The organism is Endozoicomonas elysicola, assembly GCF_000710775.1.
In the GTDB taxonomy this organism is placed as follows: domain Bacteria; phylum Pseudomonadota; class Gammaproteobacteria; order Pseudomonadales; family Endozoicomonadaceae; genus Endozoicomonas; species Endozoicomonas elysicola.
In genome coordinates, this window is the sequence record NZ_JOJP01000001.1 from 1,106,441 (window position 1) to 1,164,111 (window position 57,671).

Annotated in this window: 47 protein-coding genes and 1 other RNA gene (2 of these 48 running past the window's edge); 21 read left to right on the plus strand and 27 right to left on the minus strand. The window is 47.7% G+C overall.

Annotation, left to right across the window (positions count from 1 at the left end; genetic code table 11):
• From GV64_RS04645 to GV64_RS04680, 8 genes are all read right to left on the minus strand, one after another.
• Nucleotides 1-278: the start of an ABC transporter ATP-binding protein gene (locus GV64_RS04645; protein ID WP_020584080.1), read on the minus strand. The gene continues 1,552 nt to the left of window position 1, outside the view; the window shows 278 of its 1,830 coding nt (coding positions 1-278); it begins with the start codon at nucleotides 276-278; its stop codon lies off the left edge, out of view.
• A gap of 11 nt (nucleotides 279-289) precedes the next feature.
• The gene (locus tag GV64_RS04650) at nucleotides 290-2,107 is read right to left on the minus strand and encodes an ABC transporter ATP-binding protein (protein WP_020584079.1); all 1,818 of its coding nucleotides are present in this window, start codon (nucleotides 2,105-2,107) and stop codon (nucleotides 290-292) included.
• A 383-nt stretch (nucleotides 2,108-2,490) separates the two neighbouring features.
• The gene (locus GV64_RS04655; protein WP_020584078.1) at nucleotides 2,491-2,817 is read right to left on the minus strand and encodes a DUF962 domain-containing protein; all 327 of its coding nucleotides are present in this window, start codon (nucleotides 2,815-2,817) and stop codon (nucleotides 2,491-2,493) included.
• Nucleotides 2,818-2,926: 109 nt separating this feature from the next.
• Nucleotides 2,927-3,649 (minus strand): SDR family oxidoreductase, encoded by a 723-nt coding sequence (locus GV64_RS04660; RefSeq protein ID WP_020584077.1) that lies wholly within the window; start codon nucleotides 3,647-3,649, stop codon nucleotides 2,927-2,929.
• 236 nt (nucleotides 3,650-3,885) lie between these two features.
• Nucleotides 3,886-4,551, minus strand: a complete 666-nt coding sequence (locus GV64_RS04665) for an NAD-dependent epimerase/dehydratase family protein (protein ID WP_020584076.1) — start codon at nucleotides 4,549-4,551, stop codon at nucleotides 3,886-3,888.
• 127 nt (nucleotides 4,552-4,678) lie between these two features.
• Nucleotides 4,679-6,058 (minus strand): lytic polysaccharide monooxygenase, encoded by a 1,380-nt coding sequence (locus GV64_RS04670; protein WP_020584075.1) that lies wholly within the window; start codon nucleotides 6,056-6,058, stop codon nucleotides 4,679-4,681.
• 182 nt (nucleotides 6,059-6,240) lie between these two features.
• Complete coding sequence (locus tag GV64_RS04675; RefSeq protein ID WP_020584074.1) at nucleotides 6,241-7,392, minus strand: DUF1501 domain-containing protein; 1,152 nt, start codon at nucleotides 7,390-7,392, stop codon at nucleotides 6,241-6,243.
• A 36-nt stretch (nucleotides 7,393-7,428) separates the two neighbouring features.
• Entirely contained in the window at nucleotides 7,429-8,808 is a 1,380-nt protein-coding gene (locus tag GV64_RS04680; protein ID WP_020584073.1) for a DUF1800 domain-containing protein, read from the minus strand.
• Nucleotides 8,809-8,978: 170 nt separating this feature from the next.
• Between GV64_RS04680 and chrA the strand changes: the two genes are divergently transcribed.
• Nucleotides 8,979-10,121 (plus strand): chromate efflux transporter, encoded by a 1,143-nt coding sequence (chrA, locus tag GV64_RS04685; RefSeq protein ID WP_020584072.1) that lies wholly within the window; start codon nucleotides 8,979-8,981, stop codon nucleotides 10,119-10,121.
• Here chrA and GV64_RS04690 read toward each other — a convergent pair.
• Nucleotides 10,116-11,072 (minus strand): hypothetical protein, encoded by a 957-nt coding sequence (locus GV64_RS04690; RefSeq protein ID WP_026258486.1) that lies wholly within the window; start codon nucleotides 11,070-11,072, stop codon nucleotides 10,116-10,118. The genes chrA and GV64_RS04690 overlap by 6 nt on opposite strands.
• Before the next feature lie 171 nt (nucleotides 11,073-11,243).
• Nucleotides 11,244-14,000, minus strand: coding sequence for a hypothetical protein (locus GV64_RS04695; protein ID WP_020584070.1), 2,757 nt, complete (start codon nucleotides 13,998-14,000; stop codon nucleotides 11,244-11,246).
• A gap of 194 nt (nucleotides 14,001-14,194) precedes the next feature.
• On the opposite strand from GV64_RS04695, the gene GV64_RS04700 reads away from it, so the two are divergent.
• Together GV64_RS04700 and GV64_RS04705 are read left to right on the plus strand one after the other, a co-directional pair.
• Nucleotides 14,195-15,136, plus strand: coding sequence for a LysR family transcriptional regulator (locus GV64_RS04700; protein WP_020584069.1), 942 nt, complete (start codon nucleotides 14,195-14,197; stop codon nucleotides 15,134-15,136).
• A gap of 69 nt (nucleotides 15,137-15,205) precedes the next feature.
• Nucleotides 15,206-16,438: a metal-dependent hydrolase family protein gene (locus tag GV64_RS04705; RefSeq protein WP_236632917.1), complete on the plus strand. Its 1,233-nt coding sequence runs from the start codon at nucleotides 15,206-15,208 to the stop codon at nucleotides 16,436-16,438.
• Between the two features lie 145 nt (nucleotides 16,439-16,583).
• Here the strand turns inward: GV64_RS04705 and GV64_RS04710 are convergent, their stop codons facing one another.
• Nucleotides 16,584-17,006 (minus strand): hypothetical protein, encoded by a 423-nt coding sequence (locus tag GV64_RS04710; RefSeq protein ID WP_020584067.1) that lies wholly within the window; start codon nucleotides 17,004-17,006, stop codon nucleotides 16,584-16,586.
• Nucleotides 17,007-17,222: 216 nt separating this feature from the next.
• Between GV64_RS04710 and GV64_RS04715 the strand changes: the two genes are divergently transcribed.
• The 4 genes from GV64_RS04715 to GV64_RS04730 all read left to right on the plus strand — a co-directional run bounded on the left by GV64_RS04715 (nucleotide 17,223) and on the right by GV64_RS04730 (nucleotide 22,149).
• A complete protein-coding gene (locus GV64_RS04715; RefSeq protein ID WP_020584066.1) occupies nucleotides 17,223-17,939 on the plus strand; it encodes a response regulator in 717 nt (238 codons plus the stop codon).
• A complete protein-coding gene (locus GV64_RS04720; protein WP_020584065.1) occupies nucleotides 17,936-19,510 on the plus strand; it encodes an ATP-binding protein in 1,575 nt (524 codons plus the stop codon). The genes GV64_RS04715 and GV64_RS04720 overlap by 4 nt, the downstream gene beginning before the upstream one ends.
• 138 nt (nucleotides 19,511-19,648) lie before the next feature.
• On the plus strand, nucleotides 19,649-20,242 hold the full coding sequence (locus tag GV64_RS04725) for a LemA family protein (protein ID WP_020584064.1): 594 nt from the start codon (nucleotides 19,649-19,651) through the stop codon (nucleotides 20,240-20,242).
• Nucleotides 20,243-20,256: 14 nt separating this feature from the next.
• The gene (locus GV64_RS04730; protein ID WP_020584063.1) at nucleotides 20,257-22,149 is read left to right on the plus strand and encodes a M48 family metallopeptidase; all 1,893 of its coding nucleotides are present in this window, start codon (nucleotides 20,257-20,259) and stop codon (nucleotides 22,147-22,149) included.
• A 3-nt stretch (nucleotides 22,150-22,152) separates the two neighbouring features.
• Here GV64_RS04730 and GV64_RS04735 read toward each other — a convergent pair whose 3' ends face one another.
• Complete coding sequence (locus tag GV64_RS04735) at nucleotides 22,153-23,430, minus strand: hypothetical protein (RefSeq protein ID WP_152553923.1); 1,278 nt, start codon at nucleotides 23,428-23,430, stop codon at nucleotides 22,153-22,155.
• 283 nt (nucleotides 23,431-23,713) lie between these two features.
• Nucleotides 23,714-25,117: an ATP-dependent RNA helicase DbpA gene (dbpA, locus tag GV64_RS04740; RefSeq protein WP_026258485.1), complete on the minus strand. Its 1,404-nt coding sequence runs from the start codon at nucleotides 25,115-25,117 to the stop codon at nucleotides 23,714-23,716.
• A 198-nt stretch (nucleotides 25,118-25,315) separates the two neighbouring features.
• Here dbpA and GV64_RS04745 point away from each other — a divergent pair, with 198 nt between their 5' ends.
• A complete protein-coding gene (locus GV64_RS04745) occupies nucleotides 25,316-26,803 on the plus strand; it encodes an SLC13 family permease (protein WP_020584060.1) in 1,488 nt (495 codons plus the stop codon).
• Between the two features lie 658 nt (nucleotides 26,804-27,461).
• Here GV64_RS04745 and GV64_RS04750 read toward each other — a convergent pair.
• The 4 genes from GV64_RS04750 to GV64_RS04765 form a co-directional block, all read right to left on the minus strand.
• Nucleotides 27,462-27,983: a GNAT family N-acetyltransferase gene (locus tag GV64_RS04750; protein ID WP_020584059.1), complete on the minus strand. Its 522-nt coding sequence runs from the start codon at nucleotides 27,981-27,983 to the stop codon at nucleotides 27,462-27,464.
• 54 nt (nucleotides 27,984-28,037) lie between these two features.
• Nucleotides 28,038-28,460, minus strand: coding sequence for a hypothetical protein (locus GV64_RS04755; protein WP_020584058.1), 423 nt, complete (start codon nucleotides 28,458-28,460; stop codon nucleotides 28,038-28,040).
• Nucleotides 28,461-28,607: 147 nt separating this feature from the next.
• Nucleotides 28,608-29,432: a methyltransferase gene (locus tag GV64_RS04760; RefSeq protein ID WP_020584057.1), complete on the minus strand. Its 825-nt coding sequence runs from the start codon at nucleotides 29,430-29,432 to the stop codon at nucleotides 28,608-28,610.
• 72 nt (nucleotides 29,433-29,504) lie between these two features.
• A complete protein-coding gene (locus GV64_RS04765; RefSeq protein WP_020584056.1) occupies nucleotides 29,505-32,273 on the minus strand; it encodes an ImpA family metalloprotease in 2,769 nt (922 codons plus the stop codon).
• Nucleotides 32,274-32,667: 394 nt separating this feature from the next.
• Here GV64_RS04765 and GV64_RS04770 point away from each other — a divergent pair, with 394 nt between their 5' ends.
• Together GV64_RS04770 and GV64_RS04775 are read left to right on the plus strand one after the other, a co-directional pair.
• Nucleotides 32,668-34,257, plus strand: coding sequence for an ABC-F family ATPase (locus GV64_RS04770; RefSeq protein WP_020584055.1), 1,590 nt, complete (start codon nucleotides 32,668-32,670; stop codon nucleotides 34,255-34,257).
• Nucleotides 34,258-34,622: 365 nt separating this feature from the next.
• A complete protein-coding gene (locus GV64_RS04775) occupies nucleotides 34,623-35,843 on the plus strand; it encodes a peptidoglycan DD-metalloendopeptidase family protein (RefSeq protein ID WP_157237089.1) in 1,221 nt (406 codons plus the stop codon).
• 140 nt (nucleotides 35,844-35,983) lie between these two features.
• On the opposite strand, the gene GV64_RS04780 is transcribed toward GV64_RS04775, so the two are convergent.
• Nucleotides 35,984-36,643, minus strand: a complete 660-nt coding sequence (locus GV64_RS04780) for a pseudouridine synthase (RefSeq protein WP_020584053.1) — start codon at nucleotides 36,641-36,643, stop codon at nucleotides 35,984-35,986.
• Nucleotides 36,644-36,748: 105 nt separating this feature from the next.
• On the opposite strand from GV64_RS04780, the gene GV64_RS04785 reads away from it, so the two are divergent.
• From GV64_RS04785 to GV64_RS04795, 3 genes are all read left to right on the plus strand, one after another.
• Nucleotides 36,749-37,033: a hypothetical protein gene (locus GV64_RS04785; protein WP_020584051.1), complete on the plus strand. Its 285-nt coding sequence runs from the start codon at nucleotides 36,749-36,751 to the stop codon at nucleotides 37,031-37,033.
• 55 nt (nucleotides 37,034-37,088) lie between these two features.
• The gene (locus GV64_RS25790; RefSeq protein ID WP_020584050.1) at nucleotides 37,089-38,042 is read left to right on the plus strand and encodes a DUF1186 domain-containing protein; all 954 of its coding nucleotides are present in this window, start codon (nucleotides 37,089-37,091) and stop codon (nucleotides 38,040-38,042) included.
• Between the two features lie 325 nt (nucleotides 38,043-38,367).
• Nucleotides 38,368-39,261, plus strand: coding sequence for a LysR family transcriptional regulator (locus tag GV64_RS04795; protein ID WP_020584049.1), 894 nt, complete (start codon nucleotides 38,368-38,370; stop codon nucleotides 39,259-39,261).
• Between the two features lie 58 nt (nucleotides 39,262-39,319).
• Here the strand turns inward: GV64_RS04795 and GV64_RS04800 are convergent, their stop codons facing one another.
• Genes GV64_RS04800 through GV64_RS04810 form a run of 3 tightly spaced genes read right to left on the minus strand, consistent with a single transcriptional unit; the run spans nucleotide 39,320 to nucleotide 43,407 of the window.
• Nucleotides 39,320-40,327 carry a HupE/UreJ family protein gene (locus GV64_RS04800; protein WP_020584048.1) on the minus strand — a complete coding sequence of 336 codons (1,008 nt, stop codon included), beginning with the start codon at nucleotides 40,325-40,327 and terminating at the stop codon, nucleotides 39,320-39,322.
• Nucleotides 40,324-41,307, minus strand: a complete 984-nt coding sequence (locus tag GV64_RS04805; protein ID WP_081622195.1) for a peptidylprolyl isomerase — start codon at nucleotides 41,305-41,307, stop codon at nucleotides 40,324-40,326. Before GV64_RS04805 ends, GV64_RS04800 begins: the two co-directional genes overlap by 4 nt.
• Before the next feature lie 6 nt (nucleotides 41,308-41,313).
• On the minus strand, nucleotides 41,314-43,407 hold the full coding sequence (locus tag GV64_RS04810) for a DUF3604 domain-containing protein (RefSeq protein WP_020584046.1): 2,094 nt from the start codon (nucleotides 43,405-43,407) through the stop codon (nucleotides 41,314-41,316).
• Nucleotides 43,408-43,713: 306 nt separating this feature from the next.
• Here GV64_RS04810 and GV64_RS04815 point away from each other — a divergent pair, with 306 nt between their 5' ends.
• Together GV64_RS04815 and GV64_RS04820 are read left to right on the plus strand one after the other, a co-directional pair.
• Nucleotides 43,714-45,378, plus strand: coding sequence for a GMC family oxidoreductase (locus tag GV64_RS04815; protein WP_020584045.1), 1,665 nt, complete (start codon nucleotides 43,714-43,716; stop codon nucleotides 45,376-45,378).
• A gap of 23 nt (nucleotides 45,379-45,401) precedes the next feature.
• Nucleotides 45,402-46,214: an enoyl-CoA hydratase-related protein gene (locus tag GV64_RS04820; RefSeq protein ID WP_020584044.1), complete on the plus strand. Its 813-nt coding sequence runs from the start codon at nucleotides 45,402-45,404 to the stop codon at nucleotides 46,212-46,214.
• 43 nt (nucleotides 46,215-46,257) lie between these two features.
• On the opposite strand, the gene GV64_RS04825 is transcribed toward GV64_RS04820, so the two are convergent.
• A complete protein-coding gene (locus tag GV64_RS04825; RefSeq protein ID WP_020584043.1) occupies nucleotides 46,258-46,938 on the minus strand; it encodes a nitroreductase in 681 nt (226 codons plus the stop codon).
• A 169-nt stretch (nucleotides 46,939-47,107) separates the two neighbouring features.
• Between GV64_RS04825 and GV64_RS04830 the strand changes: the two genes are divergently transcribed.
• Nucleotides 47,108-48,592 carry a coniferyl aldehyde dehydrogenase gene (locus tag GV64_RS04830; protein ID WP_020584042.1) on the plus strand — a complete coding sequence of 495 codons (1,485 nt, stop codon included), beginning with the start codon at nucleotides 47,108-47,110 and terminating at the stop codon, nucleotides 48,590-48,592.
• Nucleotides 48,593-48,881: 289 nt separating this feature from the next.
• Here GV64_RS04830 and ssrS read toward each other — a convergent pair.
• The 5 genes from ssrS to GV64_RS04850 all read right to left on the minus strand — a co-directional run bounded on the left by ssrS (nucleotide 48,882) and on the right by GV64_RS04850 (nucleotide 51,963).
• Nucleotides 48,882-49,061, minus strand: a non-coding RNA gene (gene ssrS, locus GV64_RS24140) — 6S RNA.
• 87 nt (nucleotides 49,062-49,148) lie between these two features.
• Nucleotides 49,149-49,454 carry a cell division protein ZapA gene (locus GV64_RS04835; RefSeq protein ID WP_020584013.1) on the minus strand — a complete coding sequence of 102 codons (306 nt, stop codon included), beginning with the start codon at nucleotides 49,452-49,454 and terminating at the stop codon, nucleotides 49,149-49,151.
• On the minus strand, nucleotides 49,451-49,660 hold the full coding sequence (locus GV64_RS04840) for a TIGR02449 family protein (protein WP_020584012.1): 210 nt from the start codon (nucleotides 49,658-49,660) through the stop codon (nucleotides 49,451-49,453). The genes GV64_RS04835 and GV64_RS04840 overlap by 4 nt, the downstream gene beginning before the upstream one ends.
• Before the next feature lie 334 nt (nucleotides 49,661-49,994).
• Entirely contained in the window at nucleotides 49,995-50,804 is an 810-nt protein-coding gene (locus GV64_RS04845) for a hypothetical protein (RefSeq protein WP_020584011.1), read from the minus strand.
• A gap of 391 nt (nucleotides 50,805-51,195) precedes the next feature.
• Complete coding sequence (locus tag GV64_RS04850; RefSeq protein WP_020584010.1) at nucleotides 51,196-51,963, minus strand: class I SAM-dependent methyltransferase; 768 nt, start codon at nucleotides 51,961-51,963, stop codon at nucleotides 51,196-51,198.
• A gap of 105 nt (nucleotides 51,964-52,068) precedes the next feature.
• On the opposite strand from GV64_RS04850, the gene GV64_RS04855 reads away from it, so the two are divergent.
• The 5 genes from GV64_RS04855 to GV64_RS04875 form a co-directional block, all read left to right on the plus strand.
• Nucleotides 52,069-52,698 carry a UPF0149 family protein gene (locus GV64_RS04855; protein WP_020584009.1) on the plus strand — a complete coding sequence of 210 codons (630 nt, stop codon included), beginning with the start codon at nucleotides 52,069-52,071 and terminating at the stop codon, nucleotides 52,696-52,698.
• Nucleotides 52,699-52,745: 47 nt separating this feature from the next.
• Entirely contained in the window at nucleotides 52,746-53,972 is a 1,227-nt protein-coding gene (gene ubiH, locus GV64_RS04860) for a 2-octaprenyl-6-methoxyphenyl hydroxylase (protein ID WP_020584008.1), read from the plus strand.
• A gap of 53 nt (nucleotides 53,973-54,025) precedes the next feature.
• Nucleotides 54,026-55,243, plus strand: coding sequence for an FAD-dependent oxidoreductase (locus tag GV64_RS04865; protein ID WP_020584007.1), 1,218 nt, complete (start codon nucleotides 54,026-54,028; stop codon nucleotides 55,241-55,243).
• A gap of 67 nt (nucleotides 55,244-55,310) precedes the next feature.
• A complete protein-coding gene (locus GV64_RS04870) occupies nucleotides 55,311-56,612 on the plus strand; it encodes a histidine phosphatase family protein (RefSeq protein ID WP_020584006.1) in 1,302 nt (433 codons plus the stop codon).
• 293 nt (nucleotides 56,613-56,905) lie between these two features.
• Nucleotides 56,906-57,671 carry the 5' portion of a hypothetical protein gene (locus GV64_RS04875; protein ID WP_020584005.1) on the plus strand. It continues 47 nt past the right edge of the window, so only the first 766 of its 813 coding nucleotides appear in the window; it begins with the start codon at nucleotides 56,906-56,908; its stop codon lies beyond the right edge, outside the window.

Here is a 57,671-nt window from a genome sequence, read left to right on the forward strand (position 1 = left end):
AACTTCACATTCTGGATGTATTGAAGGATGGCCGAGCCCAGATAGGTGCCGAACAGGGCAGAGCCCATCATGGCAAGGCCCATCGTATCATTCACTCCAGGTGCGATGTGTTCATCCAGAATGATCTTCATCAGCCACGGTGCCAGCATTTCCAGGCTGGTGGCCAGCAGCAGGATCAGAAAGGCACCCAGAAACTGCCATTGATAGGGTTTGGCGTAACGAACCAGCCTGGCCAGTCCACGGTAGCCTGATGTTTTTTTCTCGTCGTTTGCTATCACTGCATTATTCCTCAGGCAACATCGGACCGTTTGATCACGGTGTCTGGTTTCACTTCCAGAGGGTGCAGCAGTGTTCTTGCCTGCTGTCGGAAGATTTTTGCGTACCAGTGTTCGGTCGTATTCTCTTCAGGCTGGTCAGAAGCCATCAGTCGATCATGGTTGCCCTGCTCGATAATGCGGCCGCGATCCAGTACCAGAATATGGTCAGCAGTAATCAGCTCAGGTAGCCGCTGAGTGACCAGAATGATGGTTTTCTTACCTTTCATGGCCATCAGGTTCTTCAGAATACGGGCCTCGGTTTTCATATCCAGGGCACTGAAGGCATCGTCCAGCAACAGGATTTCAGCGTCAGCCAGCAGGGCACGGGCCAGTGCCAGGCGTTGCTTCTGGCCTCCGGACAGGTTGATGCCGTTCTCACCCAGCAGGGTGTCGTAGCCATCCTTAAAGCCCATGATCTCTTCATCGATAGCCGCCAGTTTTGCTGCTTTTTCAACCGCTTCCAGACTGGCATCCGGTGCGGAAAAGCGAATGTTGTCTGCGATGGTACCGGAGAACAGCATGGGTTCCTGGGGCACCCAGGCCAGTTTTTCCCGCAGCGATTCCACAGTCAGCTGTTGCAGAGGAATATTCCCCATTTGGATAAAGGATCCCTCTGGCAGATCAAATTCACGCAGGATCAGTCTGAGCAGGGTGCTTTTACCACTGCCGGTACGGCCGGTAATCCCGATAAAGGCACCCGCGGCTATCTCGGTAGATATACCCTGCAGTACCGGCTTCTCGTCAGACGCAGCGTTATAGCTAAACGACTGGATGTTTATCGAAAGGCTTGTGTCGTCTGGAGCTTGTTGGGCATCGGGGGCATTACTTACTTTTGGCTTGCGGGATAGCAGTTTTTCCAGACGTCCCCAGGACGCACTGCCACGCTGGAACACATTGAACTGCCAGCCAAATTGCAGCATGGGACCCAACATCTGGCTCAGGTAGAGCGTGAAACTGGTTAACAGGCCGACAGTGAGCTGACCATGGCTGATTAACCAGGCACCGCCGACGAGGGCTAGTACAAAAGAGAGGCCAAAGAACAGGCTGATACTCGGGCCAAACAACGCATCGACTCTGGCAACGCTGGTATTGGCTTCGACAGCTTCCATGGATAGCTGTTCAAAGCGTTGAGTTTGCCGATCTGTCAGCTGATGTGCTTTTACTGCACGGATACCCGTGATGGACTCACGGGTTTCTTCGTTCAAGTTGGAAAAGGCCGCTTGAGACCGACCAAAGCGGGAATACAGTGCGACACCATACCGCTTGGTAACCCAGACAAGCAGCGGGAATGGCAGCATGGCCAGTAGTGTGAGTTTACCGCTTACCAGAAACACCATGGCGAACAGTACGGTAAGGCCTGCGATCAAAGAGTCCACCAGGGTCATGATCCCGACGCCAACGCTCTCCTCAACCGCATTGAGGTCGTTGGTGGCATGGGCCATCAGGTCACCGGTTGTGTGCTGCTGGTAAAACTCCGGAGAGAGCTGGGTGAAATGGGCAAACAACCGACTGCGCTGCTTACGGATCAGTTCAATGGATGCACCATAAAGCTTGGCTCTCCAGACATAACGAAAGCCATAAACGGCAACTCCGGTCACTACAATTCCCGCAACGTAATTGAACAGTTCCTGATTTGTAAGGCTTTTGTCTTTTATACCATCAACCACATGGCCAATCAGCCAGGGTGGCAAAAGGTTCAGAGCAGAGACAATCTGCAGACAGATAAAGGCCAGCAGGTACTGCTGCCAGTAGTCCTTCAGAATAAACCGGAGTTTCCAGAGTAGTTTCAATGAACGGCCTTTTGCGTGAAATCTGGGCGTTTAGCACTTTCATATCACTTTCTAGATCGCCTGTTCCTTTTGCATGTTTAGGAAGATGATGGCGTACTGACCAGTGGACGATAAGCCATTGGTCTGACTCATCCGACAAGGCCGTGATGAGATAGAAAGTGCGATGCGTTTAATTTGGTTCTATTGTGCTAATTTATAACAGGCCATTGAACTGAAAATCATTCTCATCGTCAACGAAGTGATTACCGAATTTGATATTCGAAGTGCGATAATCTGGTGTGGATAGGGGAATGGTCTCTGATAGTTACCGGTTGAAATGCCGCTTCTGACCGAAGTGAATGGCAGGTGGTTAGGGATAACCGGAACCTGCCCGGAACGTTTGGTTACTCTTTGCGAAAGCGCCCAAGCAGAAAGTCTTTAAGCATGACCCAGTCGCCCAGAAAGCTGTAAAAAGGGTATTTAAACGTGGCAGGTTTGTTGTGTTCAAAAAAGAAATGCCCGACCCAGGCACAGGCATAGCCGAAAACAAGGGCAAAAATGATGGATGAGTAGATTCCGGTATACAGAGCATGGCCAAGGATTACCAATGCACCTGAACTGCCAATATAGTGAAGAGCACGACAGACTGGATTGCTGTGCTCTTTGAGATAGAAGGGGTAGAACTCTGAAAAGCTGTTGAAGGTCTTCTGTTCAGAAGCTGGTTTTGCCATGTTGTCCATCAGTGTCGCTCATTATTTTTATTATTTGATGGATCAATATAAAGCGAAACAGCTTCTCACGCTAATTGTTGACCCATTTTAAAAAGGAGAGCCTTGATGATCATGGCTGCTGACGTGTTGGCGCAAGCACTATTTCACGAATACAGATACTTTGTGGTTGCCGATAGGCGTACCAGATGGCCTCAGCCGTATCAGCAGGGCTGAGCCCTCCACCAATCTCCTGTATCGTGCCTTTAAAGTCTTGAAATGTTTCAGTATGGGTTGAGTGGTTAAAAATTTCTGTTTCTACAATTCCAGGAGCAATAGTGACAACCCGGACATTATCTTCAGCAACTTCTTCACGAATACCCTCACTGATGGCATGAACGGCAAACTTGGTGCCACAGTAGCCGGTAAAATCGGAATAATTTTTTCGTCCTGCCACAGATCCAATATTGACTACAGTGCCTGACTTTCTGTGTCGCATGCCAGCTAAAACAAGATGTATGCCATTCAGCAGACCAAGTACATTGGTGTTGAACATCTGCTGCCATTCCTGCGGATCCTGTGTATCCATTTTTCCCACGCGTAGAATACCGGCGTTATTGATCAGGCAGTCTGTTGGGCCATACTTGTCCTCAGCCTCTTCAAGTGCTGCTTTGAAACCAGCGAGATCAGTGACATCAAGCTGCCTGCACAGGGTATCTGGTAACTTCAGGGCTTCCAAACGGTCCAGTCGGCGAGCAAGCAACAGCAGGGGATAACCTTCCTGTGAGAATTTAATAGCTGCTGCTCCACCAATTCCAGAGCTGGCACCGGTGATAACCACCAGGGGTTTATTCATGGTTTAACCTCTTAAAGCCGTCAAACACGGTAGGAAGTCTGCCGGAAAACCATTTGCAACATGATCCAATGCTGGTGGGTACAGTAAACCGGCCTGAAATCACACTTTCAACGCAATGGTTTCTGACCGGGAAAGGATAGATGCTGAGCGCATTACCGCAAATCCAGTTGGTCAACGACTTATCATGATGGGCTGTGGATATCTGTACGGAAAGGGGCGGAGCTTATGAGCTGGTTTCAGAGAGACTCTGCCAGACGGATCAATGCTTTATTTTCAAGATGCTTCTTATCCTGTGGGTGGAGTACCACATTGATCATCGCCTGACCCAGCTGATCACTTTCAATAATGGGGGTGAGATGCTTCAGGAGTGGGTACAGGGGCACCATGAGTTTATAAATCAGGTTGTATAAGCGGGTTTTCGACTGCACGCCTTTAACCGGATAAATAGCCCCTGGGCGAAAAGCGTAGGCATCTTTGAACCCCATGGTCAGGATTCTGTTTTCAACACGTCCTTTGACCCGCGCCCACATAACCTGTCCCGATTCAGAACTGTCGGTACCGGTGCCGGACACGTAGATAAATACGGAATCAGGACTGGCGCTGATAAACGTCTCGGCAAATGCTTTGGTAAAGTCGAAGGTAATTCTGCTGTAGTCCTGCTCGCTCATGCGAAAGGCTGAGATGCCCATGCAGTAGAAGCAGGCATCGTAACCGGCCAGCTCATCAGAAAGGCTGCTGAAGTCTGAAAAATCCCTGTGGATGATTTCCTTGAGCTTTGGGTGTTGAATATTCACCGGGTGGCGGTTGATGATCAGTACGGACTCAACCCTGTGTGATGCCAGACACTCCAGCAGGACCGCTTTACCCACCATGCCGGTTGAACCGGTAATAACAACCTTCATGAGTAATGTCCACTGTTGATATACGGTCAATTGTCGTACAACGTTATGGAAATGATCAATTTTTAAAAAGAGTATCACCGGCGGTTACGCCGGTGATATCAAAAGTAAGGAAGCGTCTGATTCAGGATTATTCAGCTTGACGCCAGACTCCCCACTCACCCGTCGTTCCTGGCTCATCACCTTTTGTCCACCAGTGAGCGCGCCACTGAACACCGTTGTGGATAACCTTATCCCCATCGTAGTAGGTCTGCCCAGCGCTCCAGTTACTGTCGCCCGTTTCAGGAACTTCAGGCTCCTCCGGCTCTTCAGGTTGCAGGTCGGTCAGGCGCCATACTCCCCATTCACCGGTGGTTCCAGGCTCATCCCCCTGCGTCCACCAGTGTGCCAGCCAGTTCTGCTCATCATGGCGTACCACATCGCCCTCAACATAAACCGTCTCTCGATCCCACTGGCCTGTGGGTAACGGTGGAGGAACAATGGTATCTCCCGGAATCAGTGACAGGGCGTAAGACGCTTTTGGATCCTGTGCCCATACCTGGTTGGCATAGAGGTTCTCACGGTCAAACATGTAGTGGCCCATGGCTTCGTGCCAGATGCCAATGGTGAAGCTTTTATGTTTGTCGGATACCTGAAGCGCCAGTAACTCAGGCCAGCTGTCACGATTCTGATGAGTGATCAGAATACGTTCCTCCAGAACTTCCTGACCATTGCTGTCAAAGCCCCGGAAACTGATGTAGTCATCCAGGTCCGGTGTTGGGAATCCCTGAGGAATATAGTAGCCCAGCGCCGTTAATTCAGGGATCTCCGGATCGGGACCCGTGCCGCCGCCAGAGTCTCCATCCGTGGTAAATGTGATGTCTGAGCAGTTATAAAAACCTTCACCAGCCGGGTCATCGCGCTGCCAGCGGGTATACAGAATGGCATCACCCTTACGGTCTGCAGGCAGTGTAATGTTGATACGGTATTTTCTGTCACTGTCCACAGCGACATTGCCTGCGGTTGCTACCAGCTCAAGATCATTCCAGGTGAGGGCCTGGCTGTGGTCATAACCGGGCTTGGTCAGGTAGAACTCCCAGAAGGATGGGTTGTGTGGCGCCGTTGCATTAAACAGCAGCTCAATCTGGTTATTCTTGTCCAGAGTGATCCGGGTTTTCTGCCACTGGCTGGATGGCACATTGAGGCCAGCTTTAGCTTCGGTACCCGCAGAGCAGAGTGTGCCATCCGGGATATGCCGTTTGACTTCTGCCATACTGCGGAAGTCTTTTACCAGCATGGCCACTTCATTGCGTTGCACAAACGGGTAAGTACCAGAGATATCAAAGGCTGCCTTACAGGCAGCATTGGGAATATCCTGACCATCAGCAGACCAGAAGCCGCCATCTTCATAACAGATGGATTGTCGGGCTTCCGGGAACTCAACCCAACCGTGGGCATTGGCCAGACCGGGCAATAAAGCGCAGGCAAAAAGGCCTGGCAGTCGAAGTTTTTTCACAACAGCATGCAGCATAAAGTGCTCTTGTAAGTAGCCATTAATAGTCGTTTATAAAAGGCGCGGGTTTTCGAGGCGATCATCACTGAGAGCAGCCATGATTATTCGATAAATTGTACGCTTTATGGGCAGAATATCAGGAACCAAGCAGGAGTAAATGGCTCCTGCTGTGAGATGTGATGAAATGCAAAGAATATTATTTATACAATCCGGGCTGGAGTGATGTCGGGGAAAATGTTCTTCAGCTGAGGAGCTGAAAGTTGCCAGTGTTGTATCAAGACTGCCGAAATCCACTGACGAATATCAGACGTTGGACGTAAATCTCGCCCTTCATACAGGTCTTTTTTAGCAAGCCCTGGCCAGTCGCCCTCTACCTTCCCACCATTAACCGCTCCGCCAGCTAGAAAGAAGCAGGAGGCTGTCCCATGATCAGTGCCACCGGTACCATTCATTGCCACGGTTCGGCCAAACTCGGTGGCAATCATGACAATAGTATTATTCCAGGTTTTTTCTCCCATGCTGGCTCTCATGGTTTGCAGGCCTGAGTCCAGTTCCTGAAACTGTCTTGAAAGGCGGGCCAGCTGGTTATCATGGGTATCCCATCCTCCCATTTCCAGCATAAGGGCATCGGGACCTTCCTGATGACTGAGCAGCGTACCAGCTGCATCTGCAAGTGCCTTGAATTTACGGCTATTTCCATCCATGGAATTACCCACAATACCTCTGACATTCAAAGCTTCTTCCAGACGGCTGTGGAGAAGGTCATCCTGTTTGTACATCTGGAAGAGTCTCTGATAAAGGTCTTCTTTGGCGGAGGGGATGGTGTTTGGGTACCAGGTACCTGCCAGTTGCCCTCCACGCAGGCTAACCGGCAGAGAGTGAGATACAGCCAGTCCGGTTTTACCCGTCGCTTCCAGTGCCCTGGAAAGCCAGCCATTGTCCTGGTTTAAGGGAACCAGTCCAGATTCCAGTATGTCCTGACCTTCAAAGTGTGAGCGTTGACGATAAGGGGATGCAACAGCAACCACAGGCATCATCTGTTTCTGCTGATACCAGCTGTGTAGGGTAGGGAAATCACTGTGCAGGCCAAACCCCCGATCCAGTGGTAGCATGGAACCAATAACGGGCTCGGCAACAGAACGACGGTGGTTTAGCAGGTCATTATCAAAAGCAGGTATAACGGCATGCAGTGAGTCCATAGCACCCCGCAAAACAATCCATACCAGCTTGGGCGAGTTGTTCTGACTTTTTGAAGTCTGGCCAAATGCCAAACTGCCAGTCACCGGAATCTGTGAGCAGACTACCCCAGCCCCAAGCCATTTGATCAAGTCACGCCGGTTAATTTTACTCACGCAGCTTTCTCCTTAAGATCCTTTCCCCTCACCAAACTATCTCCTCATGAACTCGGGGCTAAGCAATAATAGCGATAAACCCTGCTGACGGCTTTCCGCACGTCTGATAATGGTTCGGGATTCACTCACTGTCTGCTGACCCAGAATGGCATCAGCGAGAGCCAGTGGATCGGTTCTTTTTTTCAGGCTTTCAACCCAGCGATTCGCCCAATCGATCCGGGTCAGTAGTGCATCGGAGCCATCCCAGGCGCTGCTGACATCAGCAAAGCCAGCGGGTGAACCTGCACCAAAGGGTTTATGCCCCATGGCAGTCAACGTATTGACCAGAATTCTGCTCTGTTGTTCCCTGTTTTTCTTTCGGGGAGATAATCCGTCGGTTGCCCTGCAGACAGAAACCAGAAATTCACGGGGAGTCTTCAGTTTCTGTTGCTCAATCTGCCAGCTTAGTGGATGTTGAATCAGTGCGGTAATGACTTCTTTCAGATTGCCACCGGTCTTTAGCCACTGTTCCTGCATTGTATCCACCAGGGTAGCTGGTGGCTGATCGCTGATCATGTGTCTGGCGAGCTTCCAGGAAACGTATCGGGCAGTTGCCGGGTGCATTGCAAGGTCTCGAAGAATGGCTTCTCCCTGATTTGCGCCGGTATCCGGATATTTTTTCCCTAGAACTGTGCGTTGTCCTGGCTGATGGGCTCTTTCACGAAATAAAAAGCCATGGCCTTCTTTTTTGCCAGGTCTGGCGACACTCCAGCCGGTAATGGCTTTTGCCAGCTCCTGAATATCTTCCAGTTGGTAGCCGCCATTCACCCCCATGGTATGGAGTTCCAGAATTTCCCGGGCCAGGTTTTCATTCATCCCCCTGGCTTTTTTTGAGTTCTTTTTAAGGTAGTTAGCCTGTCTTGACTCCGGTCCAATGGACTTTTCGTTATCCAGATAGACAAGCATGGCTGGATGTTTTTCCACAGCAATGAGCAAATCAGCAAATGAGCCAAAAAGGTTTGGTGCAATGGCCTCTCGCTCAAGTGTGGGGGCCAGTGGTGTCATCAGGCCACCTTGAGCCGAAACACTGAAATGATTTGAGAAAAAGTCCAGCAGGCGCCAGCTGAATGAATACTCGCTGGTAATGCTCCGGGTCAGGGTATCACTGCAGAGCTGGAAGTAGGTTCTTCTCAATGGTGCCATCATGGCATTCTGGTTTCCGGGCTTTTGTCCGGATTTTTCAGCACTCTTTCTGGAACGAAACTCGGCATACTGGCTCATGACTACAGAGCTGTCGGGCAGGCTGTGGTCCAGAACAGGTGTGTTTAAGTGCGTACTCAGCCATCCTTGCGGGTCAGATTGTGCATCTCTAATTTCATGATCTCTGGCCCCCATACCAAAACGGTTGGTGGCAATGACTGCCAGTTGGTTGGTCATTTGATAGTCCGTGTCTTTGGAGCGCTTTAGTTTCACAGTCTAAAGGGATTGCGGCTGGGCAGGAATATTGATCATATTGATTCTGATCAATCAAAAGAATCAATATGCATAATAGGAAACAGCTGTTTATCATCGGGGAACTACTTTCTTAATCTTTTGGTAAGTTGCCTGTGGATAAGTTATTCACCATTTTCTGGCAGTTTTTCCTGCTGGGCTGGACCAGTTTTGGAGGCCCAGCCGCCCATATTGGGTATTTCCGCAATACGTTCGTTGAGAAACGCAAGTGGTTAACGGATGTTGAGTATTCTCAGCTGATTGCCCTTAGCCAGTTTTTACCGGGACCCGGTTCCAGCCAGATTGGCTTTGCCCTGGGTTACCAGCGGGCAGGGCTGCTGGGTGGAGTGGCTGCATTTGTTGGTTTTACTTTACCTTCGTTTTCGATTTTGCTGGCGGTAGCCATGAGCAGTCAGCTGTTCCTGTCTGCTGACTGGTATCAGGGAATTATTGCTGGTCTGAAACTGTTAGCTGTTGTGGTCGTCGCAGATGCCACTCTGCAGATGTTTCGTTCCTTCTGTAAAAGTCAGCTGACCATCAGCCTGTGTGTATTCAGTGCAGCGCTGCTGCTGGTTTTTCCCGGCGTATTTGTGCAGATGGCCATTCTGGTGGCCGCGGCGTTGATTGGTTATCGCTGGTTACCAGGCAATGAAGAGAGTCAGGCTAAGTGTCGTTTTGTTTTCTGGCCGTTAATTCTGTTTGCCATTTTATTGTTTGGCTTGCCCCTACTCGCAGATTATTCACCATTGGCCAGGGTGGTCAGTGACTTCTTTCAGGCAGGCAGTATGGTCTTTGGCGGTGGTCATGTGGTTCTGCCTCTACTGCAGAGCACAACAGAAGGCATGATCAGTACGGATACATTCCTGACCGGGTATGCAGCAGCCCAGGCTGTTCCTGGTCCAATGTTTACCCTGGCCACATATCTCGGATATTTTGCTTCTGAATCTACTCCGATACTGGGTGCTGTTGCGGCAACACTGGCTATTTTTTTGCCGGGTTTCCTGCTGGTGATCGGTGTTTTGCCTGCCTGGCAGGCTCTGGCTGGACGGGCACGGATTGCAGGAGCCGTTGCCGGTATTAATGCTTCTGTTGTTGGCTTGTTGTTATCTGCCCTTTATTCACCGGTGTTCACTTCCGCTGTTTATTCAGCGATGGATATGGCGCTGGTTCTGATTGGCTGTTTCCTGTTGCGTGCCATGAAGCTTTCAGTCTTCTGGCTGGTATTGATGTTTATTGGGGTAGGAGTAGTGCTTTTATAATGATTCAGCATCAGAACTAAAAGTCATCATAGCCAGTTTTGCTGTCATTGACGTTGATGACTCTTGGTACAGACAATCGGACTCTGGGGGCGTAGTTCCTTTATCTTTGGATGAAGACAGGTGAAAACGGGGCTGGTAATCAGCCGTGACTTCATCTAGCTCTTCGCTATTGCCTGCAAAGACTATAGTCATCTTATCGGGTGTTAGTGGGACGTTAATCCTCTGTGAATTTTGCAGGTCATCAGTTGCATAAAGATGTGCGTCGAGTAATGGGTCTTTGACTTCCCTAATGCCTGTTCCATTTTTTAAACTCACGATTTTATTTATTAACTGGTATCTCTGTTCAAGCCTTTTAAGCCCTCTATTTGTATCTGACAGCTCCTTCTCTCGCTTTGGCCGCTTTATAGATGGACTATCAAGTTTTTCACTGGGTGACTGAGTCGATAGTTTTCTTTTTGATGGGGTAGGCCCTCGTTTATGTTTCGTCTGAGATATTTTCTTTATTCTACTATTGGTATCAACAACTGCAGTTATTGCCGCTGTCAGTATTGCAGAGCGGTTACCTCCGTTGACTGATAATAAGTACGATAACCTTCTGTACGCTAAGGATTCTTTGTCTGAGTGATCTACCATCGATGATGTAGTTTTCGCCTTGGCCTCAACATAGGTGCTGTCAGTGGGAGGCGTATACTCATCTGAATGCTGTTCCAAAAAATTTGCTGCTTTGGTGAGTATTTTTAAAGTGGTTTTCGGTTTATAAGGGGGGAGTTGCTCTCTTAGCTCTGCAAGTTGTGATATTACTTTATCATCGTCGATTGATTCGGCCTGTTTTCCCATGAAATATGAGTTCACGTGGTGTTGGCTCTCAGTTTGTCCCCATTCATTTATTTGCTTTTCTGCTGAGTGAGCACCTGAAGCATTAGTAGTAAATTTATAAGTGTAATCATACATATAATCAAAATTGAAAGATATTACTCAAGGGGGTGTTATCAATATAATGATTAAAAGGGAATTTAAAAGAATAGAACACTCTAATGCTCTTATATTTTAATAATATTTTTCCGGAAATTATAAACTAATAGTTATGTTTATTGAAGTTAGGGGGGATAAAGCAAAGTATAACTAAAACCATGGTTGTGGAAATGGTTGATGGAGTAGGGAATGGTCAGCTTGTTGACTGACTTGATATTGATTTTGATGTTGTAAACCAAATTGATACCCCATTAATGGTTGGGTATTTAAATTTATAGAAGGGGCTGTTGCTTGAGTAGCCTCCGCCGAGGAGACTATGGGCTTAATAATAAGGTCAATATAGTTGAGTGGTGGAAACTGTGGGTTGCTTGACTGGTTATAAAATTGACTATGGATTGCATCTTGAGGTTGCGGAGGCTGATGATGCCAATGAGGCCCTGAAAAACCTGAGCTACCCACCATTTCAAATTGTTCATTTTTTGCAAAATGCTGTGCAGTGGGTACAGGATGACTATATGCTGCAGAAGGTGTTTGATTTGAGACTGAAGTAATTGTCACTGGTAGATCACTTGCATTTGGGTAAGGCGGATTAACGTGCTTGGTTATCAGTTCTGTATGTTCAGGGTACTTGTCATAATATTCCGTGCCAGTTCGTGATATTTCGCTAACAGAAGATGCTACCGGACGGGTGACATATTTTTGATAGTTGGTTGTAACTGACTGGGCTCCCGGTTGTGTTCTTTGGCAGCTATCCTGACTTGAGCTCTGGGGCTTGGAATATTGAGTGCCAGTAAATTTCCTTCTGCAGTGATGGTTACTGGCCAAAGAAGATAGTGCACTTGCTGCATTCATTGGAATGGTCGGTGGTGGTTTGGTGGAAGCCTGTTTCATGGTATTGACTTGCTGGTGACGATCAAAACTCCAAGGTGTACTTGTACTGTCCTCGAATGATGTTGAAGCTTCTGGGCATGCAGTATCTGAGTCGGGATGACTAGCGGGGGTCATGCACCTGTCTTCACGACTCATTTGCTCAATTATTTCTTCTAAATCATCTAAGAGGTATTCATCTGTATCGACTTGGGAAAGACTTGGAATTGAAGTGCTAAGTTTTGGTAAGCAACCCCGGTCTTGAGGATCTTGTGTTCCTGTTTTCTCCAGAGCTGGTAACGATCGATTTTTGTTCCATACAGCGGTATGTGCTGATGACGCAGTTTGTGCTCTCTGGGTTTTAGACATAATGGTACTTGAATTGAATATTTCTAACTCATGATGCCTGGTTTCTTTTGGGGGGTAGGTTAGTGAAATACCGCTATCAGGTGTCCTGCATTCAAGTTCTCGTAATTGCAGACGCAAGTTTGATGTCCCCCTAAGGTCCATTAATGATATTTTTGATCGGGAGGGACAAACAGGTTCTGTTTCGGGATAAGTGTAATCTGGCTTTGGAGTTAATTGTTTTTGTGATCCATAATCGCTTTCATTGCCGAATATGCTTTGCTCAATGTCACCTGTAGTGGATTCGTTGTCACTGGTATCTGATGGTTCTGATTGAGACTTGGGCATTGCGAGATATGGGTTTCTAGAAGTACTCGGAAATATACCTTTTTCCTCTTTTTGATATTGAATAGTTTGCTCATTCGGTGGACCAGTATTGGTTTCATTAGAATTATTAGACTCTTGTTCTTCTGTTTTTAGCGTATTTTTTGAGCCTGGGCATTCTTTTTCTTCCTGTGAGGATACGGTAGGAAATACCTTACTTTTTGGCACTGATGCTGTTGAAATAGGCCTTTCCTGGCTTTTCGTTGTCATTGATTTCCTTTTATGGTTGTCTACCAATTCTATTGGTAAAACTTCAGGGCTTGATGATTCGTATGCTGGGTTAAATAATGAAGGGCTGTGTTCTGATGGCTCGTGTGACGGAGAATTTATTCTTCTTTTTCCACTTACTGTCAGCCCGTCTTTAAGATATTGAGATTGATCGCCAGTTCCAGGTTTTGTTTCTTTTTGTTCAGAAGCCTCAGCTTCTACAGTTAGTAGCCTAGGAGGCTCTCTGTGTGCAGAATAAGTCCAGGTGATGTTTTCCGGTTGATCAATGAGGGCGCTTGCTGGTGTCTCTTCAATTTGCCATTCAGCAGACTTGGTTGGCTGAATAGCCGTTTTTACCGTCGTTTCTTTTTTTTCAGTATTAGGTTTAGGGCATTTGAAACTTTCTGGATAAAAAATTCCTTTAGATACCACTTTATCTTCAAACTTTTTTGGCCGTAATAATGATTTCCGCTTATATAGTGTTCTTTTCAGGTCTTCCAATTCCTCTGCTGTTCTCTCTAGTGTCAAGCCTTCTTCACATTTGGTTTGTATGCTCCGCCTTTTTGAATAAAACCTATCCCAAATGTTATCCACTTCATTCTCTCGCAGTTCTCTTACTTTCTCGAAAGCAGCTTTGAAAATGGTTTCACAGACCAGTGTTTTCTTACCAAATAACATATTGGATAGCTCAAGAATTGCGGTCTCTTCTTCAGATATATAGTCTTGGAATGTTCTACATGTTGGTGTTTCGCAAGTTGAAGGTGGCTCTGGTGTGGAATAAAATAATCTTTCTTTTGGGTTAAGATAGCTTATAGTTCTATTGAGTATGCTTATATTGCTATCTGGAGATGGCGCATTAAGAAAACCTCTTATTTTCTGTAAGTAAGTTGCAGACGCAGTATCGATTTTTAATGGTTTGACGTCCTCATTCTTAGGCTTCTTAGGATGAGGGGTATTAGGCGTGCTTTTTCGTTTTTTTTTATTTGGCTTCATTCTTTCTTCTGAAGCAATGGTATCTGAACTATCAATATCACCTGGTTTTTGTAGACAAGTATTGTTTTGTTGGGTGAGAAATACTTGCTGACCAGAAACATACCCAAACACAAATGAACACCTATTCAATAGAGGTTTTATACATGCTTATATGACAGGTATTTATGTATGTTAGTTCAGACATCTGCAGAGCTTTTTATACAATTTCGGATTTTTCTATTACCAACTACTGTTCGTGATTGTACTTCAGTAACACAAACAGCATCATGTTCGACTCATGTCGGACATGAGTATAGACAGCTCAAATGACCAAGCCTTTAAAACAGAATCTTTCCCGAATCGACCTGAACCTCCTGACCGCTCTGGAAGCTCTGCTGGAAGAACGCAGTGTCACCAGAGCCGCATCACGCCTGTTTATCGGTCAGCCTGCCATGAGTCATCATTTGAACCGGCTCAGAGAACTTTTCGATGATCCTTTACTGGTCCGGCAGGGCAGTCAGATGAAACTGACACGGCGAGCAAAAGAGCTTGCCCCCAAGGTTAAAAAGATACTGGATCAGGTTCGTAATGACCTGTTACTTGTGCAGGAATTTGACCCGGCCAGTTTTGATGGACACCTGAACATTGGACTGACCGACTATGCAGAGTCGCTGTATGCTGAGGTGATTGTTCAGGCTTTATTACAAAGTTCGCCAAACTGTACCGTCAGTTTTATTCTGGTGGATCGGGACAGCGCGTTTACCCTGTTTCGTAATGGTAGACTTGACCTGGCTATTGGCAGCCTTGGGGATGGTCCGAATGAGCTTGCTGTGGATAAGCTCTATACCGAAAAACACGTTTGCCTGTTTGATAATGAACGGCTTCAGTTGGGTATACCGCTCTCCTATGATGATTTTCTCTCGGTTGACCACGCACTTATTAACAATACGGGGAATGTGAAAGGCGTAGTGGATGACTTGCTGGCTCAACGTGGTGATCGAAGAAAAGTTCGTGTGACCTGCGGGCGTTTCACCTCATTATTACGTTTGCTTCCAGAGCAGCCGCTGATCAGTGTGGTGCCTCAGGTTCTGGCCGCACTGGGTCGTCCTGACCAGGGGTTGACCATGTCTCCCTGCCCGGTGCCCGTACCGGATTTTGATATCTACGTTGCCTGGCGTAAGGAAGATAATGATGCGCCGGTGCTTCAGTGGCTCAGGGAACTGGTGGCTGGTACGGTGAAACAGCGAAGGCTTTCAATACTGCCATAAACCCTGGCGATATGAGCTCCTGACCTCTGACCTATACTAGAAGGCTAATAACAAGCCCAGCAGAGGAGAGTGCATTTGGCAAACATTCGAATAATCAATGCCCATATTCTGGATGTCGTCCAAGGTTCCCTGTTGCCAAAACAGTGCCTCCTTATCAAGGATGGCCTTATAGAAGCTGTTGGTAATGACCTGCCCGAAGAGCCTGTAGATATGACACTGGATGCGGCGGGTCGCGTGGTCATGCCGGGGCTGTGTGATGCCCATGTGCATATTACTGCTGGTACCCCAGATTTTGTGGCATTGCGCCATTGGCCTCCCTCCTATGTGACAGCCCATGCCAAACATATTCTGGAAGGCATGTTGATGCGCGGTTTCACCACGGTACGTGATGCCGGTGGAGCCGATTTTGGTTATGCTCAGGCCATCGAGGAAGGCCTGCTTACAGGGCCCCGCCTGCTGTTTTGTGGCCATGCCCTTTCCCAGACCGGAGGCCATGGTGATATGCGCCTTCCGGGCGATAACCAGACGGATCACTGCTTTTGCTGTGCTGGTCTTGGCAAAGTCTGTGATGGTGTTGCCGAGGTTCGAAAAGCTTGCCGGGATGAAATCCGCAAGGGGGCCCATCAGATTAAATTGATGGTATCCGGTGGTGTGGCATCACCCACGGATCGAATTGACAGTACCCAGTTTGCAGAAGATGAAATTCGGGCAGCTGTTGAGGAAACTGAAGCCGCCAATATCTATGTGATGGCTCATGCCTATACCAATCGAGCCATTAAGCGTGCCCTGGAGGCCGGAGTCCGCTCTATTGAACATGGCAATTTGATTGAGTCTGATGGCATCGAACTGCTGAAAAAGAAAGGCGCTTTTCTTGTACCCACTCTATCAACCTATGACCAGCTTGCACTGAGAGGTGTTGAAGCGGGAATGCCAGAAGCGTTGCAGAAGAAAGTCTACAGTGTTTTGGATGCAGGCCTGCAGGCGTTGGAGGCAGCCTGGCTGGCGGATGCGAATATTGTCTTCGGTACCGATTTGCTGGGCAGTATGCATGACGCTCAGTTAAAAGAGTTCGCTATACGTGGTGAAATCATTCCACCAGACGAGTTGATCCGGTCGGCGACAGTGAAAGCGGCTGAGCTCTTTAACCTCTCTGGACAGATCGGTGTGCTGGCAAAAGGTTATCGGGCGGATCTACTGATAGTGGATGGAAATCCGCTGGATGATCCTGGTGTTCTGCAACAGCCTGAGAAGTACCTGAAACTCATTATGAAAGACGGCAGGATTTATAAAAATCAGCTGTAGGGGGGCATAGCGGTTTGCAGATAAAGACCTCGTTTTTGTACCACAAAGGCACGAAGTCACAGAGAAGTGCTTGTTACTGAATAGCTTTTCTTTGTGTCTTCGTGCCGCTGTGATGATGACAGGCTCAGGGTAAACAGTTTATTGTTTACTTCTTCTCTTTGGCTTCGATCCGTTCCTTGATCATGTTGTAACGTTCCAGTGGCATACCATTTTTCGCCAGTTCCATCTCTTTCACCAGAGAGTCATCTTTGGTCACAATAGTCACGTTGTAGCCATCTTTTGTAGAGGTGACTTTGCCTACCTTAACGTTGGGGTTACCCTGCATGATCAGTCGGGCTTCATTAAGGGTTCTGATTTCATCGGCAGAGAACTCGCGGCTCATGTGCTCTTTGAAATGCTTGCCCTTCATACCACGCTTGCCATGCTCTCCTTTCATGGCATGGCTTGAACGGTTGCTCTCCATGCAGTGTCTTCGATCACCACTATCATTGTTATCCCACCAAGCAAAGGCAGAGGAAGCAGAGAATACAGTGACCAGGGCGGTTGCAATCAGTGTTGTCTTTTTCATGGTTCTTGTCCTCAAGGGATCTCATGTTGGTTTGATGAAACCTTGATAGTCATTTTTGGTTTCGATGAGCTAATTAAAAACCATGAACTTCTCAGAAGTATCCCCAAGCCATGGGAGTTTGTCTCAATTTGTATCAATTGTTCGCAGCCTATCCAAAGCAGCAGTACTAAAGCTTTATAATGTTTTGACCGGCAATCTGTAACTGTGTGGAACGCCATGAAAAAACACATTCTTGTGGTTGATGACCACGATGACATTCGCGATCTGTTAGGGCGCTACCTGGATCAGCATGGCTATCTTGTTTCTCTGGCCGATGGCGGGGAGGCCATGCGTGGGGTTCTTGAGCGGGAAGCCATTGATCTTGTGGTTCTGGATATCATGATGCCGGGAGAAGACGGACTGACATTATGTCGATACCTTCAGGAACATGATGGTCCGCCAGTGATCATGCTGACCGCCATGAGTGAGGAAGCCGATACCATTGTCGGACTGGAGATGGGAGCCGATGACTACGTCACCAAACCGTTCAGCCCAAGAGAGTTACTGGCACGAATCAAGGCAGTTCTGCGTCGTCTGGAGCATGTCTCCGCAAAAGAACCTGCTGCCAGTGATCATTCAGTATTGACGTTTAAGGGCTGGAGCCTGGACGTTCATCAACACCAGCTAACCCGGGAGGATGGCTTGCTGGTGGATCTGAGCGCTGCTGAGTTTCGTTTGTTAAAGGTTTTTCTGGAACATTCACGGCAGGTACTGAGTCGGGATCAGTTGATGGATATGACCAAAGGGCGTGAAGCTCTGCCATTTGACCGGAGCATTGATAACCAGATCAGCCGGTTGAGGAAGAAGGTTGAGAAAGACCCAAAAAATCCAACACTGATTAAAACCGTCTGGGGTGGGGGATACATGTTTACAGAAGAATCAAAAGCGGTATGAAAGACTCATTGGATCTGGATGCTAAACGTAAGGTGATAGGCAGGCCGGGGATATTTAAACGTTTTTGGTCAAGTATGGTGACCCAGATGGTTCTGGCCGTTCTGGTTGCTCTTGTCATTGCCCAGGTTTTCAGCTTTGTCATTCTCGGCAATGCCTACCGAACTGTTCTGTCGGATATCAGTCAGAAGTCTCAATTTCAGCAGATAGAATCACTGGTCTGGTTACTGGAAAACAACCCGATCAGTGACTACTCGGCCATTCTGGCTGCAGCGCGAACCAAAAACGCTTGGTTTACCGTTGATGATCGCAGTGAGCTGGCCAACAGAGAGATGAACGCCCGTGATAAACGTCTGATGCAGCGTTTGTTGCACTTGATGGGGAATCAATACAAGGGGCGCATACTGGTTAAAGTGGATCACTCTCGTGATGAGGGCTTGATAAAAAGTGTTGCTTCCAAAAGCCCGGCCTTCAAGAGCGATGATTCGGAGCATTGGAAATCTACCAAATACTGCAGTGATGGAGACCGTTGTCAGAAGCCATGGCATCAGCACCGTCCGACAACTGACTCCCGGCATGATGGTGACCGCCGTTATTATCGGGAAGGCTGGAGGCCTCCAGTGGTAACCAGTCTCCAGGTTTCAGTCCATATGCTGAATGGTTATTGGCTGAATTTGAAAGCAACGGCTCCGGCAGCTCCGCCGCTGGCTGCAAAGCAGACTGTGATTTTCCTATTCACAGCAATGATTCTGGTTCTGGCGGCGCTTGCGGTGATGGTGAGGCGTATCACCCAACCATTACGGATGCTTTCAAAGGCCTCCATTTGTCTGGGGATGGGAGAGCAGGTAAATCCACTGCCTGAGAAAGGCCCGGCTGACCTGAGAGAGACTATTCGGGCATTTAACCAGATGAATGATCGTTTGCAGCGGTTTGTGTCAGATCGAACCCGCATGCTGGCGGCGCTCTCCCATGATCTCCGAACTCCTATCACCAGCATGCGACTTCGGGTTGAGTTGATGCCGGAAAGCAAAGACCGAGATCAGCTTCTGGCCACTCTGGAAGAGATGCAGCAGATGTCAGAGGCCACGCTGGCCTTTATGCGTCAGGCATCGGACAACGAAGTGACCCGGCAGGTGGATCTGAATGCCATGACAGGCAGTCTCTGCGATGATCTTGCTGAGCTGGGGCAGAATGTGAACTTTCAGGAGGCCGGTGAGACGGTTATTCGCTGCCGCCCGGTTAGCCTGAAGCGAGCACTGAGAAACCTGATTGAGAATGGCGTTAAATACGGTCAGCGTGTTGATGTAAGCCTTAAGCTGTTTGAAAGGGCCGGTCAGCATTTTGTGGCTGTGGTGATTCAGGATCACGGGCCGGGTATCCCTGAAGCAATGATGGAGCAGGTTTTTGAACCCTTTTTCCGCCTGGAAGGCTCAAGAAACCGTGATACGGGGGGGATTGGTCTGGGTATGGCAATCGCCAGGAATATTGTTCGTAACCATGGAGGTGAAATCTATTTAAAAAACAAAGAGCAAGGTCTGCAAGTTACTTTGGAGTTGCCTTTGAATGTTGGATAAATGACAGGTTTTGCAGTCAGTTCTGAGTAATGCCTAAACTTCTGACTCATAGAGTCTATAGGGGCTGATTACCCCTTCTAGCCCTGTTAACTTTGTTATACTCTGATTCTAATAAGAATATTTGCAGGGAATGAACTCATGGAAATCTCTACCATTGTCTTTCTTGGCATCATTGTTGGTGCCATATTCTACATCGTTGGTATTTACAACAGTCTGGTCAGTAAAAAGAATAATTACGAGAATGCTTTTGCCCAGATTGAGGTGCAGTTAAAACGTCGCTATGACCTGATTCCTAACCTTGTTGAAACTGCCAAAGGGTATCTTAAGCACGAGCAAGACACATTGGAGAAAGTAATCAGTGCCCGAAATCAGGCAGCTCAACTGCTAAAAGGACTGTCTGGAAAACTCGATGCTTCTGGTATTAAAAAATTGCAGGGAGCTGAACAGGCACTGATGGGGGCAATGGGTGGGTTGAATGTGGTGATGGAGAATTACCCTGACCTGAAAGCCAATGAAAATATGATGCAGCTGACGGAAGAGCTGACCAGTACTGAGAACCGAGTTTCCAGAGCCCGTCAGTTTTATAATGACTCAGTAACCGACTACAACAGTTATCGCCAGTCTTTTCCTCCGGTCTTCTTTGCCAATACGTTTGGCCACAGTAAGGACGCAACTTTACTGGAGTTTGAAAACAGCGCTGCCATGCAGAAAGCACCAAAAGTCAGCTTTTAAGAGAAGTTCAGAGTATGAATTTCTTTCAGCATCAGGAAAAAGCGCGAACTCAAACCCGCTATTTGCTGGCTTTAATGGCTCTGGCCGTACTGAGCCTGATTCTTGCCATTAATTGCATTTATGCGGGGTATGCCGCGCTTCAGAAACAAGAGCCATTTTTAAACCATTTCACCTGGGAAACGTTCATTATTTCCTCAGCGGTTGTTATTTCAACGGTTCTGCTGGCTAGTGTGACCAAAACGGTCATGCTTGCTCATGGTGGTGGAAAAGCGGTGGCTGAATCCCTCGGTGCTATGAGAGTAAAGCCTTCAACCAATAACCGTTACGAACGCAGATTATTGAATGTTGTTGAAGAGATAGCCATTGCTTCAGGCACTCCGGTTCCTCCCGTTTATTTACTCCATGGGGAAAGAGGGATTAATGCTTTTGCTGCAGGAGTTCGGTTGAATAATGCGGTGATAGGTATCACCAAAGGGGCAATGGAGCAACTGAGCCGGGATGAGCTGGAAGGGGTTATTGCCCATGAGTTCAGCCATATTATCAATGGTGATATACGGTTGAATATGAGGCTGATAGGCATTGTTTTTGGTATCACGATGCTGACGGATGTTGGATATCACCTCTATCGCCACGGTTATTATTCACGTTCAAAACAAGCGGGTTACTTCTATATTGTTGGCATTGGCATGATGCTGGTGGGCTACATTGGCGCTTTTTTCGGCAATATTATTCGGGCTTCAGTCAACCGTACCCGGGAGTATTTGGCAGATGCTTCTGCTGTTCAGTACACGCGGGATAATGAAGGCCTTGCCAGTGCCTTAAAAAAGATTGGTGGTGCAGTGTATGGCTCCAACCTGGATAGTGGCGCTGCAATGGAGTGCAGCCATATGATGTTTGGCTCTGCTTTTACGGGATCCTTCTGGAATTTATTTGCTACTCATCCTCCTCTGGATAATCGCATTCGAAAACTGACTCCGAACTGGAATGGTCAATACATAACGCCCAAGGCCATTGAGATTGAAAAGAAACCGGTAAATACAGAGTCATCCAAGTCTGTGCCGGGTCCAGATATGGCTGTGGCTGGTGTTGCATCGGCACTCTCTGCTTCAGTGAGCGCAATCGGTGCTCCCAAGGCTTCCCATATAAAGTACGCTCGCTCCATTGTGGGGGGTATGCCGCCAATGCTATCCGAGGCGATCCATCACAGTAATTCAGCATATCGTGTCATTATGGCGTTACTGTTGGATGATGCCCCTGCTGTCCTGAAAAAACAGTGTGACCTGATTACCAGAATCTTTCCGCAGGAAGTATTGACCAAAACGCTGGAGCTACACGGACAGCTTGAAAATGCCAGGCTGCTGAACGATCGGCTATCGATTCTGGAAATGACCTTGCCGACCTTAAAAATGTTGAATGTTGACCAGCAGGAGCGGCTGAAGAAAGTACTGTTAATGCTCGCTACGGCTGATGGAAAAACAACCGTGATGGAATGGTCTCTGATTACCATTGTTGATCACACCCTGCCAAAGAAGAAAAAAACAGACAATGTTTTCCGTTCTGAAAAATACCGTAGTGTTAAACAGCTATCGGGTGAAGTGTCATTATTGGTCAAAGCTCTGGTTGGTATGTCCGGAATGTCGGTTGAGGACAAGCGAAGCTGTTATACAAAGACGATTAAGGGACTGGGTATTACCATAACAAAAGAGAAGGTCTCATTTAAGGCATTAAGTCAGGGGCTGAAAAAGATAGCGTTGTTACGTGCCGAGGCCAAGGAGCAATTACTGAAGGCACTTTGCCAGTGCATAGAGCATGATGGTGAAGTAGCGATGGAAGAAGCTCAGGCACTCCGCGCCATTGCTGTGGTTATGGAGTGTCCTGTGCCACCGTTGGTGGCACAGGCTGCATAGTTATCAAGCCGGTTGGGCCGGCATCTGAGTGTTATTGCCGGGAGCAGCAGCTGGAGCACTACCGTTGCTTTGCGGAGTGACAGTGTTGGGTGCTGGGGCTGTAGTATTGCCTTCAACAGGAGTGGCGCTTTCATCTGTAGTGGCTGCTGATCCGTCAGTTGAAGCTGGCGGTGTGCCTTCTGCAGTTTTTTTAGTCGGGTCAGGAACCTTACCTGCGGCTTCAAAAGGATATGAGAGCAACTCTCCCTTCGCGACACGGCTGAAACTTACGCCTTTCTGGGTAAACTCATGGTAATCCACTTCGAGCTGACTTCCTTTTGGTTTGTCAGCCCCTTCATTATCCATCAGCTCTCTTTCATCAATTTCTTTTCTGATAGCTTTGAGAGCAGCAGTTACATCATTGAGAGCTGCTTCGGCTTGAGAGAGCGCATTGTCATTTCCGTTGTTGTATTCTTGTCCTTGTAAATGCATCGCTTGGAAAGCCAGCCTAAAGTATTCCCATACTTGTGTGGGATTTTTGTTTTTAAGTGCCTCACCTGGTGGAATCAGTGAGATGACCTCTTCACCTGGAAACTGAATGGTAATCGCCAGATCCTTTGGGGTGCCGGGGGGCAGTTCAATTTGTTTTAATGCCTCAACAAGCTCGGATGACTCCCTGAACCAATCCATGCCGGCCATCAGCTTAGATCTTGATTGATCAGCACGTTCAATAAATGGTCTGATGGCTTCTTTGGCATCATTTGCCAGTTTATGCCTGCCGTACTTGGTGTATGCCTCTTTGGCTTCGTCCAGCTTCTTCTTACCTTTCTCAAGCAGGTCCTTATCACTCAGTTTTTTAAGAGCTTCGCTATCTAAGGGCTCTGAATCTTTTGTATCAGAGGCAGGTACTCCCTTTGTATCAATAACAGGGTCAGCACTAATCTTGTTGTCATTTTGAGGAACAGGCTGTGCTGTCAAGTTGTCAGTAGAAGCAAGATGTTGAGCTGCAGGTGATGGTGGTTGTTGCAACTGGGAATCATCAGGTACTACTTGGTTACCGGTAACATGATCAACGTTGCTCACATTGCGAGCAAGAGGGGGCAGCTGTTGAGTGGTGTTATCAAGGGTTGGTACAGAAGGTCGTTGATTGTAATTTGGCTGAGCCATGTATTTCTGTAGAGGCGGAGCCATAGTTGCTCCACGATTATTAAATCGTGCCAGAGTATCTGGTTGAGTAGGTATGCCACCTAGTTGATTGAACGAGCCCGATCCATAACCATTTAATGGTAAGACATTAGTCATTTGAAATACTTCCCTGTTTTGTATTTGTTTATTTTTGCCATGCCTCCTTCGACAGAAAAAGCCTGATTTAGTTCCAATCAGGCTTGGATGGGGGGGAAGTAAACCTCTACTCAGCTCATGATGATTATACCAATTTCAGCTTCTAAACATGAACTGCGCAGCCATTTTGAACCGCTGGATCTTCATTGGAATTCCTCGCAACCATGCTATTACTTGTCATTCCGCCTTGACCAGCAATCCAAAATAGCTTGCTCGACATCATATTTAGAAGGCGGAATTGGTATTACAGGCGCCGAACTTTGAATTTTCTGCCTTTAATTCTGCCCTGTTCGAGTCTGTTCAGCGCAGATCGGGCACTTTCCCGTTTAACAGCAACATAGGCTACAAAGTCAAAAATATTGATTTTACCGACTTGGTCCCCGGCAATTCCCGCATCTCCGGTCAAGGCACCCAGAATGTCGCCAGGGCGTACTTTGTGCTTACGGCCACCATCAATCGCCAGTGTTACCATGGGTGCGGGTTCTGGCTGACGGTTCTCGATAAGTACTTTCGGGTCCCCAAATACCAGGGGAGCCTTGAGGTAGTCACTGATATTGTCGAGCTTGTACTGCTCCCGCTGGGTATGCAGGCTGAGAGCCAGACCCTTTTTACCGGCTCGTCCGGTTCGACCAACACGGTGAACGTGAACTTCCGGGTCCCGGCTCAGATCGTAGTTGATGACGGCGGCAAGGTTGTCGATATCCAGGCCACGGGCTGCTACGTCAGTGGCGATCAACAGGGTCGAGCTCTGATTGGCAAAGCGAACCAGCATCTGGTCCCGTTCTTTCTGTTCCATATCACCATGGAGTACAACGGGCTTGTAGCCTGCGTCATAAAGCTCAGAACCTACCTTCTTACATTCCTGCTTGGTGTTACAGAAAATGACGCTGGACTCTGGCTCGTAGTGTTTCAGGAGCTTGATCAGCATGGCTGGTTTGTCAGTGTTCTCTGCGTGGTAAAAGCGCTGCTCAATGTGCTCATGGCTGTGAGTGCTTTCAACCGTTATCTCAACGGGCTGGTGCTGAAAGCGTTGGCTCAGAGTCTTGATACCCTCTGGGTAAGTCGCTGAAAACAGGAGTGTCTGCCTCTGCTCTGGAAGGTGACTGATGATATTTTCAATCGCATCAATGAAGCCCATATCCAGCATACGGTCTGCTTCATCAAGAACCAAGGTACTGGTTCGGGCTATCGACAGCGTCTTCTTACGCAGGTGATCCTGGATTCGCCCAGGGGTACCGACAACAACATGAGCGCCATGCTCTAGTGAACCGATCTGCGGACCAATGGGCTGACCACCGCAGAGAGTCACCACCTTGATGTTTTGTTGGTACCTAACCAGCCTGCGGATTTCCTGAGCAACCTGAGTTGCCAGTTCACGGGTAGGGCACATCACCAGCGCCTGACACCCAAAATCACTCTGTTTCAGCTTCAGGATAAGGCCAATGGCAAAAGCAGCGGTTTTACCACTGCCAGTTTTTGCTTTGGCAATGACATCTTTGCCTTCCAGGAGCTCAGGCAGGCTTTGCTGCTGTATCGGTGTCATTTCCAGGTATCCCAAGCTGTTCAGGTTATTCAGCAGGGATTCAGGTAGAGAGAGATCGCTAAAGCGAGAAGGCGTTGTTGCGGTGGTAAGAGTAGGTGCAGTCAAATCAAGCTCTTGGCGTGTGCCATGGTACAGAATAGGTAAAGAATTATAACAGAGTCTATTCTTAATGACGGCGAATCATTACAGCAATTCATTTGGAACTCTGTGGTTTGATGAGGTCTCAGGGTTCAAACGTCGGTATTAATTTCCGATTTACTATTGAATTGCCAAGACATTTTACTAAATGCAATGGAGTGAATCATGACTTCAGGTTCTCCTCGAACGACGTCAGGACCTGCTCGACAGGAACATCAACAGGAAAACAACCCATTGTTCTGGCTAACAGGGCTTGTAGTCGGGATCGCATTACAGCTTTTCACATTGCTGGTTGAACCGCCTCTGGGCATGAATGAAATGGCCTGGCGTTGTGCAGGGCTTGCCATGATGATGGCTATCTTCTGGTCCGTTGAAATTCTCCCGACAGCAATTACTGCTCTTTTACCACTGATTCTGTCTCCACTGCTTGGTCTGGCAAGCCTCGACAAAGCGGCTGCTCCCTATGCGCATCCAGTGATATTTCTGTTTATGGGCGGCTTTGTCCTTGGGCTGGCGATGGAGCGCTGGAATCTGCACAGCCGGATTGCATTGAGAATCATGATGGTGATGGGTACGGGTGAGAAGCGTCTGGTACTTGGCTTTATGATTGCTACTGCCTTAATCAGTATGTGGGTTTCCAATACGGCTACGACCATTATGATGCTACCGATAGGTCTGTCCGTTACTTCAATGATTCGTCATCAGGGGAAGATGAGCCGTGGCTTTCCAATAGCCCTGTTGTTATCCATTGCTTATGGGGCTTCCATCGGTGGTTTTGGCACACTGATCGGTACTCCTCCTAATGCATTGCTGGTGGCTTTTCTTCAGGAACAATATGGTATTCAGATTGGTTTTGCTCATTGGCTGATTATCGGTCTGCCCGCTTCAATTATTATGCTTGCCATTACTGGTGTCTGGCTGGGGTATTTCGGATACCGACTCAGTGGAGAAGAAAATCATGTGGTTCGGGAATCAATCAAAGAACAACAAAAGCTGAATGGCTCCATGAGTGGCGCTGAAAAAGCCGTGACCGCGATCTTTCTGCTGACAGCGTTAGCCTGGATTATCCGGCCATGGGTAAGTGACATCATTCCCTGGTTGGAGTTGTCTGATACCACGATCGCTCTCATCGCAACGGTTACACTGTTTATTCTGCCTGCGAGTTTTAAGAAGCTTGAGTTTCTGATGAGCTGGAAGGAAATGCGACGCTTGCCCTGGGATGTACTGCTGTTGTTTGGCGGTGGACTGAGTTTAGCCGCTATGATCCGTAGAACGGGGCTCGCAGACTGGATTGCAGGGTCATTGAATATCCTGGGTGATATGCCACCCTTGATGGCCATTGCACTGGTCGTCACCATCATTATATTCCTGACAGAAGTTACCAGTAATACGGCAACCACCGCAGCATTCCTGCCTCCACTCGGAGCTCTGGCAATTTCACTGGGTATGGATCCTGCCATTTTGGCCATACCAGCAGCGATCGCGGCCAGTTGTGCCTTTATGCTGCCTGTCGCGACACCGCCCAATGCTATTGTTTATGGCTCAGGAATGTTACCCATCCGACACATGGTACGAAGTGGTATGGTGTTGAATCTTGCAGGTATTGTGATTATTACGCTGTTATGCCATTGGCTGGTGGAGTTTATTATTTAAGCGCTAATTGAGGAACTGGGGAAGCATGGAGGTGGCAGATCAACCAGTGATTGCTGTTCTGTCTTTTGAAAATATGAGTTGTCCTCAGAAATAGTTCTTCTGAAAGTGAATCGCCGTCAGGCCTTTTCAGTGTGATTTTCCACTGGCTTGCTACGGCGATAAGATCCTCTCAGGTGTAAACCTGACTAATCTGAAAACTGATCGACACAACATCATATAAAGAGAAGATTTCTTCATATCACAGTACTAACTTCTGGCGATTTGTCATTGGCCTTTCTTTACCATTCCAGAATAGAATGGTCGATATCCTCTGCATAGTGACTGATGAGTTCTTTGATATTTTTGTTTTTGTAAGACGTAGCTATTTGAGAAAAGTGCAGGTATTACCATATTCCTGACAATACCAAGTTCAGACATGACACTTTCGGACACTCTGAATAGTATGCTAAAAATAGCGCCTGTCTATAAGAACGCCTGTGCGATAGCAATTGAAAATTTTCTCAATATTTATTGATAGTGCTGTTGATATGAGCAGAAAGTTTATGTTGAATCGCTATACCTTGACTTAACAGGGTATAAAGGCTTTGGCGGGTAACTTCACCTTTATACCCTTTAAGTATCTTGTAGGTCTTTTCGTCTAGTCAGAAGCATTCTGGTTTTAGTTGAGACAGGAACCTTTTGCTACTTGGTCAGTTTCTTCTTTATAAACTTTTAGACCTCTGGCCTGATAGTTATTCAGGGCATAGGGGTGGTCCAGTGTGCAGGTATGAACCCAGACACGCTTTGCTTCCCAGTTCCAGGCTTCCTGAATGGCTGCACTTAACAGAGAGCCACCAAGACCTTTCCCAATGAATGGCTCGGCAAGGCCAAAATAGGCTATTTCAACATCACCTTCAGCTTTTCTCAGTTCAAAGTAACCTGCTGGGCTGCCTTTATAGTAGCCAACCCAAAGACGAAGGTCGTCGTTTTCTGCGTACTCACGCCATTGATTATCAGACCAGCTCAGCTTGTCAGTCCATTCCCATTGTTTGCCAATAAAGCTATAGAGGAATCGGTTAAATTGAAACTGTTTTACCTGGCATTCCTGGATTATAAAATCCGGATCGGTCACTGGTTTGTAGATAAGTTCTTCCGGAGAAACCATTTCCAGTGACCAGGTAGTAACTGCTTCTTTTTCCATACTGCTTTCTATTCCCAAACTGCATTATTTATTGACACAAATACGGCTGGGAAGTTAGTGAGACTGCTCCAGTCGCTTGGCATAGACGATGGCATTATAACCGGCCGTGGCGATAATATTACCAGCAACAAAGAACAGAATAACCAGAGCAGTATCAATAATAGTGAAACTGGCCAGTAGTTGTGTCAAACGACCAAAGCCTTCTATAAAGAACAGGTAGATGCCAAATACATAGGGAATATAACTGGGAATGCCGGCTAATATTTTGCGTGCTCCTTTATTCAGCCCAGTGAGCACAATAATGGAGGCTAATGATCCAACCAGTAAAAGTATCCAGCTGGTTCCAATACCCTTCATTGCCAGTTGTAAAATGGCAATGGTCAGCATGACAGCAAGTAGGATATCGGCTTTCAGAGCCAGAACAGTGAAGAGGTCTTTTTCGCTTTTACCGGCAATGATCTGTGCGAACTGAAACATGATGAACCCCCCGTAAGGTTACTGGCCAGAGGCGTGGGAGGCTATGGCCATGTCTCAGTTATACCATCAGTCAAGCTTGGTAAAATTGATGTAAGGCAGTACTTTTACCTATACTGGCTTATTGTCTTTTTGTATCGTGTTTTTTGATCACACTTTTTTTATTACAGACATGCGCATCTCCAGCTCACACTCCAGCTGGCCAAGTTGTTCCAGTTGCTGTTTTTGTTTGGCATTTACATGCCAGTAGTGAGGCGTCATGGTTAGCAGGTCCATAATAGCCTGAGTGTTTTCCAGCATCATCAAATGACGGATGTTCTGGCTTTCCAGCAGGTGAAGGTTTTCGGGTAAATCCTGCAGACGTTTATCTTCCGGGTAAGGACGAACGTCGTCATAAATGGCATTGCGAAGTGCCAGCAGGTGGCTTTGCCCGGGAGTCAGGATAACGATATGTCCCCCGGGCTTCAGTACCCGGGAAAACTCGGACCAGTCACTGCGGGAGAATATGCTGATGATTACATCAAATTGTTCATCCATCAAAGGAAGTTCACTGACACTGGTTACCAGCCATTCAATCGCTTTGTTTCGTTTGCTGGCGGCCAGGATTGCTGGTTTAGCGATATCAAATCCGCAGACTTCACTACCTTTCAGGCGTTCTTTTATTTCGGAGGTGTAATAACCTTCGCCGCAACCGGCATCAAGAATGGTTTGGTTTGTTTGGTCACTGAACGTGCTGATTTTATCGATTAATGCTTCGATGACGGGCTGATAGTAACCGTGATTTAAAAAGCGTGCCCTGGCATCGACCATCATCTGGTCATCACCGGGGTTTTTACTCCGTTTCTTATTGCTGGGTAGCAGATTCAGGTAGCCTTGGCGTGCCCGGTCAAACTGGTGATTGTTTTTGCACACAGCGCTTTTTTGTTCTGAGGACAGCGCTTCATAACAGATAGGGCAACGAAGTAGGATGGGCATCAGGATGGACGGTATGGTTAAAAGCCAGAGAGTTTAATCGTCTCTGGCGGATATTCAACTACTGCAGCATTATTAAAGTGCTGCTGGTGTATCCCAGGTCATTCCGTTCTCAATGACTATTGCTGGGTTTTCAAACTGTTCACAGAAAAGGCTTCCATCGGTTTTGTAAAAGACTGATTCCATGGGGGGCAAGTTAAGTGCTGACACTTGTTCCAGAGCTTTCTGACTGCCTGTCAGTCCCCATGCATAAAGATAGTCACGCATATCAAGGCCGGTCACCACTGAAAGTGCAATGGTGGGCCAGTCATTTTTCGCAATGCTCTTAGCCTCTTCCCAGCTATAGGTACTGAAACCCAGTCGCTCACGCTTCTGATTCCAGGTATCGCTGTTGCTGAGGGCCCGATAAAACTCACGCTCAACAATATGAAGCCTTGGCAATAGCATCCAGCCATCAATCAATGTTCCCTGACTCTGAGCTGCCATCATCATTTGGATATACACCGCGGCGCCACTACTCCAGTCACTAAAGTCCTGTTGCTGCATATGGGCAAACGGGTCATCCGTGGCCTGGGCAGCCTGCAGCCAGTCAAACAGAGTTTTAAAAGGCAGGCTCTGGCATCCGGGGGTTTTGTTGAGCTCTTTGTAAGCTCGGGACTTGGAAAAATAAGAATAGAAATTGGTGGCAGTATGGCCTGGGCTCCAACTGTCAAAGAGGAAGCGTCCTTTTTCTAACCCATGTCCAAGCTCATGTAGATCTCCATGCCCCAGGGGATCAAATGCCCAGTAAGCATCATATGGGTTGCCGGAGCACCCATAACCACAGGTGGCCTGATCAGCATTCATGTGTTTGACTTGGTCAATCAGGTCAATGGCTAACCCTCTACGCTCGGCAAATTCGATAATCTCCGGATTTTCATCGATACGGTCACCACGGAAACCTGCCAGCATATGGGGCAAGTTAGACATATAACGGTCAGTAACCGCAGCCAGATCTGCTGCTGAATTATTCCAATTACTCATGGATTGGCGCATCAGGTCCAGGCGGGAGTGGACTTCAAAACCATCAGTGACCAGCTCAGCCCAGTCAAAATCGCCTTTTTCCAGTGCCTCTGCAAAATCCTCATTATCTTGAGGTTTTGTCCAATAGGGATGCAGGCCGATATTGCTTACATTCAGACTGACCTGTTGATCATTGCGATCAAATCTCAGTTGCAGAGGCCCACCATTCGGCGAGGTAAAGGTGAGGATTTCTCCCGGTGCAATGATCATTTCCTGCCCCCACAGGTAACGGGGACGTTTATAGCCATCATTGTCCAGCCAGTGGGTTGCGCCATCACGGATGGAGTTTACAAAAACACTAACGACGGCTTCTGTATTATCGGTACGGTGAATGGTCACTGGTTTGCCAGGCATGACATAGACACCCGCAGAGCGGAAAGGCACTTTACTGGTGATGGTTATGTTTTTGCTGGTCGGCGTAATATGACTGAAATCAGTGCGTCCAAAGTTACCTAAATCAGCAGGAATGGCGTTAGTTGGGCGGTATTGGTAAACACCAAAATCTGAAAATGCCGCTTTTACAAAATCCTCGGTGTTATTCAACTTATCCAGAGGGTACTTGGTTGCTGCCCGATAATAATCAGCAAGAAGCACCAGCCATCGCCAGAGCGCCTTATCGTCGTTAGCTGATGTGAAAATAGCGTGTTTGTTTCTGTCCAGTTGGCGAAGCTGCCCCTGCATGGTTTGTAAGCCATTCAGGAAGTCGTCGTTAAAACCATCGGCTTCTGAACAGTCACTGCCATTGCACTGGGCAAAATTAATATTGTTGCCTTGGTTTTTCAGGGTAGTGAGCAGGCGGTTCACAGAAGCAACTTCGGTGGACAGGGGGTTGCCCCACTCCACGATGTTGAAGCCTCTGAGAATCAGATAGCTCCAGTAATTATTGGCAACGAAATTTGCGTTGAGTGCCGGAAGGAGATATTGGCTGATGGCATTATCATCACGATAGTAGTGAGGGTATAAAATGCCAATGCCCTGACTGCGTGCCTTGTTGATGCCATCTTTTAGGCCTTCTGTCAGTTCACCGTAGGAAGAGACAATCAGTACGTCAGCTTCTTCCAAACAGCTTGAAAGAGCTGCGCCATTGCAGACTTCTCTGTCATTGTAACTGACCCGCCCCGGCATAAAAGTATCTATCCATAGTCGTGTGCTGCTTTGATCCGGGAAATAATGTGACTCATCCATCTGGGCGATCACAATGTTCATTGGGGCAGTACTGTTGAGAGACTGCCCTGCGAGCCAGTCAATGCTGTTCACCATTAACTGGTTGGCCTGTGCATTAATGGCACTGGGAAACCGTTTCCAGACCCGCATAGGGTTTGATGATAAAGCGATGAACCGGCTGTTACCTTCTTCGCCGAGTACGCCAAGAGCTCCGGGTTTTAAAGGATCAAATTCGCTTCTATCGGAAGCATTGGCCTGAAGAAACGTTGCTGACTTGCCAAATTCCGGTGCAATGATGGCTGAGTCGTGGGTAACATCCCAGTCGATATTGGTCAGGCTATTGGCATTGGTTGAACCATCCGCATTCAGTTGGAACAGGCGGTAAATGACAGAGTTAAACTGGCCATGCCCTTTCGCGATGACGTTATCGATTTTCTGTATGACAGAATCTGCTGAAGGTATTCCGGATGCATCACCGGTTTGAAAAGCTGATTGTAAAGCCTGGTCGACCGGATCAGGCTCGGGTTTATTTGAGCCGGAGTCGTCAGAGCTTCCATTCTTACAAGCTGTCAAAGTCGTTAACAGCAATACGATAAAAAGCGTTTTTATAAATTCCATGAAAAATGCTTTTTTCCTTGAATGAAGTTTATAAACAAAATTTTTTCGATTTTAAGTAAACTCTATATTGATCACTAGCGATTTGCTGGTTTGTGAGCGAAACCTGCGAGAAGAGTCACACTATGCTTACCGCCGAATTAAACACATCAGGTTGAGCGGGGTATCTGAGCTGGTAAAATGAGCGACGGTAACATCCTTGGCTTGATATTCCGGAAGGTCTGGCCGATATTTCTCTGAGCTAATGCAGGAGCCTGAAACTAACTACGGTTTTGGGTGTGGGGTATTACTAAAAATTACAATGGCAGAATTTGTAAACTACCTATTGGCTCAAGGGAATAGTCACTGTAGTCTGCGCCGCACTTTCTGATTAATTAAATAGAGCAGGACAATAAATTTGATTTCTACAGCCAACATCACCATGCAGTTCGGTGACAAGCCCCTGTTTGAGGACATATCCGTCAAGTTTGGCGAAGGTAACCGTTACGGACTCATTGGTGCCAACGGTTGTGGTAAGTCAACTTTTATGAAAATCCTTGGCGGTGAGCTTGAAGCTACCTCAGGAACTGTCAGCAAAGACCCTCATGAACGTATGGCTAAACTGAGTCAGGATCAGTTCGCCTATGAAAACTATACGGTCATCGATACTGTCATTATGGGGCATGCAGAGCTCTGGAAAGTAAAAGCAGAGCGTGATGCCATATATGCCAAAGCCGAAATGACGGAAGAAGAAGGTATGCGGGTTGCAGACCTTGAAGTTCAGTTTGGTGAGATGGATGGTTACTCCGCAGAAGCGCGTGCAGGAGAATTGCTGCTGGGACTGGATATTCCTATTGAACAGCATTATGGACTGATGAGTGCAGTTGCCCCCGGCTGGAAGCTGCGAGTGCTGCTGGCTCAGGTGCTGTTTGCAGACCCTGAAATTATGCTGTTGGATGAACCGACCAACAACCTGGATATCAATGCTATCCGCTGGCTGGAAGACATCCTGAAGCAGCGTGATTGCACCATGATCATCATCTCGCACGACCGTCACTTCCTGAACAGTGTCTGCACCCATATGGCGGATCTGGATTACGGTAAATTGCAGGTAATGCCAGGCAACTATGATGAATACATGACGGCAGCAACTCAGGCCCGTGAGCGTCTGCAGGCTGATAATGCCCGTAAGAAAGCCCAGATTGCCGAACTTCAATCCTTTGTCAGCCGCTTCTCTGCCAATGCTTCCAAGGCCAGACAGGCGACTTCCAGAGCGAAACAGATTGATAAGATTCAACTGGCAGAGATTAAACCTTCCAGTCGTCAGAACCCGTTTATCCGTTTTGAGCAGGAAAAGAAACTGTTCCGGAATGCATTGGTGGTGGAAAAACTGAGCCAGGGCTATGAAGATGACCTGTTCAGCAAAGTGAATATGATGGTTGAAGTCGGTGAACGTATTGCCATTATCGGTCAGAACGGTATTGGTAAAACCACCCTGCTGCATACTCTGGCTGGTCAGATGGCTCCGCGTACCGGAACGCTTCAATGGTCAGAAAATGCTAATATTGGCTATTACGCTCAGAACCACACTTCTGACTTTGATATGGATATGAACCTGTTCGACTGGATGAGCCAGTGGATGAACCCAGGCGATGATGAACAGGTCATTCGCGGCGTATTAGGACGCATGCTGTTCTCTCAGAGCGACCTGAAAAAGTCCGTTCGGGTCATTTCCGGTGGTGAGCAGGGGCGTATGCTGTTTGGCAAACTGATCCAGCAGCGACCCAATATCCTGTTGATGGATGAGCCTACCAACCACATGGATATGGAATCCATTGAGTCTCTGAACCTGGCGCTGGAAAACTACCCGGGCACATTGATCTTTGTTTCCCATGACCGTCAGTTCGTTTCATCGCTGGCAACACGGATTATTGAAATCAAAGATTCTGGTGTAGTGGATTTCCATGGTACTTATGATGACTATCTGCGCAGCCAGGGTGTTGAGTAAATCCAAATAATGCTTGTGGTATCGACAATGCGATTTGCTCTGTTGGTACCATGAACTGCCTGAATGTAAACCCTTCCACATCAGGTTCTGTTAACAGAACCTGATGGTAGCCTCATTTGAATAAGAAAATACCGTATCGGATTGAGCTGATTTTATCATTTGAATGTCAGGGGTATTTCCTGACTATCGTTGTTTAAGTGCAAGTCAGCATAGGGCTCTTTCCCGTATCACGAGATACTCTTTGAATCGAACTTCAACAGGTCAGATTCATGGTGTTTATCAGGAAAGTAGCAAAGACTGTCTTTTTATCCTTCTTGATTTCATTCAATTACGCGTTTTCGTCTGTTGTGGCTGCTGATGATCCTATGGACTCTATTTCATTGCTGAATAATGCGATGGAATTGGAAAGCTATTTAAGTTCCCCTGCCCGAAACTCTCTGCTTGAGATTCTGGATCACTCAGAAAGCGGCATCCTATGGCATGAGTATGAAGTCAGCCCAGATGAAAACCTGACTACCGTTTTTATTAATGAAGGCCTTATGCAGGCTGACCTGAATCTATTGATGAACATTCCACAAAGTGCAGGTTGGATCAGTCAACCGGGAGAGATTGATATTCTCCGCTATCAGCTGAGTAATGATAATCGAGTTATCAAACTGGAAATAACTACCGTTTCTGGTGAGGTACTGTCATTTTCAAAAGTAACACAGGCTGGAGGAGACACCTTCACTGTAACGGTGGATGATAAAAAAAAGCCGTTGGAGACCGTGCGTATTGGTGGAGTAATTAAACACAGCTTTTACGCCAGTGCAAAAGTAGCAGGTTTATCGCCATCAGCCATGAGCGAATTTGCCAATATTTTTCAGTGGCAGCTGGACTTCAGTCGGGATATTCATCGAGGTGATCGCTTTGAAATTCTGCTGGAAAAGGTTTCTGGAGATCAACTGGCGGATGATACTCGAATTCTGGCTGCACAGATTTATCAACAGCGGAGGACATTAACGGCAATTCGATATAATGACGGTCGTTATTACACCTTAGAAGGAAAGCTGCTCGGAAGAACCTTTTTACGCTTACCTCTCAAGGAAGAGTATCCGGTAAGTTCCGGGTTTGACTTATCGAGACAGCACCCGATTATTGGTCAGATTCGTGAACATAAAGGGACCGATTGGGCTGTTCCGGTGGGATCACCGGTGATAACAACGGCAGATGGTATTGTGGTTGAGTCGGTGGTAGGCCATCCTACAGCCGGAAACTATATCGAGATTCAGCATGGGCGCCGCTATATCACCCGATACCTGCATTTGAGTCAGCTGAAGGTTAAGGCTGGTCAGCAGGTTCGTCGTGGAGAAGTTATTGGTTTATCCGGTAACTCGGGTTTATCCACAGGGCCGCACCTTCACTACGAAGTGTATGTGGATGGCCGCCCTGTTGATGCAATGAGGGCTAAGCTAAGAACCAATCGGGCACTGGGTGGCTCTGAGCTTAGTGGTTTTATGCAGGTATCTTCAAGGTATCTCAATATGCTGAGAAATGAAGAGGCCTTGGTCGATGCTACGGTTAATGTGCCATCCGAAGCCTCATAAGAGGCTGTCGCAAAAGGGCTGCGCTTACCAATACTGTGTTAAAAAATGGCTCAAAATGCTCATTTACTACTTGTAAACTGCGCTTTTTCGCCTTGTCTTGCCTGAGCTCGCTACCTTTTGCGATAGCCTCTTAAGCGTTTCTAAAACGGAACGTCTGAAATAAAAGTAACAGGTGCTTCAGTTAATGGATGCATAAAGCTGAGTTTAGTTGCGTGCAGGTTGAGTCTGTTACTGGCCTGTTGGGCCTCTGGGTGTGAATAAAACTCACAGCCAAGAATAGGATGCCCAAGCTCTGCTAAATGAACTCTTAATTGGTGAGAACGCCCGGTCACGGGTTTGAGTAACACACGATCAAACTCCGGTCGCTGGTTTTCAATCTTTTGAAACAGTGTCAGTGAGGGTTTTCCCAGCTCATGGTCGACCATCTGTTTCGGGCGGTTTGGCCAGTCACAGCGAAGTGGTAATTCAACTTTCCCCTCAGGTTTTTCCAGTTTTCCCCAGACTTCGGCGACATACTCTTTTTCGACCAGACGGTCCTGAAATTGCCGGCTCAGTGCACGGTGGCTATCAGCATCAAGCCCAAACACCATAAGGCCCGATGTGGACATATCCAGACGGTGCACAACGCGGGTTTCAGGATTTATCCTCTGCAATCGTGACAGGGCACTGTCTTCATGATTGGGTGGCTTTCCGGGAACACTGAGCAGGCCTGCCGGTTTATTTACAACGACGATGCACTCATCGCGGTAAAGTTCCGCCAATGGCTCGTTACAGAAGGGGACAATAAAAGTATCATTCATGGGTTGATTATCAGGATAAACCCGGGGTAAGTCATCTGGGGATAATGCGGATCGTAATTTGCCTGTTCTGATGCCATTCTCACCTTTTCATTTGAAGAAGCAGTCATGAAACCCTCAACACCGGATGCGATGGCTTCTCTGATCAATGATATTCGAGGGGCAATTCCCTTTGGCTTTTCCGAGGCTGAGTTGTGCTCAGGTACCTGTAAAGGGTGCTCCAAAAAACTGCTGGAGTTTCTGGATCAGGAACTCTCAGACTGGAGCATGCGCCTGAATGTGGGTGATAAACCAAACCTTGGAGATATCCACAGGCTGGCTAAAACGGCCCGAAAGATATACACAGCCCTTGAAAAGAATAATCTGGTACAAGCCTCAAGAGCTGTATCTTAACGTCGTGAAGGTCTATCCTAGCGCCCAATTTGTTTATATGTTGGATTAACTGGTTATGCCCCTTTCTACCGAGGATATCTCCAGGCTGAAAAAAAGCCTTTCCCTGGTATCCAGTGAACTGCCTCTGTCGGCATTAAGAGAAGCTGCCCAGCATCAGGAAGAGATCACACCGGTGCTCCTGGAGGCTCTTGAAGCGGTGAAAATCCGTGGCAAGCGCAGCAGCTCATCCTCAAAAAGCCGTCTAGCACTTCATGCGCTTTATCTGTTGACGCAGTTTCGTGAACCAGCGGCCTGGCCTATTGTCATTGATCTGTTCAGCACCATGAGCTCTGAAGACAACATTGCCATTGGCGATGATTTTGATGAGGTGGTCTGTGACCGGCTAAGCCAGATCTTTGCGACACTCTGTCCGGGTGATATTCGCCCCCTGCAATCCATCATTGAAAACACCAGTATTGATGAATACGTCCGGGATGCGGCTCTGGGATCTCTGGTTGTCCGTTATCAACAGGGAGACCTTGAGCTTCAGGAGTTGACGACTTATCTGCATCAGCTCTATGAGTATGGTCTTGAACAGGAAAAGAATCAGGTCTGGAATGCCTGGGTTCAAGCTTGTTATAACACTCAGCCTGAGAGTTTTATGGAAGCCCTGAAAGACCTCTATGAAAAAGAGTGGGCGGATACCTATTACATCACGTTGGACGAGCTTAAACTGCGCTGTGGTGTGGCTCCGGAAGTGATTAACAAGTCAGTAATGAAGCAGGAAGGTGAGTTCTACTGCTACCTGGATGATGCGGTGGCTGCATTGAGACAGCTGACCTGTTATTCCGGAGAGGGCAACGAGCTGTTAACCAATCTGGAGAATATGGTGATCAACCAGACGGCTCCAAAGCAGGGTGAGCATTCTCAACCAACACCTGCGTTTACTTCATCACCAGCCGGTGTCGGCAGAAATGATCCCTGTCCCTGTGGCAGTGGTAAAAAATTTAAGAAGTGTTGCCTGCACTAATAGCCATAGAAGCAGCCTCGTTTCCATACCGAGCATGGGAGCGAGGTATTATACCAATTCCACTTTCTAAACATGAACTGCGCAGCCATTTTGGTCAGTTGGATCTTCGTTGGAATTCCTCGCAATAGCCCGGCTATTACTCGTCATTCCGCCTTGCCCAGCTGTCCAAAACAGCTTGCTCGATATCATATTTAGAAGGCGGAATTTGTATGATTAATACTCTCGTTAATTCCAGATATTTGTCATCACCCTGTCAATTAATTGGAGGCATAAATAAACTGCGATAAGATGTCGTGGCCATTATTCATAGATAACACCATAAAAAATGCAACTGGCCAAAATCGACCTGAATCTGTTTATCGTTTTTGAAGTTATTTATCGAGAAGGGAATCTGACTCGAGCGGCCAGAATTCTCAATATCACCCAACCTGCTGTCAGCAATGCACTTTCCCGGCTTCGAAATTCTCTGGATGATCCACTGTTTGAACGTCATGGCGACCGGATGAAACCCACGGCATTTGCAGAAAACCTGATTGGCCCCGTTCGTGAGTCGCTGTGGCTGTTAAATAATGGTTTGATGAGTAAGAGTCACTTTGATCCCAGGGAAACCAGGAAAGTGATTCGCATCAGTATGAGTGATCTGTCGTCGGCACTGCTGCTGCCAGCATTATTACCGGTGCTTCGCGAACAGGCTCCGGGTATTGTGCTGGAAACCCGGCACATTCCTCAGGATGAAGTGGCGGAAAACCTGACCTCTTTTTACCTGGATTTCAGTATTCAGTCGCCCCAGGTCATGGACCAGCGCCTGCAAAACCAGCTGCTGCTCAGCAATGATTACGTCTGTATGGTGCGGAAAGACCATCCAGCGCTCCACCAAAAAATGACACTGGATGTGTATTTAACACTGAACCACATTCATACCTCTTCAAGACCAAAAGGCCCCGGCCATATTGATCTGGCTCTGAACCGAATTGGCAAGAAGCGAAAAATTGCTGCCCGTCTGCAGAACTATCTGGTGGCACCTGAGCTGGTCAAAGTCACCGATCTTGCCCTGACCGTTCCACGGAAGCTGGCGGCCAATTTCGACCTGGCCACCTTGGAGTTGCCTTTCAACGTGTCAGAAAAAGCACTGCATCTATATTGGTCTACTGCGAAAGAAGAGGATCCGGCTAACCAATGGCTGCGGCAGCTAATAATCGATACAGCTGCTACGGTCTGATGTGTTCTTTATGGGAGTATTATTCTCATTCCTGCAAAGAACAGGAATGAGTTCGTGGTTAACCGGCAAGCAGCGGTTCAATCCCGGTTCGTTGCCAGAACCATAAAGCCGCCACTGCACCAATGGTATAGGCAGGAAGCAGTTTGGCCAGTTTCTGCGACCATTGGGACCAGTCAGATTTAACCATCAGCAAACCTTTCCACAACACCATGAAGGCGGCAATCACCAGCAACTGCCCAACCTCGATGCCGATATTGAAAGCGGCCAGAGCCAGGGGAATATCATTTTGTGGCAGACCAAACTCACTCAATACACCGGCAAACCCCATGCCGTGCAGCAGGCCAAACCCTCCAGACATTAACCAGGGGTGTCGTCTGAATAGGCTGCTTTTATCACTGCGAATCACTTCTGCAGCTGCCACCACAATGCTCAGGGCAATAATGGATTCAACCAGCATCACAGGGAAGTTGACATAACCCAGTGCGGTTAACGAAAGGGTGACGGAGTGCCCCAGGGTAAACAGAGTTATCGTCCAGAACAGTTGCCTTCCCCAACCCACCAACAGTGTCAGCATGATGACAAAAAAGACATGGTCCAACCCGGAAAGCAGGTGATCAAAGCCGGAAACCACGTAGGTCCACATAACCTCCAGGGCACCTGGTGCCTGCTCAATGGTGATCGATGGGTCATCACTGCTGAGCATTCGGTGATAGCTGTTGCCATCCAGCGTTTTCATACGGAACAGAACGCCAGATGGGCTGCCATCCAGACCTTCCACCCGGTACTCACTGCCTATACGCTCAATGGAGGAGCAGTCTGTCGTCCATTGAACGACATTTCCGGTTCCCTCTTTGCTACCACTCAGCTGGCCATCGCTGATGCAGCCTTCGGGGAGAATGGGCGCAGGGCTGATACCGGGCATGGGCTTTAACGAGGTTTTCCAGATCACCAGGTAGTGTCCGGGACTTTGCTCATTCATGACCCAGAGTCCAGGCGCCATCGGGTGTGCACTGGCCTTTCCCACAAGCATCAGTAGCAGTGATATAAGCAGTACTCCATGCTTCATAGGGTTTGGCTCCTGCTGAAATCCGGGAAGGTGATGGTTGAGGCATCAAGGCTGACATCAGCGATCTCAATAATGTAGTTTCTCTTCATCGCTTCTATTTCCTGATCCAGCATCGACAGTCGTCTATCCCTGAGAATGTGGGAGCGAATATTCTCAGCCACGTCAGCCAAAGGGCGGTACATTCCCTGTTGTTTCTCTTCGATCATGACCAGGTGATAGCCATAGCTGGAGGCAACAGGGCCATGCCACTGACCTGACCCAAGCGTCATCACCTGGCGAGCGAACTCCTGGCCCAGCTTTTTCTCTAATTGCTGCTCGTTGAGCAATGGCAACTGATGACCATGGAAGAATGGGTCACCGGACTGAATGGCTTCATCTGTGCTGGCTGGCATACTCGATAGCAGGCCATTTGCCCTGTCCAGGGCTCGTTGTCCGAAGCCGCCGAAAAAGACATGGCTGACTTTCACTGTGGCAGGCTGCCGGTATTGCTCTTTATGGTTCTGGTAATAAGCTTCAAGCGCTATTTGATCCGGCTCTTCAACCGGGCTTTCAGCCGCAATCACTTCCTGCATGGCCGAGATCAGGTATCGACGAATCAACGGATCGGTTTGATCAAGCCCCAGTTTCAATGCCTCCCTTTCACGGTCACTGGCACCACCACTGGTCAGTTTCAGAAATCCACCCAGCTGCTGCAGCCGGGTTTTGACGACAGGCAACTGATCGAACCGTCGGTTCATAGCCTCCTGAAAAAGAATCTCATGTTCAATACTGACCGCAATCAGTCGTTCTGTTTGCTGGGTGTCGGGGACCCTGCCGGTCTGTAACTGCCACTGGACCTGAAGATCTTTTATCTGCTGCTCACTGATCGCAATCACCGGGGCTGGCTCAGGCTCGGCAGTGACCCAGAGAAGGGTCAGGCCAAGCCAGAGGCAGTGCATTAATGGTGACAACAGCAGACGCCTGCCGATACGTCTTATCATGGTGAATTACCTTTCAGTAGAAGCTGTTTTGATGGGTTCCTTACCTTCCGGGGTGTACCAGACCGGTGACGTCCAGGCACGTTCCTGAATCGTGGGTGAGTAAAATGGTTCTGTCTCTGGGTCGATACAACAGCGACCGAAAATATCCCCCATGCCATCCATGTTTTCAGTCTGTTCAGCCGCCTGGGCTTCACACTGCGGTGAGAAAGGGTCAACACCATAGGACTTGCACTGGAGGGTGCTCCAGCGGCAACTGGGGTTCTCTACAACGCGGGCGTAATAAAAGGCGGGTTGTTCAGGATCAAATTCCGGATCCTGCCATACGCCGCACAGGCTGGTATATCCCTGGCCTTCGGGCGCACAGGTGTTCTTATTGACCGTGGCTCCATTATTCGGGTCGCCGGCAATATCGATTACTTTCTCGTGAGTTTTGCCGTTTTCATCTACCCAGCCTTTGATGACCTGAAGTCGTTGCAGGTCAGTACCGGGATGACCATAAATACCCGGATCCTTCAATGCAGTAATCAGTATGGTGGGTGCTTCACTGCCAGGCCTTGGCTTCATATCGCTGCCCATGGGAACACCGCGGTTATACCCCTGTTGCACAAGGTCAAAGGAACCGCACATTTCCGGAGTAAAATCCCAGCCGGCAAAAAAACGGATAATAGGGCGGGTGCCACTGGTGGCGTAGGTTTCACGGTTTCTCAGGGCATTAAAGATACTGTCCCGGGAGTTTTCTTCAGCCCAGACCACCGCATGGCCACCAGGGTTATCAAAAAAGTGATCCTGTACATTCCGATAACCGGCATCCCGTTTGCCCAGATGACCTGTGTAGTTGTCCTCTTCCGCTCCCCCTGGTGTGGCACTGTGGGTATCGGTGGAACCGATGAAGCCCATCTTGAATGGGTTAACCCCCGTTTCCTGGCCAAGCTTCAAGCCATCTTTCAGGGCATTTCTTACCATATTGCGTGGCGCATACTCTTCCACCGGAACGGGTTTGGCCGTCTCTGTCATTACTTTGCCGTACACCGTTCCCAGCATACTCAGGTTGTCAGCCACGGCCTGTTCAAAATCACAGAGTTCGTCCTGGGTCTGGACACCCCGACCTGCCAGTCGATCATAACGGCACTCAGAGGCCGCCTTGTGCTGAACCAGCTCAACCAGAGGCTCAAAATAGATTCGATTATCCCGCTCTTCATCGTTGAGTGGGTCACGGAACATCAGGCCACCGGAAAGGTTAGGATTATGGGGGATGGAGATAACATCACAGCCATTGCCTTTATCTGTGCACTCTTTCCGGAGCTCTTTCCAGAGTTCGGGGTAGTTATAACTGCCGGTTTCGTAGGTTGAGATGGTTTTCTCGGCCACTTTTTCATTCCGAAAGATGACGTTCCGGTGCATATTTTTGTATTGAGGAGCATCGGTGTATTCATAACCGACCATAGTCGTAAAATTGCAGGCTTCGGTGCGGTCATAATGATCTTCAGCAGCCTGCTGGATATTGCTCCAGTATTTAGCCTGCCCTTCATCACAGTCAGACAGTGTGCAGGCAAAGGACTTGTCTCTGTTCTCCCGGGTGCTGCTGACCCCAAGATCCTGCCAGTAACTTGCTGCCAGCAGCTGTATGGGAAAGGTGTTGCTTCGGGTCATCATGCAATAGGGAAACCAGTAGCCCGGTTCAGTGGGGTCATCGGTACAGACATTGATCTGTCCGAGGAACTCGGCATGGTCTGTGACTGCTGTGAAGTCCAGGGGGCGCTGGATCTGGGCAATGACTTTCTGGTCGCCGCTTTCATCCGGCAGTGTGATTGCTTCCCCTTTGGCATAACGGTAGGCGTCCCAGGGCGTATTTCTCTGACTGGAAACAAATGAGTCAAAACTGTAGCTGGTATGCACATGAAGATCGCCAAATAATGGCTGTTTCATTGGCTCATAACTTGCGCACCGGACCCGTTCTTCAGTAACGGTAAAAGGCAGTTCTTCAGGAATGTTATTATTGACGGAAGTCTGAGAGGATTCTGTCGCTTCTGCCAGAACAGATCCGCTGAGCAGTAATGCACCGGCGATTGTCGTCGAAAGAAAAGTCTTCACTGCACGCATTCCATCCCATGATTATTTTTTATTGTTTTACCGACAGTGTCATAGAGTATGGCTGCCGCTTCTGATTTAAAAATTTATTGTCTGAATAGGCTGTCATTCACACTTCTTATGTAATTGCTTTTTAGTCCATATGGATGATGTTGGTGTTTTTCCAAGAGCAACATACTCAAATAAGAAAATACCCCTGACTAAAAAATAATTCCGCTTTGAATCATGGAATTACCATTTCTTTTGTAAGTTTCAAATTAATGGCACGACTTATTGGTGGGTTAATAACGAAATTCCGCCATCAGGAGTTATTCACAAATGAATAAAGATAATGAAGGTGATGTATACGACTATATTATTATTGGTGGTGGCTCCGCAGGTTGTGTTCTTGCTAATCGACTTAGTAATGATCCGGGTATTCGTGTTTTACTGCTGGAGGCAGGAACCAAAAAAGAAGATTTATTGACTGATATGCCGGCAGGTTGGGGGCAAATTACCGAAAACCCCCGTTATAGCTGGCTGTACGATTCAGAGCCGGATAAGGAAACCAATAAACGTTCTCATCGGTTGCCCCGTGGTCGTATGTTGGGTGGCTCTTCCAATATCAATGGCATGCTGTATTTAAGAGGCCAGAGTCAGGATTACGATCTCTGGGAGAAGCTGGGTGCAACAGGCTGGTCCTGGAACCAGGTGCTTCCGTATTTTCTTCGCTCTCAGGATCAGCTGCATAAAGGCATTTCTCCTATCCATAGTCGTGGTGGTGAGCTGACCGTTACTGACCTGCCAGATCCTCATCCGCTGAGTGAAGATGTTATCCGGGCCTTTGCCCAGGCAGGCTACTCACGCACCAGTGATTTTAATGATGGGGTGCAGGAAGGTTGTGGATATTTTCAGGTCACCATGCGTGAAGGTTCCCGCTTATCCACAAACAAGGCATTTCTTGAACCGGTAAAAGGGCGACAGAATCTGGATATTGTTTCCGGAGCGATTGTTGACCGGGTGAGTATTCAGGAGGGTAAGGCGCATTCGGTCACTTATTTTATTAATAAAAAACAGCATAAGGTATTTATTCGCAGAGAGGCCGTTCTTTGTGCGGGTGCGATGGATTCCCCCCGTATTTTATTGCGCTCGGGCATTGGTCCACGTCAGCATCTTGATGAAATGAATATCCCGGTGATCAGCGATAGCCCAATGGTAGGGGCAAATCTTCAGGATCATTTTATCGTTCCCATGATGTGGATACTCAATAAGGGCGTTGCCAGCTTGAATGAGCGCCTGCATCCACCTCGCATAGTAAAAGAGGTGTTGCATTACCTTGTCAGTAAAAAAGGTGCAATGACATTACCGGGCTCTGAAGTAGGGGCATTTCTAAAGTCTTCACCAGAGGTCGAACGGCCTGATCTTCAGTTCCACTGTTTGCCCGTGACCGGTCACCCTGGTGGTAAAACGGCCCATAAACAGGCGGGGCTGACTCTGGCTCCGTATTTTATGCATCCTGAGTCCAGAGGCCGGGTTTACCTGCAGGATAAAGATCCATATTCCGCACCACAGTTTGATCTGAACTACCTTTCTTCCGACCGTGATGTGGAGGTCACACTGGCCGGTATGCATATTGCCCGGGCGGTTGCTTCGCAGCCTGCACTATCCGCGCTGGTGGCCAGTGAGCGTTTGCCAGGAAGTGATCAGGTTACGGAAACCCAGATGCTGGATTATGCCCGGTGGGCTGGTACAACCGCTCATCATCCGGTTGGTACCTGTCGTATGGGTAGTGACTCAGATTCAGTGGTTGATCCAGAACTGCACGTGCGTGGTGTGACAGGTCTGAGGGTTGCAGATGCTTCTGTGATGCCAAGCCTGACGTCCGGTAATACCAATGCGCCAACGATTATGATTGCGGAAAAAGCCGCAGATATGATTCTTAAGTCCAGAAAATCTGCGGAGAGTGACACTATTTCCGTACAGGCTCCTGGGCAATTCGCCTGATTAACAGGGATGATATAAAAGATATGTCAGAGTCCAATAACAACAATAAAAAAGTCCTTACCCATGTCAATGGACGAGTGTTGTATATCACGATCAACCGTCCCGAACGGATGAATGCCATTGATACTGAAACGAACCGGCTGATGGCGGAAGCCATGGATCGCTATGCGGCGGATGACTCGCTCTGGCTTGCGGTGATCCGGGGCAGTGGGAACAAGGCGTTTTCTGCCGGTGGCGATATTCAGGCCATGAATAACGCGGCAGACGGGGGAGAACCCTATAAAGTGCCTGAAACCGGGTACGGTGGATTGACCAGCCGCTTTGACCTGGATAAACCGGTGCTGGCGGTAGTGAATGGTCTCGCCATGGGCGGTGGTTTTGAAATTGCCCTGGCTGCAGACCTGGTCATTGCAGTAGAACATGCGACTTTCGGTCTGCCAGAGCCCATGGTAGGAATTGTTGCCTATGCTGGTGGCATGCATCGTCTGCCTCGCCAGATTGGAATGAAGCGGGCGATGCAGTTACTGCTGGCCTGTGAAACCATTGATGCAAGTACCGCGTTGGACTGGGGGCTGGTTAATGAAGTGGTGCCGGCAGAAGGTCTGGATGATGCGGTAGAGCGCTGGATTCATCGTTTGCTGAAGCCCGCACCACTGGCAATGCAGGCCACGAAACAATGTGTTCGTGAAGGGCTGGGTATGGACATGGCTGAGGCTATTAAAGGCCAGGACCAAAACCGGTACCCTGCATTGGAGAGCATGCGAACCAGTCGCGATATTCTTGAAGGCATTAAGGCTTTTGCCCAGAAACGTCAGCCTGAATGGGTTGGTGAGTAATACCAGTTTGGATCCCCGCAAGCGGGGATTTTTTAATGGACGTTCAGAATCCGTGAAATGAAGCAAACTCGTTGAGGGTGGCACGGGGTTGGCTGATATTATTCACCGCCTCGTCATTATTTTTATAACCCAGGCACATTCCAGCCATTACTTTCCTATCATCACTTAACCCTAAATACTCCTTTACTGGCTGCGGGAATATACTCCAGCTGACTTGAGGGCAGGTATCCAGACCTCGCTCACTGGCCAGAAGCATAATACTCTGCATAAAGATGCCAATGTCCATCGCCTGTGGCATGCCCATCTGCTGGTGGGCAGTGATGATGATGCCTACTGGAGCTCCGAAGAACTCAAAGTTTCTCAAGGTCTGCATCATGCGCTGCATTTTGTCTTCCCGGGGAATGTTCAACGCTTCATACATGACTTCACCGCAGTCTTTACGGCGGTTGTTATATGGATCCACCATGTTTTCAGGGTAGGTTGGGAATTCCGGCTCCGTTTTTCCTCCGCTGCTCTGTACCGCGATTTGAACTTTCTGGGCAAGCTCTCTGAGTGCATTTTCTGTCAGCACATCCACTTTCCATGGTTGTACATTCCCGCCGGAAGGGGACAGCGCTGCCAATTCGAGAACTTCCTGAACAACTGACAGTTCAACTGGCTGCCTGCTGAATGCCCGGATTGATTTTCTTGTCTGTAATGCTTCGGTAACCGTTGGACTGTTCATTATTCTTTTTCTTTCGTCTAAATAGAGGCGTTTGATTCTCCAATTTACCAGATAAACGACAAAGAATGACTTCTCATTCAATGTGTGAATGGCTCCTTATTCATAAAATAAATTTCGATAATAGTTAGCAAGAGGGTAATCTTTGGCAAAAAATAAAAAGGTAAATAAGATGTTAGCCTCTGCTGAAGTTGTGCCCATAGAGTCAAAATCGCCCCAGTCGGTTTACCCTGTGCCGACTGAAAAGCTGATGGCGTTATTAAATAAGCAGCGTCTTGCTCACTCAGCGATACCTTATCCCGATTATGAAACACGAATTAAACGGCTGGATCGCTGCATTGACCTGCTGGTTACCCACCAGGATGAGATTTGTGAGGCGGTAAACAGAGACTTTGGCTGTCGCTCTGCTCATGTCACCCGCATGTCCGATCTGTTCGTTTCACTGCAGTCTCTGAAATTTACCAAAAAGAGACTCAAGCAGTGGATGAAGGTTGAGCGGCGTTCAGCGCCCTTTCCCATGAATTTGATCGGTGCCCGCAGTGAGATTCACTACCAGCCAAAAGGCGTCATTGGCATCATGACGCCGTGGAATGTACCGGTGAATCCCATTTTTTCCCAGCTGGCCGATGTTCTGGCGGCTGGTAACCGGGCAATGATAAAGCCTTCAGAATTCACTCCGCATACCTCTGAATTGCTGGAAAAGCTGATCTCAGAATATTTTTTTGATGAAGAAGTAGTTGTTATTAATGGTGATGCTGAAACCGGAGCCGCTTTCAGTCAGCTCCCATTCGATCATTTGATTTTTACGGGCAGCACGGCAGTGGGTGCAAAAGTCATGGCATCAGCAGCAGCCAATCTGACACCAGTAACGCTGGAGCTGGGTGGCAAGTCTCCGGTGATCATTGCCGATGACTATGATCTTGATGATGCTGCAGACAAGCTGATGGTAGCCAAAGCGATGAACGCTGGGCAGATCTGTATCAGCCCGGATTTCTGCTTTGTTCCTGAAGCATCCCTGAATGTATTTGTGGATAAGTGCCGCCAGGTGGTCAGCAAACTCTACCCGACGGTTCAGGATAATCCAGACTTTGTCTCTGTCATTAATGAGCGGCATTTTGACCGCATCAACAGGTATCTTGATGATGCGAAGAGCAAGGGAGCTCAGGTTATCTCTCTGGATCCAACTCAGTCAGAGTGGGCACACACGTCGGGACAGAAAATTCCTCTGCACCTGGTGATCAATCCATCAGAAGACATGCTGGTTATGCAGGAGGAGCTGTTTGGCCCCATTCTCTGTCTTCGGAGCTACAAAGCATTTGATGACTGCATCGCTGATATTAATAATCGCCCAAACCCTCTTGCGCTCTATCTGTTCAGTAATAGCAAGGCAGTACAGCGTAAACTGATAAACAACACCATGGCAGGTGCTATGACGATCAATGACATTGCCGTACATTATGCCTGTGATGACCTGCCTTTTGGCGGCGTTGGTAAAAGCGGCATGGGTCAGATTCATGGTTGGGAAGGTTTCAAGACATTCAGTCATGCCAAGTCCGTATTCAAACAGGGCTTACTTAACCTTCCCAAAGTGAGTGGTATGCTACCGCCCTATGGTGACAAGTTTGATAAGTTGTCGAGGGGATTAGTGAAAAAATAGAAGGAGGCTTGCTTTCCTTCTATAAGAATATTTTTAGGAAATTTACCAGAATGATTGTCGATGTTTATGCTCGACTTTGTTTACTGTTTGATTATGTATGGATGTACTTTCAATTTGATTGTTGATTACAATCAAACTCGGTTCAAAAGCATTACTACCTGAATCTGACTCTCAAAAGTGTGATTGTTCTTAAAATTAGGGATGTTTTTTACGTATCAGTAACTATATTGCAGCGTTTCGTTGGTAGAGTCAGGTGGTTCCAAGTAGCAGTATGAGAGGGTATAGGCGAAACCTCCCCACCCTGCCGCTGTCACGTTTGCCCGTGGCCGTAACGGTCACGGTGGGGGCTGCTGAGGTGAATCGGGCTTTCCGCTACGAGGCGGACCTGCACTCCAGCACCTGCCAGGAGCCCCCTGGGTAGTATTATCGGCTCGGGACGTATGGTGACTGGCGAACAGGCCAGGGAGGTTTCAACGGCATTATATCGACAATTGAAAAGATGTCTGCAAGTTTTTTTGGCTATCAGTAGCTGCGGAAAGTACAAAAGGTTATCAGCTCATCGTTCAACCGCTGCCAGTGCCTGATCGAGCTTACCCAGCAGTTGGTCAATATGTTCCTGAGTATCCATCTTTTCATCTTCATTCTGGCGACGGCTATGCATCAGCTCATAGCTGATGTTAAGGGCCGCCATCACGGCGATCCGTTCGATACCAACGACTTTGCCTGAAGAGCGGATTTCCTGCATCTTTTCGTTCAGATAGCGTGCAGCTGTGTGCAGTGCGTCCTGATTATCATGGGGGCAGGCAACACGGTACTCTTTGTCCAAAATATGAACGGATGTGATTGATGCTTTATCCGTCATGACTCATGCTCCAGAGACCTGAGACGCTGAATCATCGCTTCCACTTTATTGCGTGCAACGTCATTTTTCTCCATCAACTTCGCTTTCTCAGCTCTCCAGGACTGCTCCTGCTGCCGAAGTTGTCTGTTTTCAGTAGTCAGCTTCTGACAAAGGGCAACCAGATAGTTGATTTTCTGGTCGAGGGCGATGAAATCGGATTCTTTCATAGCTTCCCTGAATGCTCGGTTATTAGGGTTACTATAGCCTCTGGAGAAATTCAGAACAATGACTTAATTGTTGACAACGTTTTATTTTTAATTCGTCTGGTAATATTTTTTCCAATGGGTGCTAATGTCATTAGCAAAAGGCTGTATTGAAATAGTAAAAGGCGTAAAGCAAGAGATATTGTTTAAAACAAAATCTCCTGTGAGTCCTTCACAGGAGATTTAGGTGAATAGTCGGATGTGTACCTACACGGAGTGTAGCATTATATAATGGTCATTTAGTATAAAACTAAATCAAGCTTATTGCTGTTGTAGAGTCTGAAACGCCTTCTATTTATTAGGTTGTGACTGATACTTCAGTATCTTTATCTCCTGCAATAACAACTTTCTCAGGGATACTGGTTGTGGGATCAGTGCTCGTCTCGGGTTTCATGTCTCCTTCCTGATAGGGCATGTATCCTGATACTCCTGAATCACTAGTTTCATGTTTTGTACTTCCCGGAGTGCTCGGTGGAATAGGGTGTTCACCAGAGGCGGTACTGGATTTCGTGGCACCTGTATCACCCAGCTCTTTATCGATCATTGGGGTTTCTTCATCCGCAGCTTTTGAACTCATGTCTTTTAATTCTCTATCTATAGGCGGCTCATCAGCTGGCTCGGTAGGAATTGGTTGCTGTTCTGACGGGCATAGCTTTTCTCTGTTTTGCCATGCACAATAAGCTGTAAGCGGTATACCTATTACTCCAGCAGCAACTCCAACAACGGTAAGGCCAGTTTTCCAGCCGGGCCAACCACTTTCACGGCTACCTCCTTCATCAGGTATGATAGGTTCTGAGCCATTTGCTCCCATCGTACCATTTACCCCACCTGGATTATCCGTTGCGTTTGCCATTGCAAATGCTGTTTGGGAAAGATAAATTGTTCCTGTGGCCACTATTTCCACTTTCTCTGTAAATGAAAAGGAACTGGGTGAGGGGATTGCGGAAGCCAAATTGGAAAAAGCCGATTTTATGCCATTCATAGCCTTTACGGTGTAACCATTGCTACTTGCATTGTTCTGCTGTTGGGCATTTTGGTTCACGCCCGGGTTTGCACCTATATGATCAGCGTTGTGTTGGTGAAATACATGTCCTAGAGCTTGAAGCATTATTTAGTTATCCATTTTAAGTTAGTAAAAAAAACAGGTTTTAGAAGAATGTTATGCCTAATTAGATGGTTTTTTATTTGCCACTAAAAAAATGATGCTGCTGGGAAATGTAGTCATTATATTTTTTATTTTAAATATTGTTTTTTCATTGAATTAAGTTTTTCTTGAATGGTTTTTGTTTAAATTAATGGTCAGTATTTTGATAAGACTGTTTTGCTTTTTAACTTATTAGTTAGGTTTTAATGGGTGTTTTTTATGGATTGAATTTTGAATACTAGTGACTGTTGTTGTGAAATAAATGAGGTGTCTATAATATTTTCTTCTGGCTATCTTTTTAAAAGAAAGGCCATACTCCATGGCCGTTTCAATTATGGACTAGGAAAACAGTCGTTCACTCAGGTTTTTTGGCAATAATACGAACCTGATCCCGATCACCATGGCTCCACACCGGGAAATGAGAGGCTTCCCCCTGTTCACAGACTTCAATAATAAAACCAACATTTTTCATTAATTCACCCAGTTGGTCTGAAATGAAAAAACAGAAATCTCTTCCTGGGATATTAATATCGTGGGCTGCCAGAACCGGGTCGGTGATTTCCGGACAATTGAAATCTTCAGCCGCCTGTGCAAGAAGGCTAAGATAATCCCGTTGACCTGAAATTGTCGATGGTGATTTTTTGAAATCTTTGCGAATTTGTTCACTGATGCCTGTACATTTCAATACATCTACATCGCAAGAACAGCACGTCAGTAGCAGGGTACCTCCCGGTTCCAAAATTCTGTAGAGCCCATTGATTGACGGAATAACTTCTTCGTTTCCAAGAAAATGAAAAACTTCAGCGCAAAGAATTCCGCAGAAGGAATTATCTTCAAAAGGAATATTGTCGGGAAGTTTTGCAGCACTGCAAGTAACCGCTTCCTGCTGAGCCACCGGCAGGTCATTTAGCCAATCGGTCAGGTCGGGTTTATTCATGTCAGTGGCCATAACCTTGGCACCATGCATCAGAGCCGCATGGGTATTGACCCCATGGCCACACCCTATATCCAGAAGCGGCTTGTCACCTTTCCAGCTACTAAGCCAGTAATCTTGGTAGATAACGGGAGTGTTAAAAGTAAAGCCTACACCCAATTGATTCTTTTCGTACAAGCTCTCTGGCATGGGAGGATTCCTGTTAATTGGATTTGTATCATAGACACTTATTTGTTCAAGAAGTTTGTCTGGGAAGTCTGTTAGAATCTTCCTAAGTTTAAATCAGGAATGTTGATGACAATGACCTTCTCTTCTCAGTCAGGCGATATACCGGCAGCTGTATCCTTCGATGAACTTTCTAACCGGGTGGCAGACCAGGGTGGTCTTAGTCATCCATCTGAAATTCATGGTTATTTATGCGGCCTGTTGTCAGCGGGAAGCCAGCCGGATGTTCAGAAGTGGCTGAAGCAGCTCGCAGAACAAATGGGCGATAAATCGTTTGATGAATCAACAGGGCAGTTATTAAGTCAATTATTTTTGCATACTCTGAATGAGCTTGAGTCTGGCAGCCTGGCCGCAACCATGCTACTTCCAGATGATGACGAGGCATTGGGGCTCAGGACTGAGTCATTGGGTTTATGGTGTCAGTCATTTATCTCGGGTTTTGGCCAGGGGCTGGAGAACCGGCAGGTCAGTGAAATGGTGGAAGAAGTACTCCGTGATTTTGCTGAGATCAGCTTGATTGAAACGGCTGAAGAGAATGAAGAATCTGAAAAGCTGTATATAGAAGTCGCTGAATTTGTGCGCCTGGCCTGGTTGAATGTATATGCAGAAGTGTGTCAGCCCGAGCCTCAGGATGATAAAGGCTCTTCCAGTAATTTGGAGGGGGCAGGTAAAAGTGAATCATCCCAAACACTTCATTAAGGTGATTTAACGTATAGTTCCAGCTGCGTATAAATGGTGACTGAGGCATGGATAATTCTGCAGATAGTATGGACTTCGATGTTCTGATTATTGGTGCTGGACTGGTGGGTGCCAGCTTGGCCTGTACCTTGGAAAAGGTGGTGATGGATCAGGGGTTAAGGCTGGCTCTTGTGGAAACCCATGATCTGAGTCAGCCAAGAGATATTCCTCCGAGCTTTGATGCCCGTGCCTCTGCCCTGTCATGGGGAACCTGTTGTACCTATGAACAGCTTGGGTTATGGCCAGACCTTATTGGTCAGGCTGCAGCGATTACCGATGTTCATATTTCTGATAAAGGCAGCTTCGGGGGGGCCCGCTTGCGAGCCTTTGACGAAGGTGTTCCTGCGCTGGGATATGTCGTCAAGAATAATGTGTTGGGCGATGTTCTTTTGAATCGGTTGAGAGGTTTCCAGAAGCGGGGGGCTATGACGATATTCAGCCCGGACAAAGTGGAAAGCTTGAGTCCTGTTACGGGGGGGATGAAGGTTCAGTTGGGGAATTCAGCGGTGTCAGCATCACTGGTTGTGCTTGCTGATGGCGGTCGGTCAGGTTTGATGGATCAGCTGGGAATTGGCTTTGAGCAGCGTGATTACCATCAGCATGGAGTGATAGCCAATATTGCTCTTGATCGTCCTCACAATGGTATGGCCTGGGAACGCTTTGCCGGTAAAGGTCCGATGGCACTCCTGCCCTTAACGGCTGACAGCCAGTTTGAACATCAAATGGGGTTGGTGTGGACGGTGCCGGATGAAGAAATTGACCACATTGATAGCCTTGCGGACGATTATTTTCTGGCATTACTGCAAAAGCGATTTGGCTATCGGGCCGGGCGCTTTCTGGCAGTGGGTAAGCGGGACCGGTACCCACTAACCATGCGAATAGCCAAAGAGCAGGTAAGACCGGGACTGGTTATCCTGGGTAATGCTGCCCATGCAATACACCCAGTAGCAGGTCAGGGTTATAACCTCTCTATCCGTGATACCGTCGCACTGGCAGACAATATCTCGATTTCCCTTGAAAGAAAGATTCCAGTAGGAGACCTTGGCCGATTACAGGAATATTGGCAGCAGCAGCTGAGCGATCAGAGTGTAACCAGTCGTTTTTGTGATGGTCTGGTAAACCTCTTCTCTCGTACCGACAGTATGTCGACTCTGGCTCGTAACCTGGGTCTGGTGACGTTTGACTATTGTCACCCGGTAAAATCAAGGTTTACCCGTAAGGCAATGGGGCTATAAAACAGCCATGAGCGGAAAGAGCCGCTCACGAACCTGGTAGATAGGGATCAGAAATGCAGACAATTGACGTCATTATTGTCGGTGGAGGTATGGTGGGAGCCTCTCTGGCTCTGGCTCTTGATCGATCTGGTATGCAGGTGGTACTGGTTGAGCAGCAGACGTTGCAGGCTCGTCCGTTCTCAATGCAGGATCCATGGCAGCCGAGAGTCAGTGCTTTGACTGAGGCATCGGTAAAGCTGTTCAAATACCTGGGTGTCTGGGAGGGCATGATAGCTCAGCGTGTGTGTCCATATTCTCATATGACCGTCTGGGACGGTGAGGGGACAGGGCAAGTTGAGTTTGACTCCAAATCTCTGCCGCAAAAAAATCTTGGCTACATTGTTGAAAATGACGTTATTCGAAATGCTCTTTTACAAGAGCTGGCCGGTTCGACCGTTCAATGCTTTGATGAACAGTCTCAGCTTGAATACAAGCTTACCGGTCAAGGAGGAGAAGTCATTCTCCAACGTGGTGAAGTGCTTCATGCCCCTCTTCTAGTGGCTGCTGATGGAGCGGGTTCACGTTTACGACAATTGTCCGGCATTCCATCGAATCAGAAAGATTATAGTCACCACGCTCTGGTAACGACAGTTGAGACCGAGCTCTGTCATCATCATACGGCACGGCAGGTTTTTCTGGACTCTGGTCCATTGGCATTTCTACCTCTTCAGGGGCGGGATGGACTGCACTATTGCTCTATTGTCTGGTCTCTTCTGCCAGCAGAGGCAGATCGAATAGAGGCCCTGAGTGACGAGGCTTTTTGCCACGAGCTGCAGAGAGCTTTTGAAAGTCGGGCTGGACAAATCCTGAAGGCTGACAAGCGGTTCCGGTTTCCCCTGCGTCAGCTTCACGCCCGCCAATACCACCGTCAAGGTGTTGTTCTGGTTGGTGATGCGGCACATACCATTCACCCTCTGGCTGGACAGGGGGTTAACCTGGGCTTTATGGATGTCGCTGTGCTTACTGAAGAGCTGGTAAGAGCTAACGGTCGGGAAGATGACTTTTGGGCATCTTATATCCTTGACCGGTATCAGCGTCGTCGCAGAGGTCATAACTCGTCTATGATGGCTGCTATGACCGGGTTTCAGAACCTGTTTGGTGCCAATGACCTTAATATACGATGGATGAGAAATGCCGGTCTGAAATTGACCAATCGGTTACCCTTGATTAAGGATATGATGGTTGAGCATGCGGCTGGATTATCAGTCGATATTCCTGAGTTTATTCGTTAATTCTACAACCAGCCCTTCAATTTTTTTCTATCCTGACTGCTGGATGTGATTATCAAGCAGGCAGGATATGAAACTTCAGACTCTTCTTGGGCACTGTCTAAAAAAGGTTATGGCTTTTGACTATTGTAATAACTCTCTCAAGTCATACCTTATGCATGGCAGGACAAGTGGCTGTTTCCACATTTGCAGTCTACCCGAGTCTGGCTTTAAAAAGTTATTTCTGATCTTTCACACCGTATTTGCTATGTGTTTCCTGTCTGTTGGTGTTGATGCAACTGGTATCGGGTTTGAAATGGAAACACCTGCTGACTACCTGATCAGCCTTGTCAGACACGGTGATCGCTCTCCAAGGGACCTCGGGGATATGGCTCAATACTGGCCAATGGGCCCAGGACAATTAACCGCAGGAGGGCTTGAGCAGGAGTATCTATTGGGAAAGAAAATCCGACAGCATTATTTCTCTGAATCGCTACCAGATTCCTGGTCGCCCAAAATCAGCCAGCATTATGCCAAAGGTCTGGATCGCACGATTCAAAGTGCCAGTGCTCTGCTTCAGGGTGTTTATCCGGGGCAGCCCAGAAATACTGGCTTGCCAGGAGGAATTCAAGTGCCTCCGGTTTATGCCTCTCCTCTGGCCAGTGATGATTTGTTTTCTGCACAACGGTTATGTCCGGGGTATTTGCACCGGGTGCAGGCTCTTGAGAAAAGTGCTGATTGGTTAAGGAAAAAAGAGCAATACCGTGACCAGCTGTCTTCCTGGTTTGAACTTAGCGAAGGCAGTGGCGCTGGAGACCTTTATTCGCTAATTCCTCTAATTGATCAAATTTCCATACATCGGATGCACCGTCGGCCCATGCCAAAAGGCATCACAATTCAGGAGGCTATTGAGCTGGAGGAATTGCTGAATTGGGTGGTCAGTCGAATTATTGCCAATTATGAGATTGCCCAGTTGATTGGTGCTCCTTTGGCAAAAGCCATGATCAGAGATTTTAAACGTGTACAACAGTGCCTGGAAGATAAGGGGAGTTGTAATTCCTGCCAGCGATGGACTCTCTACTCAGCCAGCGATAGTAATTTGCTGGCAATTATGACGATGCTGGGAGCACCTTCAGATAGAATCGTTGATTATGCCACCCATTTTGGTGTCCAGCTGAATTGGAATGAGGGACGGCCTGAAATAGCGCTCTCACTCAATCATGAGCCTTTTTCGGTTCCCGGCTGTGTTGGGCACTGTTCGCTGGACCAGTGGCTGGTGCTTCTTGAGCAGTCATTACCTGATGACTGGGACTACCTTTGTGCAAGGGATAGAGGTGGGTTTGCACCGTACCCTGAACCTTATGTGCCTTCAGGAAGTGTGGCCAGTCGTTAGTGTACGATGGTTTTATTAATGGTTTGAAACTGTTCTGTTCACACTACTCTATCTGCTGGTAACTCTTCTAATTATTACTAAATATTTGATGGTTTATGTATATGTGCTCACCAAACTGATGGTGATTATATTATGTATGAAATAAATACTTGGAAACCATATGCTTTGAAAGTCTATTAATTAATTCAAGCCATTCCTGCCGGAACCTGAAAAAAAACTGAACTATATTTATTCCGTCCCGTCAAAACTGTACTGAATAACAAGTTCATCAGTTTCTGGAAAGGAGGAATTAAATGCGGAAGTATTTTCTGGCGGCAGTATTGCCAGTGTTTGCCATCTTGATCATGCTGCAGGGCTGTAATAAAGCACCTGAATGCCCAGAGGTCACAACGGTTGTTTATGAAGACATATCCAGCGCGGATAAAGGGGCTGAATCCTATACCTGTAACAATATTGGCAAAACAAGCGTTTTGGAGCAGACTTGGTGTGAAGCGAAAGAGCAGTCTGAAAAGCGAGGCCTGTTCCCCGGCTCTGATGATTTTTTGGCTTATCTCAAAGGGTTCCGTGAAGGCTATGCCCAAGCGAGTCAGGCTGAAGATAGCCGGTTAAGTCTTTTTGATATCAATGGCCAGTCTGAGCTGCCCTATGATATGGGCTATCGTGATGGCTATGTTGCCATTTCAAATGCCATGGGGGTATTTGATTACAACTGTGGTTCTGCTGATTTGGCCAGTGAATACAAGGATCGCTGGTGTGAAGCAGCTGATGCTTACCGTTCCAGTGGGGCAGGCAGTGAAAGCAATCCTTTTGTTAAGGGGCGCTTTATTGATGGGTATATGACTGGCGGTCGTGTTGCTTTGACAGTACCCACTTCTATGGAAGCATTTTTTGGCGGTGAAAACCCTGAAGGTAAACAGCCTGCGATCGTTCAGCCATCGGGAGAACTAAAAAATACGGAACTTGCGTTTTATCGGGGGTTTGATGTCGGCTATAAGGCTATGATTGACAGTATTCGAGAGTCTATTAACCAGGTTATGCAGCAAATGCAGATCCCAAACA

Excerpts from the sequence above, each read along its gene's own strand:
- GV64_RS04780 (WP_020584053.1), bottom strand. The coding sequence starts at position 36,643 with ATGAATGATACTTTTATTGTCCCCTTCTGTAACGAGCCATTGGCGGAA.
- GV64_RS04735 (WP_152553923.1), bottom strand. The coding sequence starts at position 23,430 with ATGACTAATGTCTTACCATTAAATGGTTATGGATCGGGCTCGTTCAAT.
- GV64_RS04795 (WP_020584049.1), top strand. The coding sequence starts at position 38,368 with ATGCAACTGGCCAAAATCGACCTGAATCTGTTTATCGTTTTTGAAGTT.
- GV64_RS04710 (WP_020584067.1), bottom strand. The coding sequence starts at position 17,006 with ATGAAAAAGACAACACTGATTGCAACCGCCCTGGTCACTGTATTCTCT.
- GV64_RS04840 (WP_020584012.1), bottom strand. The coding sequence starts at position 49,660 with ATGAAAGAATCCGATTTCATCGCCCTCGACCAGAAAATCAACTATCTG.
- GV64_RS04670 (WP_020584075.1), bottom strand. The coding sequence starts at position 6,058 with ATGCTGCATGCTGTTGTGAAAAAACTTCGACTGCCAGGCCTTTTTGCC.
- GV64_RS04830 (WP_020584042.1), top strand. The coding sequence starts at position 47,108 with ATGTTAGCCTCTGCTGAAGTTGTGCCCATAGAGTCAAAATCGCCCCAG.
- GV64_RS04825 (WP_020584043.1), bottom strand. The coding sequence starts at position 46,938 with ATGAACAGTCCAACGGTTACCGAAGCATTACAGACAAGAAAATCAATC.
- GV64_RS04660 (WP_020584077.1), bottom strand. The coding sequence starts at position 3,649 with ATGAATAAACCCCTGGTGGTTATCACCGGTGCCAGCTCTGGAATTGGT.
- GV64_RS04760 (WP_020584057.1), bottom strand. The coding sequence starts at position 29,432 with ATGCCCATCCTACTTCGTTGCCCTATCTGTTATGAAGCGCTGTCCTCA.
- GV64_RS04730 (WP_020584063.1), top strand. The coding sequence starts at position 20,257 with ATGAATTTCTTTCAGCATCAGGAAAAAGCGCGAACTCAAACCCGCTAT.
- GV64_RS25790 (WP_020584050.1), top strand. The coding sequence starts at position 37,089 with ATGCCCCTTTCTACCGAGGATATCTCCAGGCTGAAAAAAAGCCTTTCC.
- GV64_RS04845 (WP_020584011.1), bottom strand. The coding sequence starts at position 50,804 with ATGCTTCAAGCTCTAGGACATGTATTTCACCAACACAACGCTGATCAT.
- GV64_RS04665 (WP_020584076.1), bottom strand. The coding sequence starts at position 4,551 with ATGAAGGTTGTTATTACCGGTTCAACCGGCATGGTGGGTAAAGCGGTC.
- GV64_RS04750 (WP_020584059.1), bottom strand. The coding sequence starts at position 27,983 with ATGGAAAAAGAAGCAGTTACTACCTGGTCACTGGAAATGGTTTCTCCG.
- GV64_RS04680 (WP_020584073.1), bottom strand. The coding sequence starts at position 8,808 with ATGACCAACCAACTGGCAGTCATTGCCACCAACCGTTTTGGTATGGGG.
- GV64_RS04835 (WP_020584013.1), bottom strand. The coding sequence starts at position 49,454 with ATGACGGATAAAGCATCAATCACATCCGTTCATATTTTGGACAAAGAG.
- GV64_RS04810 (WP_020584046.1), bottom strand. The coding sequence starts at position 43,407 with ATGCGTGCAGTGAAGACTTTTCTTTCGACGACAATCGCCGGTGCATTA.
- GV64_RS04765 (WP_020584056.1), bottom strand. The coding sequence starts at position 32,273 with ATGGAATTTATAAAAACGCTTTTTATCGTATTGCTGTTAACGACTTTG.
- GV64_RS04745 (WP_020584060.1), top strand. The coding sequence starts at position 25,316 with ATGACTTCAGGTTCTCCTCGAACGACGTCAGGACCTGCTCGACAGGAA.
- GV64_RS04720 (WP_020584065.1), top strand. The coding sequence starts at position 17,936 with ATGAAAGACTCATTGGATCTGGATGCTAAACGTAAGGTGATAGGCAGG.
- GV64_RS04655 (WP_020584078.1), bottom strand. The coding sequence starts at position 2,817 with ATGGCAAAACCAGCTTCTGAACAGAAGACCTTCAACAGCTTTTCAGAG.
- GV64_RS04865 (WP_020584007.1), top strand. The coding sequence starts at position 54,026 with ATGCAGACAATTGACGTCATTATTGTCGGTGGAGGTATGGTGGGAGCC.
- GV64_RS04725 (WP_020584064.1), top strand. The coding sequence starts at position 19,649 with ATGGAAATCTCTACCATTGTCTTTCTTGGCATCATTGTTGGTGCCATA.
- GV64_RS04700 (WP_020584069.1), top strand. The coding sequence starts at position 14,195 with ATGACCAAGCCTTTAAAACAGAATCTTTCCCGAATCGACCTGAACCTC.
- GV64_RS04690 (WP_026258486.1), bottom strand. The coding sequence starts at position 11,072 with ATGTATGATTACACTTATAAATTTACTACTAATGCTTCAGGTGCTCAC.
- GV64_RS04870 (WP_020584006.1), top strand. The coding sequence starts at position 55,311 with ATGAAACTTCAGACTCTTCTTGGGCACTGTCTAAAAAAGGTTATGGCT.
- GV64_RS04850 (WP_020584010.1), bottom strand. The coding sequence starts at position 51,963 with ATGCCAGAGAGCTTGTACGAAAAGAATCAATTGGGTGTAGGCTTTACT.
- GV64_RS04785 (WP_020584051.1), top strand. The coding sequence starts at position 36,749 with ATGAAACCCTCAACACCGGATGCGATGGCTTCTCTGATCAATGATATT.
- GV64_RS04815 (WP_020584045.1), top strand. The coding sequence starts at position 43,714 with ATGAATAAAGATAATGAAGGTGATGTATACGACTATATTATTATTGGT.
- GV64_RS04820 (WP_020584044.1), top strand. The coding sequence starts at position 45,402 with ATGTCAGAGTCCAATAACAACAATAAAAAAGTCCTTACCCATGTCAAT.
- GV64_RS04800 (WP_020584048.1), bottom strand. The coding sequence starts at position 40,327 with ATGAAGCATGGAGTACTGCTTATATCACTGCTACTGATGCTTGTGGGA.
- GV64_RS04775 (WP_157237089.1), top strand. The coding sequence starts at position 34,623 with ATGGACTCTATTTCATTGCTGAATAATGCGATGGAATTGGAAAGCTAT.
- GV64_RS04755 (WP_020584058.1), bottom strand. The coding sequence starts at position 28,460 with ATGTTTCAGTTCGCACAGATCATTGCCGGTAAAAGCGAAAAAGACCTC.
- GV64_RS04805 (WP_081622195.1), bottom strand. The coding sequence starts at position 41,307 with ATGATAAGACGTATCGGCAGGCGTCTGCTGTTGTCACCATTAATGCAC.
- ubiH (WP_020584008.1), top strand. The coding sequence starts at position 52,746 with ATGGATAATTCTGCAGATAGTATGGACTTCGATGTTCTGATTATTGGT.
- GV64_RS04715 (WP_020584066.1), top strand. The coding sequence starts at position 17,223 with ATGAAAAAACACATTCTTGTGGTTGATGACCACGATGACATTCGCGAT.
- GV64_RS04855 (WP_020584009.1), top strand. The coding sequence starts at position 52,069 with ATGACAATGACCTTCTCTTCTCAGTCAGGCGATATACCGGCAGCTGTA.